Source organism: Lactiplantibacillus nangangensis (genome assembly GCF_005405065.1).
GTDB lineage: Bacteria > Bacillota > Bacilli > Lactobacillales > Lactobacillaceae > Lactiplantibacillus > Lactiplantibacillus nangangensis.
In genome coordinates, this window is record NZ_BJDI01000005.1 from 1 (window position 1) to 57,671 (window position 57,671).

Annotated in this window: 55 protein-coding genes (1 of these 55 running past the window's edge); 46 read left to right on the forward strand and 9 right to left on the reverse strand. The window is 43.5% G+C overall.

What is annotated here, in order from left to right:
- The first annotated feature begins 143 nt into the window (after positions 1–143).
- From FFM70_RS05900 to FFM70_RS05910, 3 genes are read left to right on the forward strand one after another with little or no spacing between them, the layout of a single operon-like run.
- Entirely contained in the window at positions 144–1,196 is a 1,053-nt protein-coding gene (locus FFM70_RS05900; RefSeq protein WP_137615921.1) for a WxLIP family cell surface protein, read from the forward strand.
- 25 nt (positions 1,197–1,221) lie between these two features.
- Positions 1,222–1,635, forward strand: a complete 414-nt coding sequence (locus FFM70_RS05905; protein WP_171002308.1) for an LPXTG cell wall anchor domain-containing protein — start codon at positions 1,222–1,224, stop codon at positions 1,633–1,635.
- Positions 1,622–3,136: a cell surface protein gene (locus FFM70_RS05910; protein ID WP_137615923.1), complete on the forward strand. Its 1,515-nt coding sequence runs from the start codon at positions 1,622–1,624 to the stop codon at positions 3,134–3,136. The genes FFM70_RS05905 and FFM70_RS05910 overlap by 14 nt, the downstream gene beginning before the upstream one ends.
- Positions 3,137–3,176: 40 nt before the next feature.
- Here FFM70_RS05910 and FFM70_RS05915 read toward each other — a convergent pair whose 3' ends face one another.
- Positions 3,177–3,449: a hypothetical protein gene (locus FFM70_RS05915; RefSeq protein WP_137615924.1), complete on the reverse strand. Its 273-nt coding sequence runs from the start codon at positions 3,447–3,449 to the stop codon at positions 3,177–3,179.
- A 233-nt stretch (positions 3,450–3,682) separates the two neighbouring features.
- Here FFM70_RS05915 and FFM70_RS05920 point away from each other — a divergent pair, with 233 nt between their 5' ends.
- The 12 genes from FFM70_RS05920 to FFM70_RS05970 all read left to right on the forward strand — a co-directional run bounded on the left by FFM70_RS05920 (position 3,683) and on the right by FFM70_RS05970 (position 17,419).
- Entirely contained in the window at positions 3,683–4,039 is a 357-nt protein-coding gene (locus FFM70_RS05920; RefSeq protein WP_137615925.1) for a VOC family protein, read from the forward strand.
- A gap of 154 nt (positions 4,040–4,193) precedes the next feature.
- Entirely contained in the window at positions 4,194–4,850 is a 657-nt protein-coding gene (locus tag FFM70_RS05925; protein WP_137615926.1) for a nitroreductase family protein, read from the forward strand.
- A gap of 194 nt (positions 4,851–5,044) precedes the next feature.
- Complete coding sequence (locus FFM70_RS05930; RefSeq protein WP_137615927.1) at positions 5,045–5,575, forward strand: MarR family winged helix-turn-helix transcriptional regulator; 531 nt, start codon at positions 5,045–5,047, stop codon at positions 5,573–5,575.
- A gap of 29 nt (positions 5,576–5,604) precedes the next feature.
- Entirely contained in the window at positions 5,605–7,371 is a 1,767-nt protein-coding gene (locus tag FFM70_RS05935) for an ABC transporter ATP-binding protein (protein ID WP_137615928.1), read from the forward strand.
- Between the two features lie 586 nt (positions 7,372–7,957).
- Positions 7,958–11,260 carry a YhgE/Pip family protein gene (locus FFM70_RS05940; RefSeq protein WP_137615929.1) on the forward strand — a complete coding sequence of 1,101 codons (3,303 nt, stop codon included), beginning with the start codon at positions 7,958–7,960 and terminating at the stop codon, positions 11,258–11,260.
- Between the two features lie 76 nt (positions 11,261–11,336).
- On the forward strand, positions 11,337–11,639 hold the full coding sequence (locus tag FFM70_RS05945) for a winged helix-turn-helix transcriptional regulator (protein ID WP_137615930.1): 303 nt from the start codon (positions 11,337–11,339) through the stop codon (positions 11,637–11,639).
- Positions 11,640–11,869: 230 nt separating this feature from the next.
- Positions 11,870–12,466 (forward strand): hypothetical protein, encoded by a 597-nt coding sequence (locus tag FFM70_RS05950; protein WP_137615931.1) that lies wholly within the window; start codon positions 11,870–11,872, stop codon positions 12,464–12,466.
- Between the two features lie 12 nt (positions 12,467–12,478).
- On the forward strand, positions 12,479–12,784 hold the full coding sequence (locus tag FFM70_RS05955) for a hypothetical protein (RefSeq protein WP_137615932.1): 306 nt from the start codon (positions 12,479–12,481) through the stop codon (positions 12,782–12,784).
- Positions 12,785–13,030: 246 nt separating this feature from the next.
- The gene (locus FFM70_RS13845) at positions 13,031–13,186 is read left to right on the forward strand and encodes a hypothetical protein (protein ID WP_171002309.1); all 156 of its coding nucleotides are present in this window, start codon (positions 13,031–13,033) and stop codon (positions 13,184–13,186) included.
- A gap of 27 nt (positions 13,187–13,213) precedes the next feature.
- Positions 13,214–14,506 carry a sensor histidine kinase gene (locus tag FFM70_RS05960; protein ID WP_137615933.1) on the forward strand — a complete coding sequence of 431 codons (1,293 nt, stop codon included), beginning with the start codon at positions 13,214–13,216 and terminating at the stop codon, positions 14,504–14,506.
- A gap of 15 nt (positions 14,507–14,521) precedes the next feature.
- The gene (locus FFM70_RS05965) at positions 14,522–15,268 is read left to right on the forward strand and encodes a response regulator transcription factor (RefSeq protein ID WP_137615934.1); all 747 of its coding nucleotides are present in this window, start codon (positions 14,522–14,524) and stop codon (positions 15,266–15,268) included.
- A gap of 9 nt (positions 15,269–15,277) precedes the next feature.
- On the forward strand, positions 15,278–17,419 hold the full coding sequence (locus FFM70_RS05970) for a peptidase domain-containing ABC transporter (protein ID WP_137615935.1): 2,142 nt from the start codon (positions 15,278–15,280) through the stop codon (positions 17,417–17,419).
- A gap of 205 nt (positions 17,420–17,624) precedes the next feature.
- Here FFM70_RS05970 and FFM70_RS05975 read toward each other — a convergent pair whose 3' ends face one another.
- Positions 17,625–18,323, reverse strand: a complete 699-nt coding sequence (locus tag FFM70_RS05975) for an SGNH/GDSL hydrolase family protein (protein ID WP_137615936.1) — start codon at positions 18,321–18,323, stop codon at positions 17,625–17,627.
- Positions 18,324–18,528: 205 nt separating this feature from the next.
- Here FFM70_RS05975 and FFM70_RS05980 point away from each other — a divergent pair, with 205 nt between their 5' ends.
- The 16 genes from FFM70_RS05980 to FFM70_RS06055 all read left to right on the forward strand — a co-directional run bounded on the left by FFM70_RS05980 (position 18,529) and on the right by FFM70_RS06055 (position 33,425).
- Positions 18,529–19,431 carry a DMT family transporter gene (locus tag FFM70_RS05980; protein ID WP_137615937.1) on the forward strand — a complete coding sequence of 301 codons (903 nt, stop codon included), beginning with the start codon at positions 18,529–18,531 and terminating at the stop codon, positions 19,429–19,431.
- Between the two features lie 138 nt (positions 19,432–19,569).
- Complete coding sequence (arsC, locus tag FFM70_RS05985) at positions 19,570–19,983, forward strand: arsenate reductase (thioredoxin) (protein WP_137615938.1); 414 nt, start codon at positions 19,570–19,572, stop codon at positions 19,981–19,983.
- A gap of 211 nt (positions 19,984–20,194) precedes the next feature.
- A complete protein-coding gene (locus FFM70_RS05990; protein WP_137615939.1) occupies positions 20,195–22,036 on the forward strand; it encodes a collagen binding domain-containing protein in 1,842 nt (613 codons plus the stop codon).
- Between the two features lie 240 nt (positions 22,037–22,276).
- Positions 22,277–22,999: an ABC transporter ATP-binding protein gene (locus FFM70_RS05995; protein WP_137615940.1), complete on the forward strand. Its 723-nt coding sequence runs from the start codon at positions 22,277–22,279 to the stop codon at positions 22,997–22,999.
- On the forward strand, positions 22,999–24,192 hold the full coding sequence (locus FFM70_RS06000; protein ID WP_137615941.1) for an ABC transporter permease: 1,194 nt from the start codon (positions 22,999–23,001) through the stop codon (positions 24,190–24,192). Before FFM70_RS05995 ends, FFM70_RS06000 begins: the two co-directional genes overlap by 1 nt.
- A gap of 100 nt (positions 24,193–24,292) precedes the next feature.
- Positions 24,293–24,946, forward strand: coding sequence for a TetR/AcrR family transcriptional regulator (locus FFM70_RS06005; RefSeq protein ID WP_137615942.1), 654 nt, complete (start codon positions 24,293–24,295; stop codon positions 24,944–24,946).
- Between the two features lie 166 nt (positions 24,947–25,112).
- Positions 25,113–25,367 carry an AbrB/MazE/SpoVT family DNA-binding domain-containing protein gene (locus FFM70_RS06010; RefSeq protein ID WP_137615943.1) on the forward strand — a complete coding sequence of 85 codons (255 nt, stop codon included), beginning with the start codon at positions 25,113–25,115 and terminating at the stop codon, positions 25,365–25,367.
- A complete protein-coding gene (locus FFM70_RS06015) occupies positions 25,364–25,741 on the forward strand; it encodes a type II toxin-antitoxin system PemK/MazF family toxin (RefSeq protein WP_137615944.1) in 378 nt (125 codons plus the stop codon). Before FFM70_RS06010 ends, FFM70_RS06015 begins: the two co-directional genes overlap by 4 nt.
- Positions 25,742–25,902: 161 nt before the next feature.
- On the forward strand, positions 25,903–26,994 hold the full coding sequence (locus FFM70_RS06020; RefSeq protein WP_137615945.1) for a PTS sugar transporter subunit IIC: 1,092 nt from the start codon (positions 25,903–25,905) through the stop codon (positions 26,992–26,994).
- 118 nt (positions 26,995–27,112) lie between these two features.
- Positions 27,113–27,421 (forward strand): bacteriocin immunity protein, encoded by a 309-nt coding sequence (locus tag FFM70_RS06025; RefSeq protein ID WP_137615946.1) that lies wholly within the window; start codon positions 27,113–27,115, stop codon positions 27,419–27,421.
- Between the two features lie 67 nt (positions 27,422–27,488).
- Entirely contained in the window at positions 27,489–27,767 is a 279-nt protein-coding gene (locus FFM70_RS06030; RefSeq protein WP_137615947.1) for a hypothetical protein, read from the forward strand.
- 240 nt (positions 27,768–28,007) lie between these two features.
- Positions 28,008–28,535 carry a hypothetical protein gene (locus FFM70_RS06035; protein ID WP_137615948.1) on the forward strand — a complete coding sequence of 176 codons (528 nt, stop codon included), beginning with the start codon at positions 28,008–28,010 and terminating at the stop codon, positions 28,533–28,535.
- Positions 28,536–28,634: 99 nt separating this feature from the next.
- Entirely contained in the window at positions 28,635–28,961 is a 327-nt protein-coding gene (locus FFM70_RS06040; protein WP_171002311.1) for an ArsR/SmtB family transcription factor, read from the forward strand.
- Entirely contained in the window at positions 28,951–29,565 is a 615-nt protein-coding gene (locus tag FFM70_RS06045; protein ID WP_137615950.1) for a cation efflux transmembrane domain-containing protein, read from the forward strand. The genes FFM70_RS06040 and FFM70_RS06045 overlap by 11 nt, the downstream gene beginning before the upstream one ends.
- A gap of 570 nt (positions 29,566–30,135) precedes the next feature.
- Positions 30,136–31,608, forward strand: coding sequence for a UbiD family decarboxylase (locus tag FFM70_RS06050; protein ID WP_137615951.1), 1,473 nt, complete (start codon positions 30,136–30,138; stop codon positions 31,606–31,608).
- Between the two features lie 437 nt (positions 31,609–32,045).
- Positions 32,046–33,425 carry an SLC13 family permease gene (locus FFM70_RS06055; RefSeq protein ID WP_137615952.1) on the forward strand — a complete coding sequence of 460 codons (1,380 nt, stop codon included), beginning with the start codon at positions 32,046–32,048 and terminating at the stop codon, positions 33,423–33,425.
- Between the two features lie 94 nt (positions 33,426–33,519).
- Here the strand turns inward: FFM70_RS06055 and FFM70_RS06060 are convergent, their stop codons facing one another.
- From FFM70_RS06060 to FFM70_RS06070, 3 genes are all read right to left on the reverse strand, one after another.
- Positions 33,520–33,924: a type II toxin-antitoxin system HicB family antitoxin gene (locus FFM70_RS06060; RefSeq protein WP_137615953.1), complete on the reverse strand. Its 405-nt coding sequence runs from the start codon at positions 33,922–33,924 to the stop codon at positions 33,520–33,522.
- 33 nt (positions 33,925–33,957) lie between these two features.
- Positions 33,958–34,149, reverse strand: a complete 192-nt coding sequence (locus FFM70_RS06065) for a type II toxin-antitoxin system HicA family toxin (RefSeq protein WP_137615954.1) — start codon at positions 34,147–34,149, stop codon at positions 33,958–33,960.
- A 186-nt stretch (positions 34,150–34,335) separates the two neighbouring features.
- Entirely contained in the window at positions 34,336–35,247 is a 912-nt protein-coding gene (locus FFM70_RS06070; RefSeq protein ID WP_137615955.1) for a LysR family transcriptional regulator, read from the reverse strand.
- A gap of 314 nt (positions 35,248–35,561) precedes the next feature.
- On the opposite strand from FFM70_RS06070, the gene FFM70_RS06075 reads away from it, so the two are divergent.
- From FFM70_RS06075 to FFM70_RS06095, 5 genes are all read left to right on the forward strand, one after another.
- Complete coding sequence (locus FFM70_RS06075) at positions 35,562–35,756, forward strand: hypothetical protein (protein ID WP_137615956.1); 195 nt, start codon at positions 35,562–35,564, stop codon at positions 35,754–35,756.
- A gap of 137 nt (positions 35,757–35,893) precedes the next feature.
- On the forward strand, positions 35,894–36,889 hold the full coding sequence (locus FFM70_RS06080; protein WP_137615957.1) for a tRNA dihydrouridine synthase: 996 nt from the start codon (positions 35,894–35,896) through the stop codon (positions 36,887–36,889).
- Between the two features lie 390 nt (positions 36,890–37,279).
- Entirely contained in the window at positions 37,280–40,261 is a 2,982-nt protein-coding gene (locus tag FFM70_RS06085) for a MucBP domain-containing protein (RefSeq protein ID WP_137615958.1), read from the forward strand.
- An 85-nt stretch (positions 40,262–40,346) separates the two neighbouring features.
- On the forward strand, positions 40,347–40,799 hold the full coding sequence (locus FFM70_RS06090) for an HIT family protein (RefSeq protein WP_137615959.1): 453 nt from the start codon (positions 40,347–40,349) through the stop codon (positions 40,797–40,799).
- Positions 40,800–41,125: 326 nt separating this feature from the next.
- Positions 41,126–42,271 (forward strand): GGDEF domain-containing protein, encoded by a 1,146-nt coding sequence (locus tag FFM70_RS06095; protein ID WP_137615960.1) that lies wholly within the window; start codon positions 41,126–41,128, stop codon positions 42,269–42,271.
- A gap of 47 nt (positions 42,272–42,318) precedes the next feature.
- Here the strand turns inward: FFM70_RS06095 and FFM70_RS06100 are convergent, their stop codons facing one another.
- A complete protein-coding gene (locus tag FFM70_RS06100) occupies positions 42,319–43,320 on the reverse strand; it encodes an FAD:protein FMN transferase (RefSeq protein WP_137615961.1) in 1,002 nt (333 codons plus the stop codon).
- Positions 43,321–43,337: 17 nt separating this feature from the next.
- Complete coding sequence (locus FFM70_RS06105) at positions 43,338–43,748, reverse strand: peptide deformylase (RefSeq protein WP_137615962.1); 411 nt, start codon at positions 43,746–43,748, stop codon at positions 43,338–43,340.
- A 475-nt stretch (positions 43,749–44,223) separates the two neighbouring features.
- Here FFM70_RS06105 and FFM70_RS06110 point away from each other — a divergent pair, with 475 nt between their 5' ends.
- From FFM70_RS06110 to FFM70_RS06140, 8 genes are all read left to right on the forward strand, one after another.
- Complete coding sequence (locus FFM70_RS06110) at positions 44,224–45,528, forward strand: Firmicu-CTERM sorting domain-containing protein (protein WP_137615963.1); 1,305 nt, start codon at positions 44,224–44,226, stop codon at positions 45,526–45,528.
- Between the two features lie 47 nt (positions 45,529–45,575).
- Positions 45,576–46,175: an exosortase family protein XrtG gene (xrtG, locus tag FFM70_RS06115; protein ID WP_137615964.1), complete on the forward strand. Its 600-nt coding sequence runs from the start codon at positions 45,576–45,578 to the stop codon at positions 46,173–46,175.
- On the forward strand, positions 46,175–47,530 hold the full coding sequence (locus FFM70_RS06120) for a TIGR03111 family XrtG-associated glycosyltransferase (protein WP_137615986.1): 1,356 nt from the start codon (positions 46,175–46,177) through the stop codon (positions 47,528–47,530). The genes xrtG and FFM70_RS06120 overlap by 1 nt, the downstream gene beginning before the upstream one ends.
- Before the next feature lie 2 nt (positions 47,531–47,532).
- Positions 47,533–47,961: a 6-carboxytetrahydropterin synthase gene (locus FFM70_RS06125; RefSeq protein ID WP_137615965.1), complete on the forward strand. Its 429-nt coding sequence runs from the start codon at positions 47,533–47,535 to the stop codon at positions 47,959–47,961.
- A complete protein-coding gene (locus tag FFM70_RS14090; RefSeq protein WP_349731066.1) occupies positions 47,954–48,427 on the forward strand; it encodes a glycosyltransferase family protein in 474 nt (157 codons plus the stop codon). Before FFM70_RS06125 ends, FFM70_RS14090 begins: the two co-directional genes overlap by 8 nt.
- Positions 48,428–49,540 carry a TIGR03766 family XrtG-associated glycosyltransferase gene (locus FFM70_RS06130; RefSeq protein ID WP_349731071.1) on the forward strand — a complete coding sequence of 371 codons (1,113 nt, stop codon included), beginning with the start codon at positions 48,428–48,430 and terminating at the stop codon, positions 49,538–49,540.
- A 330-nt stretch (positions 49,541–49,870) separates the two neighbouring features.
- Complete coding sequence (locus FFM70_RS06135; protein ID WP_137615966.1) at positions 49,871–51,862, forward strand: PTS sugar transporter subunit IIABC; 1,992 nt, start codon at positions 49,871–49,873, stop codon at positions 51,860–51,862.
- Between the two features lie 115 nt (positions 51,863–51,977).
- On the forward strand, positions 51,978–53,123 hold the full coding sequence (locus FFM70_RS06140; RefSeq protein ID WP_137615967.1) for an ArgE/DapE family deacylase: 1,146 nt from the start codon (positions 51,978–51,980) through the stop codon (positions 53,121–53,123).
- Between the two features lie 464 nt (positions 53,124–53,587).
- Here the strand turns inward: FFM70_RS06140 and FFM70_RS06145 are convergent, their stop codons facing one another.
- Positions 53,588–53,860 (reverse strand): type II toxin-antitoxin system RelB/DinJ family antitoxin, encoded by a 273-nt coding sequence (locus FFM70_RS06145; protein WP_137615968.1) that lies wholly within the window; start codon positions 53,858–53,860, stop codon positions 53,588–53,590.
- 239 nt (positions 53,861–54,099) lie between these two features.
- Between FFM70_RS06145 and FFM70_RS06150 the strand changes: the two genes are divergently transcribed.
- Positions 54,100–55,155 (forward strand): Fic family protein, encoded by a 1,056-nt coding sequence (locus FFM70_RS06150; RefSeq protein WP_137615969.1) that lies wholly within the window; start codon positions 54,100–54,102, stop codon positions 55,153–55,155.
- 107 nt (positions 55,156–55,262) lie between these two features.
- Here the strand turns inward: FFM70_RS06150 and FFM70_RS06155 are convergent, their stop codons facing one another.
- Positions 55,263–55,760, reverse strand: coding sequence for a hypothetical protein (locus tag FFM70_RS06155; RefSeq protein ID WP_137615970.1), 498 nt, complete (start codon positions 55,758–55,760; stop codon positions 55,263–55,265).
- 509 nt (positions 55,761–56,269) lie between these two features.
- Here FFM70_RS06155 and nrdD point away from each other — a divergent pair.
- Positions 56,270–57,671 carry the 5' portion of an anaerobic ribonucleoside-triphosphate reductase gene (nrdD, locus tag FFM70_RS06160; RefSeq protein ID WP_137615971.1) on the forward strand. Its footprint extends 821 nt past the window's final position, so the window shows 1,402 of its 2,223 coding nt (coding positions 1–1,402); the start codon lies at positions 56,270–56,272; its stop codon lies off the right edge, out of view.

Genomic DNA, 57,671 nt, shown 5'->3' on the forward strand with positions numbered 1-57,671 from the left:
ATACCGCAGTGAAGCCGCTTAAGCAACACTCGCAAAATTATATTATTTCATCTGTCAACTTGACAGGGACTAGTACAGTGGAAACAGTGCGCACCTTTTCTTACATAGCACACAAATAGTTAGGTATGAGGGAGCGATTTAAGATGCAAAAGTTAAAACGATTATGGGATTGCCTCGGTTTATTTGGGGCAGTGTTAGTGAGCTTGCAATGGGGACAACTTGCTCAAGCGGCTAGTAAAACTAGTCAAAGTAATAATATTGGATTTAGTGTGGCAGCTAAGATTCCTGATAATCAGATCGATAAAAAGAACTCATTTTTTGATTTGAAGCTGACTAAGGGTCAAACCGAAACGTTAAAAACGACCATTTATAATGTGACGGCGCAAGATATCAAGGTTCAAACGGCCATTCATACGGCCTACACCAATGAGAATGGCGCAATTGAATATGTCACGCCAGCCAAGTCGTTTGATCAGTCCTTACAATATAAAATGACGGATATTACAAAACTCCAGGGTGCGAAGACGGTAACGATTCCAGCTAACGGGTCCAAAGTGGTCTCGGCCCAAGTTCAAATGCCAACGAGCCCTTTCAATGGCGTCATCTTAGGCGGTTGGTATTTTAAACGCGTGGATCAAAAGGTCACGAGTGAGGTTAAAGGGTCAATGAATATCAAGAATCAATACTCGTATGTGATTGGGATGAAGTTTACCGAAGGCCATGTGCCAGCGCCTAAGCTTAGTTTGGACAAAGTGACGGTCGGCATGAGCAACTACCATCGTGGAATTTTTCCTTATTTGCGGAATACTACCGCGGTGATTGTGCCTAATTTAAAGACGGAAACGACGATTACTAGTAAGAATAGTGGCAAGGTCATTAAGTCAGCGAAGAAATCGGGCGTGCAACTCGCACCTAATTCAGTCTATCGCTATCCAATGTTGACCGGCGAGCGAAAATTACAAGCTGGTCAATATCATTTAAAGATGGTCGTTAAGAATAGTGAACATAAGTGGGTCTTTGAAAAAGACTTTGCGATTACGGCGGCAGCGGCTAAAACATATAATGCCAAATCGGTTGATAATGCTGGAATTAATGTGATTTGGTTCATCGTCTTTGGGGCGCTGGGCATGTTGATTCTAGTACTACTGGGGCTATGGTTAGTCTTTTTGATTAAAAAACGGCGTCAAAGTAAGTAATTAGTTGCTGATGGGGGCGAGGTTGATGAAGGGTTGGATTGTAAAAGTTGGCGTGGGACTAGCTTTATTGGGGTGCTTTGCGATTTCCGGGCAAGCTGCGACGACTGGTCAAACGAGTGGGCAAGTTAAATTTTATCAAAGTTCGACGACGACAATCAATCGGCAAAGTATCATGGTTAATCGGCTGATACCTGATGGCGAGATCGCGATTCCGGCGACGATTAGCGCTAAAGCGGCGGCTAATCCAGCTAGTGCAACAGTTTCACAGTTGTCGGGTTGGTTACAACCGACTCAGTCTAGCTTAAGGTTGCCACAAACCGATGAAGCCCAAACGACTTATTGGTTGATTTTAGGCGGCATGCTTTTACTAGTGGCCGGTTTATTGAAGTTGATTCAACAAACTAAAAATGGGGAGGCGACTAAGCATGTGGCACATTAAAAAGTGGGGTAAAGTTGGTGGCTGGCTGGTCGTTGGGCTATTTTTAATGAGTTGGCTGGTACCGCTGATGGGGCAGGCTGATACAATGACGGATGTCATGTCGGGGCCAATGTATGTTAAGTCTTACGGTAGTTCGATTGGTCCGGGGGCCAGCATACAAAGCTATCCGACGCTAGACACTGTCACTGCGAATAATACTGACAATGGTCGTTTAACAACTAGCACAACGCAGATTACCATAAAACTTGAAGATAGTATCACATTTTCAAGTAGTGTCAAATATCGCTTCTCTCATTTTTACTTTGATGTTTTTACGGCTGGACCAAGTAAGGGAGATTCTGGGACTAGTTTAACGACAACAACCTCAAATTTGACTGATTACGGTAATGGTCAAAATAGTATTTCATTCGGTAGTGGTAAAACTCAAACGCTTAATGTGGATCTTTCAAAATTAGGAGAAGATTTGCCGGTTTATATCGGTTTTCGTCTGACGACCCAATCAGGGGATGTTTCAACTTACTATCTGGGATCGTTGAATGAGAATAGTGATGCTGGGGCTGCTTTAACCCCAACAATTACCGGAAATTTAAAGGCTAGTGACACAACGATTACTGGGACGGGGACCAATGTTGGAGATGCCATTTTCACGACAATCAATAACACGAGAGTTCGGACGACGGTTGGTGCTGATAAGACTTATAAGTTAGATCTTGGTTCGACACTGGCTGGAGTAAATACAGTTACCGTTTATGAAAGTAATAATGTAGGAGATAAGGGCTCGGTAAAGGGTTCCGTCACCTCAAAAAGCCTTAACTTGACTAGCACCGCGACGACGGCCGATACTTACCCAGATGATCTGGCTGGTTTCAGTAGTGATAGTGATGTGATTAGTTGGCTAGTTAAAACGGTTGGACTTAAGGCCGCCTACTCAGATAATAGCAGTACGGATGGGGTCACGTTTGCCGCCGATATGACTGATTTAACAGCCAAACTGAAAGCTTTAGGCGATGGTGGCACACTGGCCATTCCAGTCTATGCTCAAGATAGTAGTTTGAAATCGGACCCAGTCACGATTACCGTGACTAAGCATGCCGGAAGACTGACATTTGGCACGATTTCTAATAACATTGGTTTTGGAAACTTGCAGATTCCAACAGCTGAGACAATTTTTCAACCAAGTGCTGCGTGGGATGTGAATGTGAGCGATACGCGGGCGAGTGGTTCAGCTTGGTACGTGTATGCGACTGCGACGACCTTAACTTCAGATAAGCACACTTTGGCAGGTAACTTAGTTTACAAGGATGGCAGCACTGAAACACCGTTAAATGCGAATTCGACTTTAATTGAGGCCGGTAAGAAGGTTGCGGGGACGACGAATACTGCCATTACGGATGACTGGTCTAGTACGAAAGGTATTATGTTAGCCGTCCAGCCGGGTGTTTATGCGGGTAATTATACTGGTGCTGTCAATTGGAGTTTACAGGATACGCCAGTAAACTAGTAAAAAGGACGAGCTCATTAAAAGTTCGTCCTTTTTACGTTTAGCTGGCGAGCGGCGTCGCAGGATGTAACAGCTGTTTTTGCGCCGCCGTCAGTTGAATTGTTTTAGCAAAGTGGAAATCTTCGGATTGTTCCGTTTGGTTACTGGCTTGGTAAACGGTCACGACATTGCGGGCCAGATCGAGTTGGTAGACATAGCGTTGGTGGTTTAGTTCAACACAGAGACTGGTTGGACTGAAGGTTTGCCAATGTAATGGCTGGCTTGGCAGCAGCTTAAGCTTTTGCAAATCAGACAACATTTCATTTGGGGTCATTCAGACCACTCCTTCCCTATCTATTGTAGTCGTATTGATTAGCTACGTTAAATTTTCTGATTATGCCGAGCCACTCACACGAAAATGGCCCAATTTGACGTATGTTATGAGTAACAGGCATGGTTGCTCACAAGCGTAAGTTAAGTTTTTAAAATTGGAGTGTTTCGTGCAGGCAAACTAGGGTTGAATTGCTTATAATTAGGCTTAAATCAAATCATTAATGAGGTGTGACCATGCAGAAAATGCGGATTATGTTATATGTCGACGATGTGGATCTGGTCGTTAAATTTTGGCAAGATTACTTTGACGCTAAAATCGAAACTGTGACGAGTTTACCGGATGATTTTAAAAGTGTGGTTTTAACAGTCTCACCGTCGATCGAGTTGGGCTTTTTCCCGAAGGCATTTATCGCAAAATATTCGCCAGAAGTGTTAGGTAGTACGCCGTCATTGTTGTTGTTTAGCGACCAATTCAAGGCACTACATGCTAAACTGCCAACGGTGGGTGAAATTGTTGATAACAATGGGACACTGACGTTTAACTTTGCGGACCCTGAAGGCAATTATTTTGCCGTTGCGCAAGCTGAATAAGTGAGTTCGAAGGGAATTGCTGGTTGTCGCCCGTTTCGACCAGAATAATCGCAAGTAGCCATACGGATTATTTGCCATTATTTAAATGTGAAAAAACACACAAAATCAGTTATACTGAACTTAAGTAAACGATTTCAGAAAGGTGTGTTTAGTAATGGTTGAAACAACTTTAGCAAAAAAACTGGTCAATAATGATTTTTCAGAGGTCATGTTCAAACGTCAGTCAGTCCGGAAATTCGATCCAGCCGTAACAATTTCACGAGATGAATTACAGGCGATGATTAAGGAAGCCACAAGTGCACCATCGGCTTGCAACTTGCAATCATGGCATTTTGTTGTGGCAGATACTGCGGCTGGCAAGGCGAAAGCGAAATCAGTGATGATGCCATTCAACTTTCCACAAACCGAATCTTGCTCGGCCATGGTCTTCGTTTTGGGCGATACTAGGTCTTATGAATCTTACCGGGATGTTTGGAATCAAGCTTGTGAAGATGGCCGCATTACCCCAGAAAAGCGGGACGAAATTTTTAAGACCTTCTTGCCATTATACGAAAGTGCTAGCCAAGAATTCTTGATTAAGGATGCCACAATCGATAGTAGTATGGCAGCCATGCAGTTGATGCTTGTTGCGCGAGCGCACGGCTATGAGACGAATCCAATTGCCGGTTATGCTGCTGATAAAGTAGCAACCACCTTTGGTTTAGACCCAGACCGGTTTGTGCCAGTGGTCGCATTAGCGATTGGGAAGTCCGTTGAGGCGCCAATCGAATCGACTCGTTATGACGCGCAGAACTTGACTGAATTTATCTAGGGTGTTGCGTTGTATTAGCTGACTGATCATCCTTGTTGGCGAAAAGCTAACGAAATAATAATTGCGTCAATCCTTGTTTTCACAGGGATTGGCGCTTTTTTAAAACTATTGTTAGTAATTTAGTTAGTTTTTGTTGTATTAGACTAACTATCGTGCTAACATAATGGACATTAAAGTTACAGGGGGAAAAATACATGTCAGATCAAAGTCTGGGTTTATTTAATAGTTTTGGGCGATTGATGCAGAATCGGGTCTTTTTAATGGCGGTCGCTCACCAGCGAGATTTTGCTGGAATGGACGGCCATCATGGCAATGGGCGTGGTCAATTTCGATTATTACAACTTTTAGCGGAGTCACCAGCGGGATTAACAAACGCTGAGATCGCTGAAATTTTGGATATTCGCCCTAGTTCAGTCAGTGCGACGATCAACCGTTTGGAAGAAGTTGGCTTAGTCGAACGTGTTCCTAGTCAGACGGATAAACGCGTGGTCATTGTACGTTTGAGCGAAAAAGGCCGACAAATGGCCGAACATCGCGATCAAGGTGTTGCGGAGATGGCGGACAAGTTATTCGGTAGTTTGACGCCAGATGAACAGGTCGATCTACAACGATTGTTGGATAAGTTGGCTAAGGGTGCGCCGGAATTAGACTTGCATGATTTCATGGGGCATCACCGCGACCATGATTGGCCACAACGTCCTGGTTGGGGCCGACGCTGGTTCTAAAGAAACTTAAAAAAGAAGGCATTTGAGAGATGGAAAGAAGAATGGCAAGTCCTCGCACGTCAGCTGGGGCAACTGGAAAATTTGATTTAAAAGGCTTTTTACACCTGATTCGCCAAACCGCGCCACGTTATTGGCAGTTATGGTTAGGATTAGCGTTAGGGGTGTTGGCGACCGGAGCTCAATTGATGGTTCCAAAGTTTTCCCAAACGTTGATCAATGGGTTTAGCCACGGTGTTAATCAGACGTTACTGGGCGTCGTGATTGGATTGTTTTTACTGAGTGCCGTCATTAGTGCGTTGTCGGGAACCTTGTTAGGGATTTTTGGTGAAAATGTTGTCGCTAATTTGCGGTCAACGTTGTGGCATAAACTGGTGCGCTTGCCCGTGGCGTATTTTGACGATGTGAAAACCGGTGAAATGACGTCGCGGTTAGTGAACGATTCCACCCAAGTGAAGGAATTGCTTGCTAACTCGTTTCCTCAGATGGTGACGGCCATCATGCAACTAGTCGGCGCACTGGTCATTATGGTATTCATGGATTGGAAAATGACGCTCGTGATGATTGTGGCGATTCCAATTGTGTTGTTGGTAATGTTCCCAATTATGAAAGCAACGGGTAAGATCGGTCGCCAACGTCAAGATGCACTAGCTGATTTTAATGGCACGGCGGATGAAACGTTGAGTGAGGTTCGGTTGGTCAAATCATCGAACGCGGAAGCTTTTGAAACCACGACTGGTGGCGAAAAGATCAAACAACTCTATCAAATTGGTCTAAAAGAAGCCATTTATGATTCGGTTGCGGGGCCGGTGATGACTGCCAGCATGATGGCACTGTTCGTGGGAGTCTTGGTCTACGCGTCGGCGCGGGTGGCAAGTGGCACGATGACGATGGGCACATTGGTCTCATTTTTGATGTACCTCTTTCAAATCATCGGGCCAGCGGGAACATTAGGTCAGTTCTTCACTACTTTGTCGAAAGCGAACGGGTCGACTGAACGGATTCGTGACCTGTTAAATGAACCCGAAGAAGCGCTGGATGCGGGTGAAAGTCAATCGGTTGCGGATCAGACGCTGGCCATGCAGCACGTGGATTTTGCGTATGCCGATGATGACCAACCGGTTTTGCATGATGTGAATTTTGAAGCGAAACCGAATACAGTGGTTGCTTTCGCTGGGCCGTCTGGTGGTGGGAAGTCGACAATTTTTGGCCTCTTAGAACGGTATTATCAACCAACGAGTGGTCAGGTCACGATTGGTGATCAAAACGTCGATCAGCTCAATTTGAGAGATTGGCGATCACAAATTGGTTATGTCAGCCAAGACTCAGCCATTATGGCCGGCACGATTCGCGACAACTTAACGTATGGGTTGACGCAAAAATTTAGTGACGCAGAACTCTGGCACGTTTTGAAGCTGGCTTCAGCGGATAAATTCGTCAGTGAAATGGCAGCTGGATTAGAGACACAAGTCGGAGAACGTGGTGTGAAAGTCAGTGGCGGTCAACGTCAACGGTTGGCAATTGCGCGGGCATTCTTGCGTGATCCTAAAATCTTAATGCTGGATGAAGCGACAGCTAGTCTGGATTCTGAATCTGAAGCGATGGTTCAACAAGCTTTGGGTGAATTAATGAAAGGGCGCACGACCTTAGTCGTTGCCCATCGTTTGAGTACAATCGTGGATGCGGATAATATTTACTTTATCGAGAATGGGCATGTCAGTGGGCACGGCACCCATCAGGAATTAATGGCTAATACGCCGCTTTATCGCGATTATGTGAAGATTCAATTTAAAGACTAGTGGTTGAAAATGGCCGCTTCCAGTTGTTGTTGATAACATGCGGCCGAGGGACCGGTTCAAGCCTGAGGAACGTCTTGAACCTCGCCCGGAAACTTTGCTAAACTCGCAAATCTCCCAGACGGTCCGTGGTGTAAGACCGGAAAATCGCCGGTCAAACGCCACCCACACGGCCGATGCCATTAACAACAACTTACAGTTAAATAATAATTGAGACGACCTTTTGGGGCCGCCTTTTTTAATTTACTAAAGGTTGCTGGTCCATCATTAGTAATCAGGCAATAAAAGAGCGGCAATGATTGCCGTTGCCAGTTGTTGCCTGGCAAGTAAATAGCACTAAAATTCTAAAGATTATAATTTTTGACGCCTAAAATTAACCGTAAAAAGCTAATTGCTGGTTCTAGCACTTGAAGCTTGAAACTTTTTTGATGCGCAATAAATCCTTTTATTCAAAGCGTTCTGGCTAACGATGCCTAACAGTTTATAAAATAAACCTTTTATTCTGAATGACATTCAGCTAATAATAATGCTCGTTAAAAAAGTCGCCTGTTCAGTGGTTGTTTTGGGCAGGCATCAGGGGTGAAAGGTTATGAAGAAACGGTTTTTAGTTGGCGGTGCGGTTGCCGCAATTTTGATTGTGCCATTTATTGGTGCCGCAACCTTTGTCCGTTCGGTTTGGGACCCGTTCGGCAACGTGAGTCAGTTACCGGTGGCTGTCGTGAACAACGATGAACCAGTGACTTATCAAGGTAAATCGATGGCAGTGGGTCAAACGATGATTCGTCAGTTGAAGCGAAATCATGAATTGGGATGGCATTTTGTTTCTGCCGAACAGGCGAAGGCCGGATTGGCGCAGCGGAAATATTATACGATCGTGACGATCCCAAAAGATTTCTCGAAACGGGCCACCACGGTGACGAGCGCTAAGCCGCAACAAATGCAACTGAAGTATCAAACGAATGATTCTCTCAGTTACATTGGAGAAATTATTAGTTCAGCTGGCGCAAACAAATTGAACGAACAAGTTCGAGCGGCGGTAACCAAAGCTTATGCGCTATCAACGTTTAAGCAGATTGCAAAAACTGGAGATGGCTATCAAAAGGCGGCAACTGGGGCAACTCAGCTTAAGGATGGTACGGTGACGCTTCAAAACGGGTTGAAAACTTATACCACGAGTGTTCAGACCTTGAAAAATGGCCTAGTTACCCTGAACACGAGTGTTCAAGCGTTGCCCGATGGAATTCAGAAATTGACCACGGGTTCGCTGGCCTTAGCGACTGGTCTGAACACGTTGAACAGGAAAACGGGCGCGTTATCCTCAGGTGTTCAACAATTAAGTCACGGCGCCAACCGTGTGACAGACGGGTCACAACAAGTGACGACCGGCTTAGCGACGTTAAACGGCAAGACAGCGCCATTAGCTAACGGTGTTGGGGCACTCGCTAAAGGTGGTCAGCAAGTTCAGAGTGGGTCACAACAGTTAACGACTGGTTTACAGACATTAGCGGGTAAAAGTGGTCAACTTGCTGCCGGCGTGGTGCGGTTAGCTGATGGCAATCAAGCGCTAGCGACCAACGTGATGACCTATTCAAATGGGGTTTACACCTTGTCACAAAAATTACAATTGTTAGATCAAAAGACCGGCAAATTAGCGCAAGGTGCCGACCAGTTAGCGACTGGCTCTAAAACTTTAGCTAGTGGTCTGAATACCTACACAACTGGGGTTGCCAGTGCGAATCGTGGGGCTGGTCAACTAGCGACTGGACTAACCCAGCTTAATGGGAAAACTGGTCAGTTAGTGACTGGTATTGGGTCGTTAAACAGAGGTGCTAGTCGCTTAACTAGTGGTACTACAGCGTTAACAGCTGGTAGTCAGCAAGTGACCGCTGGCTTGACGCAAGCTGCCGGTCAACTCAATGCGCCTAGTAATCAAGCTAAGTTAACGACATTGAACGGTGGCATGGCTGCGATGGCAACTGGGTTGGCGCAACTCAGTACCGCATTGCAAGCGACTAGCGGAGCTGAGACGCAGCAGGTGATGCAAACGATTCAGCGTGCTCGCCAAGGGTTAACTACCGCGACTGCTAGTCAAACGGCCCCAGCAACCAGTGGTACGAGTGATAGCGCCATTGCGGCGAAAATCGATCAGGTGGCAAGTGCGCAAAAACTTACTCCTGAACAGACGTTGGCCATGAAGACAGCGCTGAAAGGGGTGGGCCAGACGTCGACTACGAGTCAATCGAACACGGCGGCGTTGACGCAGGTCCAAACAGAATTACAAACGCTACAAACGCAAGTGAGTCGGTTGCAGTCCCCCCAGCAAGCTGGGTTAGCAACCCAAGTTGCGGCGTTGAGTCAGCAATTTGGTGTACTAAAAGGTGGTGTGCAACAGTTGACGAGTCAAACAACCAAGTTAGGTAGTGGACTGACGCAATTAGCGGCGGGATCACAAACGGTGACGTCACAGTTAGGCACGTTGTCTACGGGTGCCACGGCACTCTCGCAGGGGTTAACGCAACTTAATGGTCAAGTGCCAACCCTAGTGAACGGTGTTGGTCAACTAACGGCCGGTGCGACTGGTTTAGCAACTGGCACCCAAAAGTTGGTCGCTAATAATGCGCAACTCAATGGTGGCGCCAGTCAGTTGGCGGTCGGAACGCAACAATTAACGCAACAAGTCCCAGTATTGACCGGCGCTATTAGCCAATTATTTGGGGGTGCCCGGACATTAGCTAGCCATAACAGCGAGCTTCAAAATGGGTCACAGACCTTGGCAGCTGGCACGCAACAATTGGCCCAACAAATGCCAACGTTACAGGCGGGAGTTGGTCAGTTGACGCAAGGCTCACAACGCTTAAGCCAAGGAGCCGGACAATTGTCACAAGGCCTCGCAACGTTGAATGGGCAAGTCCCACAATTAGTGAGTGGCGTTGCCCAGTTATTTAGTGGGTCAAGTCAAGTCACTGCGGGGACGAGTCAAGTTGCCAACGGATTATACAAGTTGAACAACCAAGTCCCAAGTTTAACGACTGGCGTGTCCCGACTGGCGACTGGGGGCAATCAGTTAGCAACCGGCGTTCAAACGTTGAATCAGAAGACTGGGGCTTTGACGAACGGTGTTGAGAAATTAACCACTGGCGCGACAAAGCTGGCCGCAGCTAATGGTAAGTTAACTGGTGGGACTGATAAGCTCCAAACTGGTCAGACGCAATTAGCAACGGCGTTACAGCAAGGCGCAGATCAAGTTAAGGCCACGCCGTTAACGGCTAAGACGGCCAAAATGTTTGCGGAACCATCAGCTTTGAGCCATGAAAACTATAGTTATGTACCAAACTTTGGCCATTCGATCGCACCATTTGTGATTTCATTGGTTGGTTTTGTGGGTGTCACGTTGCTATTAGCGCTGTTTGACTATTTAGACTGGTTACGGACGCCAAAACAGCTGTTCAGTTTAGCTGGCTTGGTTGCCGGTCAAGCACTGTTAACGAGCGGCTTGCTGTTAGCGACATTTTTAGATGCGACTCATCCGGTTAGTTTTATGTTGGTCGCAACGTTGTTCTCACTCAGTATTTTAGTCATCGAACTAGCTTTGAAACTTTATCTTGGTCGATTGGCCGTGGCGTTAGTCGGGTTACTCTTATTTGTTCAGGTTTGCGTTTCGAATAATCTATTCCCGGTCCAAACGGTGAAAACCGCGTATGCGGGCATCGCAACCTACTTGCCGATGACTTATTCGAACACTGGTTTAGCTGAAACGTTGACCGGTGTTGGCTTAACGAGTACGACAGTTAGTCAAGGCTTAAGCGCCGTTGCGATGATTATGCTAATCGGGGGTGGCTTGATCGTCATGAAGTTCCGCCGATTAGCCACGGTCAGTCGTGAAGCCGACTAGCGAACTTATTAGTCGCATTTTGTCTGACTGCATTATAAAATTAGGACTATTAATTAATTTGTGAGGCGGCCTAATCATGGTAATGCGAGATTTGACGATCGGGACTAAAGTTGGCTTGGAACTGCTGACTAATAAATGGAACGCTTTGACGCTCTGCAATCTGAACAACACACCGGTTGATTTCATGGTGCTGCGTAATCGTGTTCGAGGAATTTCAACGTTGAAACTACTCACAGTCCTCGCCAAACTTGAACAGTTGGACTTGGTGACGTCGACGCCAGATTACGCGTATGGCTTAACGGCAGAAGGCTTGGCCTTAAAAGGGGACCTCGCCAACTTGGAGGCCTGGGGTAATCGCGTGATTACTGAAATGAGTTAAGTAAATTGTCGGTTAAAAAGACCCGTCTGATTGGTGTAAAACGCCATCTGCATTACTTAAAATATATCTCGTTTTGTGGAGGTTCACTTAATGTTTAAGCCTAGCCATATGAAATAAGCATTTCAAGATATGTATTTCGAGTTTTGAGACAATTATCACTTTTCTTTTCATTCAACTGATAATATCTAGTTGTTGCCAGAAATGCACTACAAAAATTGGAGGGTATTATTATGGATTTGAAAAAAAGTGTGATTGTTTTAATGACGGGGTTATCATTAAGTGGGGTTTTACTACCGGCCATGTCAGCTTCTGCATCGGTTTCGACTACTGCAACTACTGCTTCTGCAAATAAGGGATTTGGAGAAGACATTGCCTTATGGGATTCGCAACAAATTGCTGACTTCTTTAATCAGAAGAGGGATGTAAACGTTGAACTAACTTATAGTAACTGGAATCACATCGGCCAATCACAAATCAAACAAGTACATGATCAAGGGATTGCTTTTGGCAAGAGTAATCTTCCATACTCAGATGAGCGTGCCGGCACGACTAAGGTCGTAAAAGCAGCAATTAAATTTATCTTAAAGAATAAAAAAGCTGTTTTAAAAGAAGTTGAAGCCATTGGTGGAAAAAAAGCCAAGGCTGCTCTCTCAAAAGCTTATGGAGCAGTAACACCAAAACTAAACAAACTTCTTAAATACGAAAGCTTGGCTTGGGGAAACGTTCAATCTGCATTCACCTCAGCACTCATTCAAGTGGGTGTGAAGGCTAGCTTTGCACGTTCGGTCTCATACTGGGTCGTAAAAGCTGCACAATGGTTAGTATAGAAGGGAAAATCTATGGATATTAACATTTTTGATCGAAATGAAATGACACTAAACGTACTCAATCTGTTGGCAGAAAAGGCTGATTTAGAGTGTATTGATTTAGTTCTATTAAATTTTAATTTTTCTTCTAAACAAGCCCATGAATTAATGGATTTTGTAGCGGAGAAACAAGTAAAAAAACAAGGACTAACAAAACAAGAATGCACGAATCAAGTATTGAAAATTAAACCTGATATAGAAAATGCAGAAGCATTTGTTGATCAACTAAAGAGTGCAGCCCTAGCAGAGGGACGTTTCCCAGATGTTTTAAATAGATAACTCAACAAGTTAGTTATCAAGCTATCTGTAAAGTAGAATTGGGTATAATCTAGATAAAGATCGTTTGCCTGCAGGTGTAAGGATATGGGCAAACGATCTTTTTTATTTTAATGACAAACTGAGTATCCAATTTGACTAGAATCTACATCAGCATTATTTCGAGACGGAAATATGATGTTTCAAGATGTTTTTTACATTATTGAGATATGTGTCATACTAAAACATAAATTTAGGAGGTAATTATTTATGAAAAAAACAATGGATTCATCTAAAACTCAGGTACTTAGTGTGGCCGATTTAAAAACTATTAGCGGCGGAAAAAAGGATGGCTCAGGAATGAATGCTGGCAACGGGGGTAACATTAAAAAATGCCTTTTTTCATTTTTTACAAAATGTAATTAAATACTGGGAAAAGTGAGGATTTAAATCATGCAAGTTGACACTAAAGCTTATATCTTTCAGCTTTTTACGGACTTGATTTTCTTTTATGTATTTTATAATTTGATTGAAACTCACAAAATATCATCCCGAACGCAAGCTATTAATGTTTTAATCACACCAATAATCTTATGTCTGAACGTACTGTTCGATTTTAGCGTGTATGGACTGTATATCATTGTAATTTACCTAGTGATTTACCGTTTTAAGTTCGTTTTGCCTGCAATAAATCGTTTATTGTTTTCAGGTATAAGCTTAATATTTGCAAGTCTGGTCACAAATGCTCTAATAGTCCCATTAATTGATCATACTATCAAGCAAGGGTGGAACTATATACTTATAACTCAATTCATTAAGCTTTGTATTCTCGCACTAATGATTCTGTTTTTTAAAAACAGAATCAATGCCTTATTTGAACATCAAGCCTTTGGATATTTAGTAGCTTTTCTACAATGTTTGATGATACTAATCTTGTATTTTTATATTCAAATTTCGCATAAAGTTGGTATTTTTAATCACTTTACTCTTGGTACCCTAATATTTATCATCATTGAATTTCTATTTTTGTCAGTACTATTTGTTCTCATTTACTTGCGAACCCAACAGTACTATCAAGACAAAATTGAAAAGCAACAACTCGAAAACTTGAGATTTTATACTCAGCAATTGGAACAAAGCCAGATTGAATTGCGAAAGTTCAGGCATGACTACAAAAACATGTTGTTTAGTGCATATGAGTTAGCACATGCGGGTGATTTGAAAGGTGTGGAGGATTATCTTAGTGGTTTAACGAATTATTCGAATAGAAGACTAACCGGACAAACGGATCGTTATCAAGACATCGGTAATATCCAAGAACTACACATGAAAAGTATTTTGCTCAATAAATTTCTTTCAATGGAACAACTCAATATAAATTATCACTTCGAATGTCAGATTCCAGTGACTAAATTTTCGATTAATCCTTTTGATATGGTTCGCCTACTCAGTATCACTTTAGATAATGCAATTGAAGCGGTGCAAGAGGGGGCTAAGAAAGATATTAAGATGCTAATCTATCAGGGCCAAGACGACTTAACAATCAGACTCGAAAATAGCTATTCAGGAAAGTCCGAGAGCTTTAACCGACTCAGGAAAGGTGGCGTCACTACCAAAATGAACCACAGTGGATTAGGGTTATCAATTCTTGATGATATTCGCCACAAATACCAACAGGTTTTCATTTCACAAAATTATAAAGATAGTTTATTTACTATTCAAATTATTATTGAGAATGAAACTTAGAAAGGATTATTGTATATGTTTCCAATTATCATCTGTGAAGATAATAAGATCCAGTTAGAGCAGCTGACAACAATTGTCAAAAACTATGTTCTATTTCACAATGAAGATTTTCAATTAGCTCTAAGTGCGTCTAAACCAAGTACTTGTTTAGAATATCTTTCAAAAGAACATCCATCGAATGGTATTTACCTATTGGACATAGACTTAAATGCTGATATGAATGGAATTGAACTTGCCAGTAAAATAAGAGTCTCAGATGTCCAGGCCAAACTAGTCTTCATCACAACACACGATGAAATGGCCCCCATCACTTTAAAATATAAACTTGAGGCATTGGGCTTTATCAGTAAAGATCAACCAATAGAGAAAATTCGGGATGAATTAATTGAAAATCTAATATTAGCAAGTGCACGCTCAATTGCAGTTTCGCAAGCAAAACAACAAAATTTTTCATTTGCTATAAGCAGTCAGATCTACAACTTACCTTTAAACGAGCTACTCTTTATTGAGCCGTCCGATATTCCACATCGTCTTAAAATTCATACTAAGACAGGAGAGTATGAGTTTTACGGGAAATTAGGAGAAGTTAACAAAAGGTACCCACAATTGTTCCGGTCTGCAAAATCAGCGCTAATTAACGTGGACAATATCACACAATACGACGGCCCTAGAAAATTAATTTCATTTGAAAATGCATTGACTTGCAAATGTTCCATTACCAAAGTTAAAGAGCTTAAACATAGAATGAAGATTGAGAGGTAAAAGAAGAAAGTGCGATTCCCTTATATACCACAATTGGATGAGAGTGATTGCGGCGTAGCATGTTTAGCAATGATTCTAAAAAAGTATCATTCCCATGTTTCTTCTCAAAGATTGCGTGAAATTTCTGGAACTGACGCTACTGGTACCACAGCATTTGGCCTCAAACTTGCGTTTGAACATTATGGGTTCACTTTTACGCCAATAAGCACCAATGATGGTTTCTGGGCAACTGCACAACCGAAATTACCCTTAATTGCGCATTTGCGTATAAATGAAAGTTATACGCATTACGTGGTAGTCTATCGTGTTAGTGGACATCAACTTTTTATTACTGATCCAGACAAAGGAAAGTATAAAACATCATTAACGAATTTCATGAAAGACTGGACTGGCATTTTACTATTGGCAGAGCCAAGACCTGACTATAAGCCAACGCAAAAAAATAATGACAATACGCTAGTGATTTCTGAACTTTTGAAAAATCAATCAAGAATAATTGCTCTGATTGTAATCACATCATTTATCGTCATAGTAATTGGAGTGATCGGTTCGTTTTATTTCGAAGTTTTGCTGGATTCAGTATTACCTCGCAAAAGTCAAACTCTGCTATCAACAATTTCAATTGGACTATTAACGTTATATTTTCTAAAATCTTTGTTGGATTTTGGGAGCAATGTTCTATTAAACAAAATGGGACAAAGAATAGGACTAGAGTTGATGCGAGGTTACATTAAACATGTATTAAAGCTTCCGCTAAACTTCTTTGAAACACGCAAAACCGGAGAAATTTTCACTCGTTTTTCTGATGCCAGTAAAGTAATTGAAGCAATAGCCAGCTCAATTTTGGTTATTTTCGTTGACTGTAGTGTTTTGGTAACGATTAGCCTTATTCTAGCTTTCCAGAATAAAATATTGTTTCTTTTCACAATATCGTTAATTCCAATCTATTTTTCAATCATGATATTTTTTTATAGTAGTTTGGATCGTGTAAATAAAAGAGAAATGGCATCAGGAGCTAAGTTTAACTCTGCTTTTATTGAGAGTCTAAAAGGGATTGAAACAATAAAAGCATATGGAGAAGAACACCAAGCTTTCAAAAAGCTTGAAAATCACTTGAATGATGTAATGAAAAAGACTTTTATCGTTTCCTTAGTTAGTGTTTTTTTAGAAGCTTGTAAACAGTTTATTCAACTCGGAAGCAGTGTCCTACTCCTATGGCTGGGAGCACGTTACGTGATGGATAATCAGATTAGTATTGGTCAGCTGGTTACGTATAACGCTTTACTTGTTTTTTACATGATGTCACTAGAAAATATAATCCAATTACAGGCCAAACTACAAACGGCAAAAGTGGCTACTAATCGTTTAAACGAAATATTGGAAGTTAAGTCAGAACAACAAGTGAATACGAATGCGATTAACATGAAGTCAGACCAGATACGGGTCGACAACTTAAACTTCTCTTATGGTCTCAATGCACCAATTTTAAAAAACGTTACTATAAGGATTGGTTCCAATCAAAAATTGGCTTTAGTAGGTGAAAGTGGTTCGGGTAAATCCACCCTTGCAAAATTAATAGTGAAGTTTTACAAACCAGATAGCGGTTCCATATACTATGATGGTCAACTTTCCGAGGAAGTTGACTTTAAAGACGTGAGAGAGAATATCACGTATGTCTCACAAGACTCTTTTTTCTTTAATGGGACAATCTGGGAAAACTTAGTTTTTGGCTGCAAGCATGAGCCTTCAAAACATAAAGTGTTGGAGGCATGTAAAATTGCTGACTTAACAAATTTTATTACTCAACAGCCAATGGGATTGCAGTCCATTCTTGACGAGAAGGGTGTAAATATTTCAGGCGGACAGAAGCAAAAAATCTCAATTGCCCGCGCTCTGATACAAAAATCTCATGTAATAATCTTTGATGAGTCCACCAGCAGTTTGGATGTATTGTCAGAAAAGCGTGTAATTGACAATCTTTTAAAAATTTCCAATCGCACAATTTTGTTAATTACTCATAACCTTCCCGTTGCCCAAAAATGTGAAAATATTTTTGTGATGAAGAACGGATGCCTGATTGAACAGGGTACACATGACAAATTGATTCAAAAGCCCGGTATTTATGAGACCTTGTGGCATGCTTATCGTTAGAAAGAATTTATTAAAATTCAAATAATCATGTTCCTGGAACTGTTCTCTGGACACAATATAAAGATAATACTAGTTTGAGTCATTGCAGTTCAGTAATATCAAGGGTTGACGCCTATTTTGGCATTTTCAACCTTTAGCCTTGTGACTTCAAAAGACCCGTCTGATTGGCGTAAACTGCCATCAGACGGGTCTTTGTTTTGTTAAATTATTTACCATACTTGGCGAGAACTGGACCAACGGTGGCGACGTATTCACGTTCACCTAAAGAATTAGGATGTAGGTTGTCGTCCACAAACCAGTTATCGTTACTTTGGCTAACATAGAGCCAGTCAACCAAATGAACATTCGAATACTTCTTCGCTGCGGCGGCAATTAAGCGGTTGTTCGGATCTTGCCACTTTTTGTTGGGTACACGGGTATTGACCCAAAAAATCTCGTGACTACTGCCGATTTGATTGATGATGCCATCGATACTCGCGGCATCAGTCGGACCGTTCGTACCGAGATTGATCAAGACGTTTTTAGCCATGGTGTGATTATTTTGCAACTGTGTGACGATTGCCGGTGCCGCCGAAACCTGCCGACCAACTTTGGCATTGACGTTAAAAGTCCCAATAACTTGGTTTAAGTCGGCGGTCGTTCGAACCATGATCGAATCACCAATCCCGGTAACTTTAAGGTCATGCAAACGATTAAGTTCAGTCGTTGAAAGCTGATATTTTTCGCCGAGCTTCGAATCAGCGACGTCGTGGGTGGCGCCTTTAGTTTTGCCGTGGCCGGTAATGAAATTGCTAATGGTGACAACGCGCTTTTTTACGGTTGGCGTGGGAATAATGAGCGCCCCGCCAATGAAAATGACGGCGAAAATTCCGACGAGCCAATAAATTAATTTTTGATGTTTCATAAAAGTGCTCCTCCTTGGACGTTATTAGACTATCCTAGTGGCCGTGACCTGTCAATTGCCAGCCATAAACTTAGTGAACGAACCACGCTCATCACCACTGACTACTTAGTGTTAAATGACTTTCTCAGCTATTTTCGAGTCGCCCCTTGGAAAGTCAACGGTGTCTTGTTAGACTGGACTGAAAGGCTGTTGGAGGGGTGGTCAGATGCAAAAAAAGACGATGGGGTTAATCTTAGCGAGTGTTGGGCCGTTTCTATGGGGGAGTTCAGGAACGGTTGCTCAGCATTTATTTAATACTACGGCGATTTCACCGTTGTGGTTGGTTTCAGTACGGATGTTAGTTTCAGGCGTATTATTGATTTTGTATGGACTGAGTCGGCGCTCGCCGGTGTTCGCAGTTTTCCATCAGCCCAAGGCGACGCTGAAACTCGTGGCGTTCAGTATTTTAGGCATGGCATCTGTTCAGCTGACGTACTTTATGGCGATTAGTACCGGGAATGCGGCAACTGCCGCAATTCTACAATTTTTATCACCAGTGATCATTATCATTTTCTTGGCGGGTGTCAATTGGGCCTGGCCAACTAAAATTGATGTGATCTCGGTCATTTCTGCGATTTTAGGGACGATTTTAATTGTGACTGAGGGACACTTGAATTCGTTGGCATTGCCTGTTGCAGCCGTTATTTGGGGCTTGCTAGCTGCCATTGGTGCGGCCGTGTATACCTTAATGCCACAATCATTATTAAAAACGTACGGCTCAATCGCTATTGTTGGTTGGTCAATGTTGATTGGTGGCATCATCGTGTCAGTGGCAACGCAAGCTTGGCGCCATTTTCCAACGTTAACTCCTATGGCGTGGCTGGAAGTCGGGTTTGTCGTCATTTTTGGGACGATGTTGGCCTATCTGTTTTTCTTACAGAGCTTGGAAGCAATTATGCCAACTACGGCCAGTGTTCTCGGAGCGATTGAACCTTTGGCCGCAACCATTTTAAGCGTGCTGTTCCTAAATGTGACGTTTAACTTTTATGGTATTTTGGGTGCAGTGATGATTGTGGGTGTCACAATTTTACAATTTATCGGCGCCAAAGAAGCTGGATTTAGTGATTGAACTATTTCAAAGTTGAATTGGGATAAAAGACAGTTGTTTTCTTATTAAATTGGTACCTTTAAACGGTTAAAATGATAATTGTGAGTTGAGTTAAGTCTCAACTTCTGTCAAGATATAACAAAACTCGAGGTGGCTATTATGTTCAAGACAGCACAACAACTTTACTTTTTATGTACCGAGAATTCTTGTCGCAGCCAAATGGCAGAAGGTTTTGCCAAGCAACTCTTACCAGCAGATTGGACGATTCAATCTGCTGGGGTGGAAGTTCATGGACTCAATCCGAAAGCTGTTCAGGTAATGGCAGAGGTTGGCATTGATATTTCGGCACAGCAGTCGACTTTAATTGATCCAGATTATTTACAACATTGTGATTTGGTTGTCACCCTTTGTGGTGATGCCCGTGACCGTTGTCCAGTGACGCCACCCAGCGTCAAAAAGTTACATTGGCCGTTACCAGATCCAGCACAAGCAACAGGTGATGAAGCTGCACAACTGGTTGTTTTCCGGCAAGTTCGTGATGAAATTAAGACTCGTATTCAGCAACTGGTCTAAACAGAAAACAACACTTCTTAGTCAATTTAAATCTAGTGGGCCTTCAGCAGAACTTGCTGAGGGCTTTTTTGACTGTCATTTGTGCAGATCGACACGAATTAGTTTCAAATAAAAGTCAATCTTTCACGATTGTTTTGCCCTAATCCTATTGAAAGTGGCTAGTACCGTGGCGTATACTTTTGGGTGTAAATAGACTATGGAGGGGTATGTTATGGGACAGAAAAAAGTTTGGCATTGGCTGTTAGGCTTAGTTAGTTTAGTGGCCGTGCTATTTGTGACACAATTAGCAATGCCAGCGCAAGCGGCAACGAATCACAATGCTAAAGAATTCACCACCTCGGCTTCGGTCATCAATGGGCCAGATTTTAAGCATGCGGATACGATTGATATCCAGTATAAGATGGCCTTTGGTGAGACAGAAATCAAGGCTGGTGACACGATTACAATTGACTTACCAGAAAATTTGCGGGCTAAGACACCAGGTGATGTGTTCGACGTGACTGACGAACATGGTACTAAAATTGGTGAAGCGGTCGTTTCAGATGGCAAAGTTGTTGTTACAATGAATTCGGCCTTAGAAGGTAAGACAAATGATACTTTGACCGTTAATCTGGCAACAAAGTATCGGGGTGAAGATACTGGTGAGCAAGACGTTATTTTTGATTTAGAGAATGGTGAACAGAATACTTCCGTTATCAATATTGTTTCCAATGAAGCAAATTTGTCTAAAAAAGGGACCATCCAAGAAGATGGCACCATTAAATGGACCATTTTGGCTAATCGACAAGAATTGAAAATGAAAAATTTGTCCATTGCGGATACAATCGGTGATCATCAAACGATGGTTAAAAATGTCGAAGTCTACAATGGTGAATGGTCTAGTGCTACTTCATATAAGCGAAAATCTAAGCTTGATGAAGATGCTTATAATGTTAAGTTCAGCGATGATGGTTTTAATTTAGCCTTTAATGATACGGTTAATAACTTAATTGTCATTGACTACTACACTAAATTAACTGATGAAGGCCAAGAACTCGTTGATTCTGGCTACAAGTATCGTAATAAGGCCATCATGACTTGGGGTGGCGGAACTTCTGGCGGCCCTAACTCTGAGGAAGCCAATGGGAAAGTTTCTTCTTCCAATGGGAGTAGTGGTATTGGTGGTGGGACTGATTCAAGTTCCAGCTCTAGTTCTAATATCATCAGCAGTTCATCCAGCATTATCGGATCATCAAGTTCAAGTCTCATCAGTTCTAGCTCTTCTAGTCTGAGTTCTTCAAGTTCATCGAGTGTGATCAGCTCTAGTTCATCGAGTGAGGCCAGTTCTTCAAGTTCATCGAGTGTGATCAGCTCTAGTTCATCGAGTGAGGCTAGTTCTTCCAGCTCATCTAGTGAGATTAGTTCTTCAAGTTCATCGAGTGAGGCTAGTTCTTCTAGCTCATCGAGTGCGGTTAGTTCAAGTTCATCAAGTGAGTCTAGTTCTTCAAGTTCGTCGAGTGTTAATAGCTCTAATTCGTCAAGCTCTAGTGTCACTAGCTCATCAAACTCAAGTCAGTCTGAATCGTCAAATAACAGTAGCGATACTAATTCGACCAGTGATTCTTCGGACGCAAATTCAAGCTCTGAAGACAACAATGAGACTGTGACTGAACCAGACGACCCAGAAGATAACACCGCTGTAAATCCTGATACTGATGAAGATACTGGGACAATTGATGTCGATGCTGGTTTTGACGATAACTATGATGGCTCGACTACTGCGCCAGACGCTGGCTCATCTTCAATGGTCAGCTCAACTTCGAGTGTCTTTAACAGCTCAAAGTCTGGCGTAACGACGACTCCTGAACAAGCAACGTCACAACCTGAAACTGAGAAATCAAGTGCTAAAACGACGGTTTCACAAGCGGATGCCTTAACACCTGCTGCAACGGGTTCTCAAACATTGCCACAAACCAATGAATCTGCCAGCAATGATCATGCCTTGAAGGCACTTGGTCTATTGATCGGTGGGTTAACTTTGGGGACGAGTGCCTTATTACGGCATTGGTTTTAAACACAATAGTTAAATAAATTTCAAATCGGGTGACCAGCAAAAAAGCTGGTCACTTTTTTTAGGTGTGAAAAAGCGAATGCTATTGCATTTATAGTGAGTGATTACTCATTTTAAGAAAAAACTGACTAGAATTGAGTTGACAGACATGATCGGGTTGCTATAATAGACTTTGCTTAGTAAGTGACTACTTACTCACTGGACGAATTTAAAATTAAAGTGAATTTATTAGGAGGCAATCTTATGAGCCAAGCAATTATTGAGTTGCAACATTTAGCAAAAAGTTTCGGCAAACAGACCGTTTTAAAAGATATTAATTTAACAGTCAATCCGGGTGAAATCGTTGGGTTGATTGGACCATCTGGGGCGGGTAAATCCACGGTCATTAAAGTGACCCTTGGGATGGAAGTTACGAGTGGGGGCTCGGCCGAGGTCTTTGGGACCACGATGCCTAATCGAGAATTACTCGGACGAATTGGTTATATGGCCCAAACGGATGCTTTGTATGATGCCTTAACTGGACGTGAAAATTTAAAATTCTTTGGCTTGATGAAAGGAATCACTAAAAAGGTGCTCAATGAACAAGTTGATTACGTGGCGAAAGTCGTTGATCTGACCAGCGATTTAGACAAACGTGTTTCTGGTTATTCTGGTGGGATGATGCGGCGGTTATCGCTAGCAATTGCGCTACTTGGTAAGCCGGACCTATTGATCTTAGATGAACCAACCGTTGGGATTGATCCAGCATTGCGACGTCAAATTTGGGCTGAATTAGGTCGAATTCGGGATGAGGGTCGGAGTATTTTAATAACGACCCACGTGATGGATGAGGCTGAATTATGTGGCCGGGTCGCTTTGTTATTAGATGGGAAAGTCATGGCGTTTGATGCCCCGGCGGCTTTGAAACAGCAATATCAAGTTAAAACGATTGAAGAGGTCTTTTTGAAGGCAGAGGGTGTTGACTAATGCGAACAATTGGAATTATGAACCGGGTTCTCAAGGAACTCTTCCGGGATAAACGGACGTTAGCATTGATGTTTGTTGCGCCAATTTTAATTATGTTGTTGATGAGTGTCATTTTTAATACCAATGCTTCAACTGATGTCAGTGTTGGGACAGTCGCTGTCAGCCAGAAGCTGAACAGGCAGATAGCCGACATTAAACATGTCACCGTTAAAACTTACGACACTAAAAGTGCAGCTAAGAAAGCGCTGAAAGCTGAAAAAATTGATGCCATTGTTAAGAAAAATGGCAATAATTACAGCTTAACTTATGCCAATACGGATTCAACCAAAACCGCAACTGTTAAATTAGCGTTTAAGAATGCGTTGACTGCCACCAGTATCAATCAATTAAAGTCCGCATTAACCAAGAGTACGAAGGCGACGGTCAAGCTGCAGGCTCAATTACAAGCCAGTCAAAAACAGCAAGCGGCAACTGCTAGGGCCGCCGGTAATGCAACGGCCGCACAACCAGCCGCTTCGACGATGGCTACGAAGCCTACTAGTCAAAAGACGCCGAAGATTACGAACCATTATGTTTATGGTGATAAAGATACCGGCTACTTTGCCAAAATGTTGCCAATCTTAATGGGGTTCTTCGTCTTCTTCTTTGTCTTCCTGATTTCTGGGATGGCCTTATTGAAAGAGCGGACGAGTGGTACTTTGGATCGGCTATTGGCAACCCCCGTTAAACGGTCGTCAATCGTCTTTGGGTACATGTTAAGTTATGGCGTTTTAGCGGTTCTGCAAACAATTTTAATCGTATTAGTCACCGTTTGGCTGCTTGGTACTGAAGTTGTCGGAAATATGGTTAGTGTCATTGTTATCAATTTGATCTTGGCGTTAGTGGCCTTGGCCTTTGGGATTCTCTTATCAACTTTTGCCAACTCTGAATTCCAAATGATGCAGTTTATTCCATTGGTCGTTGTCCCACAAATCTTCTTCTCAGGCATTATCCCCTTGGATTCAATGGCGGCTTGGGTTAAAGATATTTCTTACATTATCCCAATTAAGTACGCTGGCGATGCCGTTACCGACATTATCATGCGCGGGACGTCAATTTGGCATTTAGGCTTTGATATTGGCATTCTATTAATTTTCTTAGTCGTTTTGACGGTCTTAAACATTGTTGGGCTGAAACGTTATCGGAAAGTTTAGCCGTTAGTTGTTCGACTCAAGGCGACATTGTTGGATGGCGCGGGTCCGGTAAATGACTTATACTAGAATGATGATTTAGAAATGATTGCGAGGATTTAGCATGCAAGTTAATAATGTCGAGACGCTTTTTCAAAAGACGCTTCAGGATTCAGATCTCACGGCAAAACAGCAAGCAGTCTTAAGCGTTAGCCTCAACTTATTTGCGGCGCAAGGCTTTGACCGCACAAGTACGAGTGAAATTGCTCAGGCAGCTGGTGTGTCTGAAGGGACCGTATTTAAACAGTTTAAAACGAAGGATGGCATCTTACGGGCCATTATTGACCCCGTTTTGGACCAAGTCATCCCGATGGCAGCCACTGAATTTATGACTGAAATCGATGCGGCTAAGATTACTGACTTTGAAAACTTTTTGAGCTATGTTCTTGAAGATCGGATGACCTTTGCCTTGGAAAATCAACAACAGATTAAAGTTTTTGCGCAAGAAATTATTCGCCAACCAAGTTTGATTCAGGTACTATTGAACAAGGTACAGACCCTAATAACGAGTAAAGTCGGCGATATTTTTCGTAATTTTCAAGCGAGCGGTCAGTTGGTTGACTGGCCAGTGTCCCAGATTGCGCGCTACATTGTCGGGACAATTGTCAGTTACGTGTTACCACAGATCCTGTTCCAACTTGATACGAATTTTGATGTCAAACAAGCGAGCCATGACGCCGCCAAGTTTTTGGCTCGTGGCTTAGCGCCAGAAAAATAGCTCATTTTTGTAAAAGCACTTCGCCAAGGCGAGGTGTTTTTTGCGTAGCTGTAGGTTGTTACCACTATTGTGATAATTGACTAAAAATTAGTTGTAGGCACATATGTAGACACGAGAAAGGAAGCTGGTTATAATAGAAAAAATTGACGAATTGGGGATCAGTATAGTGAGTAAGATTGTTTCGTTACGTAAAGCTGGAAATAGTCGGGTTTTTACAGCACCAGTTGATCTAGCTGCAAGTCTTGGAACTAAGTTTGAAATGGAATTGTTGGCTGATGGTTCGGTTATTTATCGCCCGGTGACGCGCCAGAATATTTTTAGTACGCCAGAATGGCAGAACTATGATTTTCAGAAAGATCTACACGAAGATAGTGACTTGCAACCGTTGCAACCGGTTGGGAAAGAATGGTCAGGTGAATGAGGTTTCCAATCCAAGGTGATGTCGTTGTCATTGATGCGGAACCGCATTCTGGTATCGAATATGGTGGTCACGATCAGGCTACTGGCAATGTCAAACGGTACATGGTCGTGATGAGTTCATCAGAGTATAACCAAATGACTGGCTTAATTTTGGCGATGCCAATTACAACGGTTGAAAAGTATCACAATAATCCTCACTACATGCCAATTCTAATTTCTGGCAATAGTGAGACCGGCGTCAAAGGTTATGTGGTTTTATGGCAGTTACAAAATTTTGATTACGGTGCGCGTCATGGCCGGATTGTGAACCATATTTCGGTGCGGCTATTTAATCAGTTGACACCTTATGTTCACGACATGTTAGGACTCAATTAAAGCAAACGGCGAAATCACGATTCAGGTGATTTCGCCGTTTTTTTTGTTTCTATGAAAATAATTCTGAAAATTGGTTGACAGTTTCCAGAATCAATGGTTAAATTATAGACATTCTCACATATCTCTAATCTAATTCTTATTAATAAAATGGAGGAATACATATGTCACAAACTACTGATGCAACATCAACACATAAAATGACGACGATGGATTACGTCTATAAAGTTTCTGCCGGGGTTTCGAACGCGATTCTGGTCTGTTTAGGCATTGGGCTGCTTTTGCAATCATTAGCCAATTTTGTTCATTGGCAGGCGCTCTATCAAATCGGGGCGATTGCCCAAGTCTTGTTGGGACCAGCATTCGGGGTCGCGATTGCCACCATGCTCAATAGTAATACGTTGGTCACCTTTAGTGCGATGATCTCGTCGACCATTGGCGCTAACGCGGTGTTCTTTTCACAGAGTGCGACGACGGGCGTCACGGCGACGGGGCATACGCTCGCGCAAGCCGCCCAAAGTCCACTATTTTCCACGGGTCAGCCCATTTCTGCGGTTGCAGCGGGGTTAGTTGCCGTCCTTGTCGGCAACTACTTAACTGGTAAGACACCACTAGATATGATGCTGGTTCCATTGGCCGCCACGTTTGTCGGGGCCGTCGTAGGCTTAGGCTTAGCAGCGGTGACCACGCCAGCGTTGGTTTGGTTGAGTCACTTTATCGCGACGTCAATGAAAGTCAATCCATTGTTAGGGTCAATGGCGGTTTCGTTAGCTTGGGCATTGTTCTTGATGACACCAGCGTCATCGGCAGCCTTGGCGGTGGCTGTCATGCTCGATCCAGTTTCTTCTGGGGCCGCATTGATTGGGACAACGGCACAGTTCGTTGGTTTCACGGTGATGTCATTTCGGCAAAACAACATTGGTGCGAATATCGCGCAGGGCATCATCACACCCAAGGTTCAATTTCCTAACTTGCTTGTGAATCCACGGTTAGCGATTCCACCAATGGTCGCGGCCATCGTATCCGCGCCGATTGCGACCATCGTATTCAACTTTTCGACGTCTTACAAGTTGGCTGGGTTAGGCTTGAATTCCTTGATTGCGCCAATTACGTTAGCCTCAACGAATATGACGAGTTTTCTGGTTTACTTGTTGACTGCTGTCGTGATTCCAGCGGTCATCACCGTGGTGCTTTATCGGGTTCTACTGGCAGCCAAGTGGGTCGAATCGCAACAGCTCCAATTGGAAATTGTTTAAATTTTTTAATGAAATCGCCCGTGACCATTGAGGTTCATGGGCGATTTTCGTCGTGCACGATTTTTAATGTGATTCTAAGCTTGTTATACTTAAGTTGCAGATTGAAGTGGGGGATAAGATGCAGAACGAAGCTAAAGGAATCATTTTAGAATTGACACATGACTTTTCTAAGTCAGAGGTGGCGGGAAGTACCGAAATCAAGGCGGCCCTGCAAAAGGTCACGGCTCGTTTGAATGCGCAACATGAGATTGATCTAGGGTTAGTGGATCGATTAGCGAATTACATTACTTATACCGTTTTTACGAATAAAATTCGATTAACACAAACGCAAAATTTGCTGTTGAGTCAACTGATTAGCATCGGTCGAACGAGCGGGCTAGAGGGTACTTCTCATGAGCATTGTGGGGATGCTTCACAATTTGATTAATAATTTTTGAAGCAGCTATCAGTTGATGGCTGCTTTTGTTATACTACCCATAAAAGGGGTGGTGAAAATGCTCAAAAAGGCTGTGCGAGATGCATGGGGACTCATTAAAATTGGCCTATGGTTTACCTTGTTCTCGATGCCAATTGACTGGTTGATGGGGCGACCGGTATTAAATGGTTTTGTTAAGGAATGGCTGACAGCGGAAACTGAGTCACGTTGGGCCATGACGGGGGTACTGTTAGTGTTGTTAGTAATTATTTGGGGTGGCTTTATCTTAATCTGTTTAGCCTTTCGAGCTTTCAACCAACAAATTGCGAAACATGACTGGGTCAATCGGAAACATTAAAAGGGGTGGCAAACGTGCAACGACTCAAAGCATTTTTTAAAACAGTTTTGACTGCGGGAACGTTAATCGTCGCGATGATCAGTATTTATCGGACGATTTTAAAAGCTTTTAAATAGGCTGTTAACTTGTCCACAGTGGACAACAATGAGCACGTGTTGAGTTAGCCACTGTGGATAAGTGATAATGATTAGTTGACTGTTTTGGTAAGCGCTTTATACTAATCATCGGGAGATGACTTGGATGTGGTTGAAACGGGGATTGAGTTTGCTAGTGCCAGTGGTTGCACTCTTGCCATTAGGAGCGGCGGCCCCGATGCCAGTGCAGACAACGTTAGCTAGGATTCCGAAAGCGTACCAGCAAACTTGGTATCATTATGATGAAAATGGTCAATTTGATACCGTGAAATTCACAGCAAAGTCATTTAGGTCACAAGTGAAGACTGGTACTTTGCCAATGACAGATACAATGCAGTTACATGTGCACCAACTTAATTCTAGTTTTATCTCGCGACGGTCACATCCGAGTTGGGGTGCCGCCCAGTTTGATCGGCAACACCGACTTCGACTGACCGGGTGGAATCAGCCAGCTGGAACGGGTGCCAGTTATCAAGTTAGTGTCAAAACTTTTCATCAGCAACAACTGGTCGTACTTAGCCAATCAAATGCTATCGGGACTTGGGTGTACGAGCATTATTTTCAGTCTAAAGCGTTGGCAAAATTAGTTGGTAACGCCCATTTTCCGGGTGAAGTTTATGCAACCTCATATTAAAAATAAAATGATCACTCAACAATTTGGTTGAGTGATTTTGTCGTTTACAAGTGATCTTTCATATGCTAATATTGACATATGAAAGGGATGACATATGATATGGGGGCACCAGTTTTAATTGAAACTAAAAAGTTACAAGAATCAGAACGAATTTTTAAACTACTGAGCCATCCGGTTCGCTTACAATTACTCTATGTGTTAGAACAACAAGAGCTAAATGTCAGTGAATTAGGGGACTTGTTGCAGCAGGAGCAATCCGTGATTTCGCATCAATTGGCGTTACTGCGGCAACACCAATTAGTTAGTGCGCATAAGGTCGGTAAAGCGAGCTATTACCGTTTAGATGATCCACATATCTTAGACGTGATCAACGAGATGCTCGAACATGCGGATCACGTGGTTCGTGGGGTGACGCATGGTAACTAAGGCGAAGTTAGTACAGCAAAGTATGCACACGGAATATTTTTCAACTGGTTGGATGGCCTTTGAGTTCGTTGTCGGATTAACAGCTGGACTGCAAGCTGGGTCTATTTTACTAATTGCTTTTGGTCTGGATAGTTTTCTGGAAATTATTGCGGGATCGACCTTGATTTGGCGGTTACGCAAAGAAGCCAATGGTGCGCCAACTGAGGCAATTGAGCGTGCTGAACGCCGCTCGTCGTTAGTGGTTGGCACGGTGTTACTAGGCTTATCGGTTTACGTGACTAGTGTTTCAATCTTTAATCTGGTCACGCATCAAGTGGCTAACGAAAGTCCAATGGGGATGGCAATTGCGATTGCCTCGGTCATTTTGATGCCGTTTTTAACGTTGCGTAAGCGCAAATTAGGTCAAGCGCTAAATTCAGCCGCGCTGGTCGAAGACGGTATGTGCAACATTACCTGCGCTTACATGGCTGGGACCGTGCTGATTGGTGCGGTCGTAACGACGCTATTCAACTGGTGGTGGGCCGATTCAGTTGCCGCACTAGTGTTGGTTTACTTTATCGCCAGTGAGGGCTGGGAATCATTTCAAGCTGGTCGTGGAAAATAGATTGCTATTTAGGATGAGGCATTCAAACTAGGTTATCTTGTGGATAACTACTGGTTTGAGTGCTTTTTTAATTTGGCCTGTGGATAATATTTTGGAATGGTTAACTTAGTTTGCTCAAAAGGGGATAAGTTGGGAGTTACGCACAGGAAGCTGTGTATTGGTATGGGATAAGTGGATAAATCCTAGTCTGAGTAGTGTGAGACTGTGAAAATTGATTCGAATTGTGCACAGTTGTGCGTTTTTATTTAAATAGTCGAAACGTGCTCCCCAAGCCTGCGTCCTCCGCTTAGCTCCGCCAGCCAACTACTCGGAAGTTCGTCGAGTAATTACTTTGTTTGTCTAAGTAGTCGAAACGTGCTCGGTGACACTGCCGGTTCCGCTTATCCCAGCCGAGTAACCACTCGGGAAATCACCGAGTAATTACTTGGCTACGATAATGCTCACCAGCAACCCGTGTCGCCTCACACTCTTAATATTCCAATCAAGAATAACACCACCGCCGATTTCGAATTGAACCCGTTTTCAAACGGCCGTATGATGAATTTGTAAATTATTAAGGAGATGACTGTGATGGCAGAAGAACCATGGGATTTGCGTCGCGTGCTTGATGAGATCAAAGATGATCCTAAGAATTATCATGAAACCGACGTTCCCGTTGACCCTGAAGCTGAACTTTCTGGCGTTTACCGTTATATCGGTGCTGGTGGTACCGTTGAACGGCCGACTAAAGAAGGTCCCGCAATGATGTTTAACAATGTGAAAGGCTTTCCTGATACCCGGGTCTTAATCGGGTTGATGGCTAGTCGGCGCCGAGTTGGTAAGATGTTCCATCATGACTACCAAACTTTGGGCCAGTTTTTGAACGAGTCCGTTTCGAATCCAATTGCGCCAGTCACGGTGAAAGAAGCCGATGCCCCTGCGCATGAAGTTGTTTATAAAGCAACGGATGCAGGCTTTGATATTCGTAAGTTGGTTGCGGCACCGACGAATACGCCACAAGATGCTGGGCCATATATTACTGTTGGGGTCGTTTTCGGCTCGAACATGGACAAGTCTAAGAGTGACGTCACGATTCATCGGATGGTCCTCGAAGACAAGGATAAATTGGGCATTTATATTATGCCTGGTGGTCGGCATATCGGGGCTTTTGCTGAAGAATATGAGAAAGCTAACAAGCCCATGCCAATCACAATTAATATTGGGCTGGATCCAGCTGTTACCATTGGGGCGACTTTCGAGCCACCGACCACGCCATTCGGTTATAACGAATTAGGAGTTGCCGGTGCGATTCGGAAGCAAGCCGTCCAATTGGTTGACGGGTTAACCGTTGATGAAAAAGCGATTGCGCGTTCTGAATACACGTTGGAAGGCTACATCATGCCTAACGAACGAATTCAAGAAGACATCAATACCCACACTGGTAAAGCCATGCCTGAATTTCCTGGTTATGATGGTGACGCTAACCCGGCTTTACAAGTCATTAAGGTAACGGCGGTGACGCATCGGAAAAATGCCATCATGCAGTCGGTCATCGGACCGTCCGAGGAACATGTCAGCATGGCTGGGATTCCAACTGAAGCCAGTATTTTGCAATTAGTTGACCGAGCTATTCCTGGCAAAGTTAAGAATGTCTACAATCCGCCAGCAGGTGGCGGGAAGCTAATGACCATCATGCAGATTCACAAGGAAAATGAAGCTGATGAAGGGATTCAACGGCAAGCGGCGTTATTAGCCTTTTCAGCGTTCAAAGAATTGAAGACGGTCATCTTAGTTGATGAAGATGTTGATATTTTTGATATGAATGATGTGATTTGGACGATGAATACGCGTTTCCAAGCTGACCAAGACATCATGGTCTTACCTGGGATGCGGAACCATCCATTAGATCCATCCGAACGGCCACAATACGATCCGAAATCAATTCGCTTCCGTGGCATGAGTTCAAAATTAGTCATCGATGGCACGGTGCCATTCGATATGAAAGACCAATTTGAACGGGCACAGTTTATGAAGGTTGATGACTGGGAAAAATATTTGAAGTAAAGAGTGTGAGCGAGGGCGGTAGCTTCTGAGCATTACCGTAGCTAAGCAATTACTCGGTGGTTTTCCGAGTGGTTGTTGAACTGGGATAAGCGGAGCCAGTTGCCGGACCGAGCACGTTTCAAAAAGAGTGTGAGTCAAGCCGGGTTGCTTCCGAGCATAGCCTAGTCAGTCAATTACTCCCTAGTCAGTCAATTACTCGGCGAGTTTCCGAGTGGTTGACTGACGTAGCTAAGCGGAGGACGCAGGCTTGGGGAACACGTTTCGGCAATCAGGCACAAATCCACGCCCCAAATCCGTCAAACGGGGTATGGGTCTTGCCGAAGTTCTCGAAATACAAAAACAAACGATTTAGCAGAGGATCCGCTAGTCCAACAAGCTTAAAACTGCGCTGGGGTAGCGGATTTTCTGTGAACTAATTGAAAGGGGTATATATAGCCATGAACAAAAAGACGATTGGCTTTTTCAGTGGCATCATCGTATTTGCCATCATTGCGCTGATGCCAATTCCTGGGCTATCTGCCAAAGGTAAGATGGACTTGGCCCTAAGTCTCATGACCGTTGTTTGGTGGGCGACGCAAATTGCGCAACCAGCATTTGTCGGTGGGATTTATTTAATGTTATTAATTATTATGAATGTGGCGACACCAGTTCAGGTCTTTTCATCCGCTTGGACAGGGTCCATTATGTGGCTCGTGATCGGGGCTTACTTGATTGCTGGCGCCGTCAATGAGTCTGGCTTAGGTCAACGAATCGCCTATTCCTTTATTATTAAATTTGTGCGGAGTTGGAAAGGTATCGTCATTTCAATTTTTGCTTTGACCTTCATCTTGGCCTTGCTCATTCCGCATCCATGGCCACGGGCTTTCATGATCATGTCGGTCATTACGGTGGTCGCGGAAACGGCGCACATGCCAAAACGGGACTTGGCTAAATTGGGCTTGGCTGTCTTTGCGGCTTCTTGTCCATTATCCGGGGTCTTCTATACTGGTGATACGTCACTTAACCCCTTGGCCGTTGCGGCATCTGGGCAATCCGTGAACTTTGTTTCATACTTCGTCTACATGGGTGTGCCCATGATTATTGCGGCTTTGTTAACCATGTTTTTGTTTCTATTCTTATTCAAGCCTAGCCAAGAAGTGCATATTGACGTTGAAGCCTTAAAACAACAACAAGCACAATTGGGCGGAATTACCGCTAAAGAGGTGCGGACGATTATTTGGTTGATCATTGCGATTGGGCTCTGGTTAACGAGTGGAATCACTGGCTTAGACGTCGGTTGGTTGACGTTAATTGTTGCGCTAATGATGAGCTTACCAGTTGTTGGTGGTATTTTGACCGCCAAGTCTTGGGAAGGGGTTCCGGTCAACGTGCTAGTCTTCTTAACATCGGCCATTGCGATTGGGAACGTCGGCAAGGTGACTGGCATGAACAGTTGGCTTGCTAAAACCTTGATTCCAAGTAATTTACCAACCAATATTTATTTGTTAGCGATTGTGATCACGTTATTTGCCATGATCATTCATATGTTCATGGGGTCCGTTATCGCGGTCATGGGAATCACGATTCCTGCATTCGTTGCTGCAACCGCACACATGGGCATCAGTCCATTAGCCGTGTCACTCTTAGTCTTCTCCGTGACCAATTTACATTACATTTTGCCATTCCACAATTTGGCAATCTTAGTCGGAAGCGACCCGGATACCGGTGGGGGCTACACGCAAAAAGATGTGATGCGTTTAGGCATTCCACTAACGGCGGTGGTTTTTGTTGTAGCAATTGTTGAAATGTTCTGGTTCCATTTAGTTGGGTTAGCATAAGCCGACTAATAAATTGAAAAATGGTCGATCCGCGCTTTGACGTAGACCGACCATTTTTCGTTTTCAACTCTTAGTAATCAGTTGAACTAAAGCTTTAAGCATCTAGTTTTTCTTCAAGCGCTTGTGTGAGCACCTCACTAAAATTGATGCCATTTGCTTTAGCCAATTGATCTAATTTCTCAGGAATAGTCACATTTTTCCGGACTAGCGGCTTTTTGGCGTTCCTAGCAATTTCAGTCAGATTAGTGGTGATATAAGTGACGATTGACTCCGGATTGTTAGTGGCAACGGCTGTGATATCAGTCGCGACTGGTAAGTTACGGACGTCAAAGAGCATCAAACCGAGTGCTTCAGAGCCCATTGACATTGCTTTAGCAATTCCTTTACCTTGGCTGAGCGCGCCAGGAACGTCTGGAAATTCAACAGCGTAAAAATCAGGCTCATCACTATCTGGGGTTAATATTGCGGGATAGACAACAATTCGATCGTTTTTTCTCATGGCAGTTTCCTCCTGTTGGTTAAAGTAAGGAAGTTATTTCAGGCCAGCTTGTCGACAAATACTCTGATAGGTTTTTGGATGGATGACATCCTTTAACCGGGTGTAAGCCACAGTTACGTGATGTCCACGACCATCTGTGAAACGATGATGATCACCGACGATTCTGGTTTCAATGAAGCCAGTTGCATTAAGCAACTGTAATACTTCTCTGGCGGTAACTTTCACTTTTTATCACCTTTTAGATTGATAATACGAGTTAAAAAAAGGATTATCAAGCAATACGCATTATACGCATTAATTATTAAGATGTAAGTTAGAATCACTCGGTAAAAAATTAAAATGAGTTCATCTTGCGACTAGTGGTTAGATTAAAGAAAAATCGGTTTTAAACCAGTTAAAACAGCAGTGCCGTCATTGTTTGGCAGACGCTGTTGTTTTCGCATTGGTCATTAAATAATCAATTAAATTCGTCATCAACTGGTTCCCGTCGCGTTGGGGATAAACGAAGTTGAGTTGACTAATGAATGGAATCGCTAAGGATCGCATGACGAAAGCCTCGGTCATAAAGGGTGCCACGGACTGCTTGAATAAGAAAGTGGCATTGTTGCTGCCAGGTAGCATGCCTAATAAAGTTTCGATGTGGGTACTTTCAAAGAAAATATGTGGCTTTAAATTTTGGCGTGCAAATAGCGCCATGACTGGTTCGTAGACGCCGGAACCCGGTGGCAAGGTCGCAAGTTGCACGTCAGCAAGGTCATGTATCCGGATGATTTTTTGCGCCGCCAGCGGATGATCAGCCGGTAAAATGATTTTGAGTTCATCAGAGAGTAGGGGCTGTTTTTGAAACTTGGTTGGTTGTAAGCCCCTGGTTTGCGTGTCGCGAATAATAGCTGCTTGAAATTCACCGTCTAGGAGGCGTTGTAAAACTTGATTGCCTTCGTCTTCAATCAATTGTAATTGGACTTCGGGATGCGTGGCAGCAAAGCTAGCCATTTTCTGGGCGATGTTATACTGGCCAGAAATTGGAATCGACCCAATTTTGAGTTGATGACGGGTGGTCGGTCGATTGGGCGCTAAGTCGTGCATCATGGCTTCGTAGTCGCCAATCATCTTTAAAGCGTGGTGATAAAAGGTTTCGCCCGCTGGGGTGATTTGTAGGCGGCGCTTATTATAAGTATCAATCAGTTTAATATTTAGGTCGTTTTCCACGGCACGGATTCGTTTAGACAGTTCTGATTGCGACATGTGAAGTTCCACTGCCGCATTGGAAATATGCCGTAATTCGTAGACCATGATGTAAGCTTGGATATCGTTAATCGTCACGTTTAGTCACCGCTTTCAATCGTTCGGAAGGTTTGCTTTCATTCTAACACGAGAACCTGAACACGTCCGACATTGCTGGCTGCTAAATAAGCCGATTGGCAGAATTTGGATTGGTGAATTTGGTTGAGAAATCGTTTCGCTAATGGCCTAATTATCAAAATAACGATGCTTTATTTATTAATAAAAAAACACTAAGAACTCCTAGTTTTAGGGGTAAATCGCTTGCAACGAGCCGCAGTGAGAACGACAATAAATGTGGTTTTTGAGGGGTAACTCGCAAGTGCCAAATATAAGTTTATAAGGGGTTGAGTTCGATGATGATGACTGGAATTGTTTTCCTAGTTTTGTTGATGGTAGGGATTTTGCTAAGTGGGATTTTCTTCCGATATATGGATGCAAGCGCCGGCATCTCGTTTGGCTCGATTAAGTTGTCCGACTTTCGGCTCGAATTTGTTAATGTCATGCTAATGCTTGGTATTTTAGCATGGGCTTTGATTCTAATTCATTAATTTAGCAATTATTTGGGGGTCTGGCCTAAAATCCAGACTCTTTTTTTGTGATTTACGCGCCAAATGCTTGCGTTGGTTAGGTGAAAATCGCTATAGTGTTAGTAACTTTGTAAAATAGTTGAATGGAGATGATCGGGGTGACCCAGTCAGCATATTGGAACCGGATTGCCGCGCAGGCGCAAGCGGAAGACCGGCCTTTTTTTAGTTTAGCACCAATGGAAGCCGTGACTGGTTCCGTTTTTCGGCGCGTTGTGATGCGTGCCGCTGCGCCAGATAATTTCTATACTGAATTCACGAATGCCTTGAGTATCACACATCCCAAGGCGAAGTTTACAACGCGGGGGCGTTTATACATTGACCCCAGTGAGACCCCCAAACCGATTGTGCAACTTTGGGGTAACTCAGGGACTGACTTTGTGAAAGCTGCCAAAGAAGTTGCGCAGCAAGGTTATGAAGCGATTGATATAAATATGGGTTGTCCAGATATGGCCGTGATTAAAAACCATAGTGGGAGCGACTTGATTCGTCATTTTGATACCGCCAAGGAAGTCATCGACGGTGCGCGCCAAGCTGATTTACCCGTTAGTGTGAAGACCCGGCTTGGTTTCGATGATTTGAATGAATATGAAACTTGGATTCCATTTTTATTGAAACAACAAGTCCCAGTGTTAACCGTGCATGTGCGGACGCGGGCTGAAATGAGTAAAGTGCCAGCGCACTATGAATTGATCGACAACTTAGTGCAAATGCGCGACACTTTAGCACCGGAGACGTTGTTGCAGATTAACGGCGATATCGCCGATTATCAAGCTGGCATCAAATTGGCCACCGAACATCCAGGTGTCGATGGCATGATGATTGGCCGAGGCATTTTTACAAATCCTTACGCCTTTGAAAAGACTCCACAAGTGCATACAAGCCACGAGTTGCTAGAATTATTACGCTACCAACTTGATTTGTATGATCAATTTGTCGCGATGGGAATTCAGGGCCATTTCGCACCGTTACAACGATTCTTCAAAATTTACGTCCGTGGGATGCGGGGCGCTGCTGAAATTCGGAACGATTTAATGCAGACGAAGACGACGGATGAGGTGCGGACGATTATTGACCAGTTAGAAGCCGAAGCTTAGTTGAAATTGAAAATGATGATGTAAAAGTCAGTTCACATTTAAGTGTGAGCTGATTTTTTTTGACGATAAAGTCCAATCTGTGTGGTGGCCGAAATAATGACTATTTTATAAAATAAGAATATATTAGCTAAAATAATTCTCTGAGAAGGTTGATAATAGCCTGTTTCTGGTTATGAAAGCGCTGTATAAATTTTGAAAATAGAATCTGTTTTATTCTTTTATTGCTAAAGAAAATTATCTTTTTTTATCGTTCTTGAAACCCTGAAGCAATCAGTTAATCGCTATTGCACGATTTTATCGATTGCAAAAAAGTGTTGAACGATTGATTTAACCTCAGGTATACTGTAGCAGTTGAGTTAAGCGATTAGAAAAAAACAGGGGGATTTCATCATGCAACAATCAGAAACGAAGCGTCATTATAAAATGTACAAAAAAGGAAAAATGTGGGTAATCATGGGAATGGTGGCAACCATGTTTGTGATGGGGAATCAAATCGAAGTCTTGGCCGCCACCGAGAAACCAGCTGATCAGACGATGCAAACTGTGACAGTCACGGATCAAGAACAGGCAACTGGACCCGCCAATTTAGCTCAGGTTAAAAATGATAGCGCTACCAAAGATGAAACGGAAAAGGAAGCTGATGTGGCAACTGGTTCAGCAATCGATGATAGTGCCAGTTTGCCGACGCCTGAATCCAACCAACCGGCAGAACAACCGGCTGCGAGTGAAGCTTCAACTAATGAGGCGTCTGGCAGTACAGCATCTGAAGCTGCAACTAGCGGCACCGGTCAACGCCCAGACTCTGGCGCAACAAGTGCGACTAGTGGGAGTGACCAGCCAGCAACGTCGACTAGTCCTACAGAATCAGAATCGACAAGTAACGTTGCGAATTCAGTTGCACCTGAGCAAGCGACATCGGCAACGACGGAACCAGCCGAAGTGCCTGCTAGTTCCGCGCTTAAAGAACCGGCCCTAGCAGCCAGTGCAAAAACGGAAACGCCAGCACCGGTAACACCTAAAGCAACGGTTGCGCCAAAACAGTTCCCACGTGCGGAAGTTGATATCAATACTTGGATGCCGGATAAAAATTTTCAACAAGTGACGCTGTGGGTGATCAATAAGGAGTTGGGACTGGGTTTGACGGATGTTGCACAGATTACGCAAGCCATGATGAGTCAGTTGAAGTTGTATTTTATAACGACCGAGCATCAGGAAGATGACCGGGATTTTTATTTTGCGGTGATGAATACGGTGAGTTTAAAGGGCTTTGAATATGCGACGAATGTCGAAAAACTGTGGTTTACACCAAATCTGGACGCGACTTATAAATGGGAAGACAAGTATGTGGTCTATGGCAAGCTCAAAGATATCAGCGCCTTGAAAGGATTGACCAATTTAACCGAAATCAACGTCCAACTAAATGACATTGAGGATATTTCAAGTTTGGCAGGGTTGCACTTGCAAGATCTCAGCTTAGCCTATAATCATATTTACGATTTTTCACCGTTGGCGAGTTCGTTACCAACTCTGAGCTCGGCGGTGACGATTGCCAATCAAAAAGTGGTCTTGAAAGATAAGCTTAGTTTGAACATTGATCCCAAGACTGGCAAATTAGTCACGTCATCCTTTGCGTTTGGCAAAGACAAGTCTAAAAATTTATCGATCAAGCCGGTGGCAAGCGCCGATGCTGACGGGATTAATCTAACTGATACGACGATTGAATGGACGAATTTTAAGCAAAGCGGCTACTTGAAATATCAATGGCATGACGAGTGGATGGGGGCACAAGGTTATCCATGTGACGGTTATGTATGGATTCCATTTGAAATTAACAATGATGATCATGGGTCGATTCAGATTGAATTTATTGATGAAAACGGGCAGCATTTAGGCTCAGATATCTTTCTCAACCGGCCGTTAGAAACAACTTATGATGTTGAGACGGACCAGCAAGTTCTGGCACGGTTGCAAGCTTTGAAAGGGCAGCATTATGGTATTAAAACGATTCAAGGTTCCCCTAATTGGACGGTGAGTCAAACCATGGGCCACTTGCGTTATGTGCTGGGTCCCGTGCGACCAGCAGTGAACTTTCAAGTCGTCGACGACGCGGGTCAGCCATTGCCAACGGTCACAATTCCTAGTAAACAAGGCAATTATAATGATGACTGGCAACTGACGATCCCGACAGTTCCTGGCTATGAGTTTGTGCAAGCTACGGTTGACGGTCAGTTATTAGCGGTAACGGAGAATCAATTAAAAGGGCGCTATACCGAGGATCAAACGATTCAACTGACCTATCGTCGCAAGTCAGAAAAGGCCACGCTACATTTTAAATATGAGGATGGGACCTCAGCTGGTGATTCAATCCAGTTGGCTGGCAAGTATGGGGAAGCGATTCAATTTCCAGCAATTAAAGAAATTCCGGGCTATTTTGCCGATGACTTAGTAGTGGCTTACTACCAAGATGGGGAAAATAGTTATACTGTTATTTACCGCAAAGCTGGGCAAGTTATGTTACAGTATGTCGACGAAGCTGGCAAGAAAATCAGCGCTATCGAAACAATGACGGGTAAGGTTGGTAGCAATTACCAGACGCAAGCTAAAGCCATTGCTGGGTATACACTAGTTGGGATGCCGGTTAACCAAAATGGCCAGTTTTCTAAGCAACCCACGACGGTCGTTTATCGCTATGTGAAAGATGCCATCACGGTTGCGACTGGTCAACCAGTCACTGTTCAATACGTAGATGAAACTGGTCAGTCTTTAGCGATAGAAACGGTGCTAAACGGTAAGGTTGGTGAAAACTATCAGGCAACGGCGGCTGTGATTGACGGCTATGAACTGATTCAAGTGGTGGGAAATCCGAGCGGTAATTTTAGCGAACAAGCGCAGACGATTACCTTTAAGTATCGAAAAATTGCGCCGAAGACGGGATCAGTGACGATTCATTATGTCACTGAAACTGGAAAAACGCTGGCAGAATCGGTGGTATTAACGGGTGAAATTGGTAGTGCCTATGAGACAGCTGCTTTAAAGATTGCGGGTTATCGTTTGAAAGATACGCAAGGCGCAGTTAGTGGACACTTCGAAGTGTCCGGTAGTCACTTGACCTTTGTTTATGAAGCGCTACCCGTTGTGACTGATCCAGGACAATCGGGGACTGGCGATAATTCAGAAGGTGACCAAGTGAGGCCACTACTTAAGACTAAGCCAATTAAGACGAGGACTGAGGCACCGGACTTGCAGCCGTTAAGCTCAGCGAGTGACCCAATCTTGCCACAAACTGATGAGCAGCAAATTGGGTGGTTTAAAGTTCTTGGCACCGTTTTGTTGGGGCTGGTTGCCTATGTGTGTGGGCGCAAACGTCAATAAGGCTAGAATCTAGCCCATTAGTAAAAAATGGTTGGTTTTTAAAGCCGTGAGTGGGATACTTGTTAAAAATGAAAGAATGATGAGAATGTCAGATTGGCGCGATGACCGCATCAAGGCGGCCCAAAATGGGACAAATCCAATGGTCATGGCCGAGATGGCCGGTGGTTATGCCGTCATGGGTGACACGCAATTTTTACCAGGTTATTCGGTATTGTTACCGAAACGCTTTGTGACCAGCTTGAATGAGTTGTCATTGCCAGAGCGCGTGGCCTTTTTGCGGGACATGAGTTTGCTTGGCGATGCAGTTCAAGCGGCAACTGGCGCAGCCCGAATCAATTATGATATTTTAGGGAATACGGATGCCTTTTTGCATGCGCATGTCTTTCCACGCTATGCTACCGAGGCGCCAGAACGTTTGGCAAAACCAGTCTGGTTGTATTCGCCGGATCATTGGTTCGCAGACCAGTATGCCTATACGGTGGCTAAAGATGGTGCCTTGCGTCAGAGAATCACGGCTTATTTGCAAAAAGTTAATTAGAACAACTAACGAATCGTTCCTAAATTTGCCTTTAATTCGCAAATATAGGGACGATTTTGTGATTTTAGCGATAAAATCATTGCTAAAAGGTTGAATTGCCAGTAGAATAGTTAGTCAACCGTCAAAAAGAATGAACACGATAAAGGTTTTGCTCGCCAGAAATCAATTTAGTGAAGAATTGGTTGATTCAAGCGAGCCTTTCGACTGTTCCAAATGTCCTCAAATGTTGAGGCGGCGGTAGCTGGATTGTAAGGGTTCAATCACACGAGGTAACTAATTTGCAAATTGAGTCACATTTTATACAGTTTTTAACAGAAATTTTTAATATGAAGACGCTGATTATTGCGTTTATGACTACAGGACTAATTGCCCTGATGTCGATTATGACTTACGTTTTAGAGCACCACGCGCTACGGGTTCGAAGTAGGCGCTTCACGTTACTAGTGCATCTCGCTGAAACAGTCAGTGTGCTGCTGAGTATGCTGATTATTCGCTCGGCATTTTATGCCATCAACTCTGGCTCGGTACTAACTTGGTCGTATGCCACCGCGCAATTAACGATTTTATTATTTGCGTTGTATACGATGTGGGGACCGGCCATCGGGATGATCAATATTATTATGCCGATATTTATTTATAGTCAGGGGATCCTTTTAGGTTCTAGTATGGCCTATGTGCCCATTTTTATTGTGATGGTTGCGCTGTTGATCGTCGGGATTATTTATTTCTCACGTCATCGTACCGAAGTCATGGCGTCTAAATGGCAATACTTTTTACTCCAAGTCGTGTACGGCGGGACTTGGTGGTTCATTATTTGGTCGATTCATCCATTTAATTTGTTTTACACGTTGTTCATGTTGGCCGGGTTCATGGGTTACATCGGCCTGTTGCATCGTGGGATTCAGTGGATGAGCCGTGCGATGGAACATTATACGTTGCTCAGCCAGCAAGTGAACTTCGATGAACTGACCGGTGTACGCAATCGGGCTAGTTTTGACACGATTACTGCAGAAGTTTTTGAAGTGTATCGTAAACGGACCCGAGTGCCTGTAACCATGGCGATGTTCGACATTGATCATTTTAAACAGTTCAATGATTTGCATGGTCATACTACTGGCGATGCGGTCTTGAAATATGTCGCGCGTCACTTTGAGCACGAACTCGTGGAAAAACAAACCCATGGCGAGTTGTTCCGTTATGGTGGCGAGGAATTTGTTGTCATTTTCCGCGCAGTACCAGTGGCGGATGCGACGGATTCTATCACGGATATTCGACGTGACTTGAATGCGCAGACGCTCAACTTTAATGGACAAGAATTACAAGTCACGGTGTCTTTCGGAATCTCGCAACTCCAACCAGAGGATTTGACGTTTTCTAGCTGGTTTGCGCGAGTTGATCAATATCTGTATCAGTCGAAAAAGGCTGGTCGGAATCGGGTCACTGCTGAAGGTAAAATTGTGGTATCAGATTAAATTTAACTAAAAATAACGTCACGGCAAAATCTGTCGTGGCGTTATTTTTAGTTAATCGTAAAGTCATTATCTAACAAAGCAACACTGTCTTTCGGCAGTCCAACAACCTGAATTTGTTTGTCTTTAGTCACAAAGATTGCGCCATACAGATCATCGCGGTCAAGACCCCAGCCAGCTTCCGGTTGGCCGGCGAAGAATAGTCGAGTTGTTTCGATCTCACCATCAATAGAAGCTTTTGAAAAAATGGTGACACTTAACAGGTCATTTTGGCGAGGATAACCGGTCTTGGAATCCAGAATATGATGGTAGGATTTACCATTGACCTCCAAGTGGCGTTCGTAGATTCCACTAGTCACTGCGGAACAAGCGCCAATTTTGACACTGGCAATTGCGTTGCCGCGTGGCGAGAGGGGATTCTGAATGCCGACACGCCATTGGTGATCGGCGTGTAAGGGCGAGTCACCAACCATTAGCAGGTTGCCACCAAGGTTGATCATACCAGCACGCTGGCCCAAGGCTTCCCAATAATCCTGAATGCGATCGGCGATATAGCCTTTGGCGATGCCGCCTAAGTCGAGTTCCATCCCAGGGCGTTTGAGAAGGACACTGAAAGTTTGGTCATCACAGGCAACTTGCTCAGGGTCAACGAGCAATAAGCGGGCCTCAATCTCCGCCTGAGTCGGGACATGCGCATCAGTAAAGCCAATCCGCCAGAGCTTTACGAGAGGTCCAATCAAAGCGTTGAAGCCAAAATGTTGCTGGCTAAGCGTGATGGCCCTTTTGACCAGCGAGTAGGTTGCAGCGCTGACTTGGACCGGCTGAACACCTGCCGCGTGATTGATCGCCATGACTTCTGATTGGGCACGATTGACCGTCAAGCGGTCTTCATATTGGTCGATTAAGTCGCAAGCCTGTTTTAAGAGAGCATCACTATCGCTGCCAAATAAGGTCAGATCGATGTCAGTCCCTAACCCGTAATGGGCTATATGACGGCGCTGCTGAGCAAGTGTCGGGGTTGCGGGTTGACCGTTATAATTAATTGTTTCCATCTAATATCAGTCCTAAGTTAAATTAAAATACCGGCCAAGTGGTCGACTTCATGCTGGATGATCTGGGCAATAAAACCGTTGAATGTTTGTTGCTGTGGCTGAAACTGGCGGTCTAAATAGCTAACCGTAATTTGTTTATAGCGTTTGGTCGGTCGCTCCCCAGTCAATGACAAGCAACCTTCACTCGTTTGATAAGGCTGCTGTTTTTTAACAATTTTGGGGTTAATCATTGGTACCGCCATCGGCCCCATTTGGACAACAATGATCTGTTGGTTCACCCCAATCATGTTGGCAGCCATCCCAACACAATTAGCGGCGTTAGCCTGTAGCGTATCTAGTAGGTCAGTCACAGTGTTAGCGTCTAGCTTAGTTGCAGGTACGGCGACTTGGCTGAGAATTGCCGGATCGTGCACGATGGTTTTAATCATGAAAATTCCTCCAGTAGCGATAATTATTATGGCTATTATAGCGGTCAGTCGTTCGCGGACGCAAGTTTAGCTAAATCGACGAAATTATCGTTCGCCTATTTAAACAAATGCTAGTACAATATAGGTGGACATAAGGCAGAACTAACCACGATTCTTAAATGAAATTTATTCGTGAAATGATTTAGTAATTGTGAGCGGAGATAGTTAAACCGTTAAAACTGATGCGTGAAGTTGCTGCAACTCTATTGATTGCGGCAATTAATATCAAATTAGGCTGTTTTAAAGGCTCAAATGCACACCTCGAATACCTTGGTTACCAATCTACTAACTATGGTAATTGTTACCTTGTTTAATCATTTCAGACGTGGCATAGTATAACCAGAATATAAAATGTTCGATATAAATGGTCGTCATTGCAGCGGCCAGACTGGCTGTTGCGAAGAAGTTTTCTTAATTTGGAGGGGAAGCTGACATCATGAAATTACGTAAAATAATGTTACTAGGAGCGGTTGCACTAGGCTTGACTGGTCTGGGCCTTGCAACTGGACCAACAACTGTCAACGCCGCTTCATCGAGCGCGAACAGCACGCGTACCGCTATTTCGATTGACGGGCAATTTTCAGACTGGGCCGGTGTGCCTTTGACGTCTGGCTATAGTGGGTCAACGGCATTGGTCGACAATGGTCGTTATCTGAATGTGTATGTCAAAATGAAAAGCGGACAAGGAGATGTGCCAGCGCATGGCGATTATGCCTTTTCAATCGATGGAAAAACAATACATGCTTGGTTAAGTAATACTAAGGTTGCTAGTGGCAAAACACAGGCTGTTACGGTGACAGGTGGCGATTACCCTGACGGTACCCAGTATGGGATCGTTGGTAATGGTTATGTCATGAATGACGGTAAAAATAATTACGGTGAATTCAGAATTAATTTGAAGTCATACGGACTTAACGGCACAGTCGTTGGTAAGCAAGCTTCTGTAACGAACCCCAATATTGGGAATACTGCGACTACAACGATTACTAATATGGGTAACCATGGCGGTGGCAGTAGCAGTACTGCAACGAGTAGTAGTACCACCAGCTCAGTAAGTAGTAGTTCTGCAAGTAATAGCAGTACCACTAGTTCAAGCACCAGCGCAGCCGGTGTAATTAGTGGTAAGGCGGATTCAAGCTCTAAAGCGACTACGACGACTAGTGCCAATGCTAATAATGATAATGATAACTTGAATATTGTCATTGACGGTAAGTTTAACGATTGGAAAAATGTGACACTAACTGAAGGCTATGACGGTTATACTGCAATGGTTAGTGACGGCAACTACGTTTATGTTTACGTCAAAATGAAGTATGGTCAAGTCCCAGGTTATGGGGATTATAACTTTGATATCAGTGGTAAAAAAGTCTATGTTTGGTCTGATAATATTCCAAGTAGCCAAAATGAGGGTGATGTGAAGGCTGTAAGCTTTACCGGCGGTGACTATAACGAAGGGCATCAATATGGTGACGTTGGGACTGGCTATGTTGCTCAAAGCGGGGGACATAGCATTGCCGAATTCAAAGTCGATATCAGTAAGTTTGGCGTTTCTTCGATGACTGGTCAAACGATTACAATGTATAATCCCAACATCGGTAATGAAAAGGTTACAGTCGCCGGTGGGTCAACTGGCCCAATCCTAATTTCTGGGATTGGTGTTGTAATTGTTGGTTTTGGTTACTATAAGTTACGTAAAGCTGGTTTGTTAACGCGTAAAGGGCGTCGAACTAGCGGCAAGTAAGATAAGATTACGATCTTTAATAAGTTAATTATATAGGACTGATTTAAATGAACGTCTATATCCTACTCGGAACTGTAGGATGGCTGTACGTCCTGTCAGTGCTAAAGCGAGCCCAGCTATCCGCCTTCTTTTTCATTATTGGGAGTGCTGGACTTTTCTTTATCCTTTCAGCCATCAGTCGTCCATATTGGGTTTGGTTTTTTACTCACGCGGTCATTCACGGGGTGGCCTTATTCAACGATTTAACTAACTGGTGTACGATCACGTTCAAAAATGGTCTTGTTTATATTATAAATGGCAATAATCCAGTCATGATGTCGATTGATTACGAATGTTCGGGGATTATTGAAACTTGTGCTTTTGTGGCATTAGTGGCCTTTTTCCCGATGTATGAACGTAAGGAAAAAGTTTTTTATGCGGCGTTTGGGATTCTTTACATCTACTTGATTAATGTACTGCGATTAGTAGTTGTCATTGCCATCGTTCATTTTGGTGGCGGGCAAACATTTTTCTTGGCGCATTCAGTGATTGGACGACTGCTTTTCTATGTTTTAGTCATTGCGCTATATTATAATGTCTTCACGTATTCACAGCTGGCACGTGGCATCTATCGAGAGTTTTTAGATCGGAGGCACAGTAAATCTTGATGTACTGGATTAATCTAGCACTGACTAGGATGGGCTTCTGGATTACTTGGGCGTTAATACCGATTGTCGTTGAAATTATTCCAGCAATTATTTCGACCATTAAATTATTGCGAATGCATAAGCATGAAGCTAAGTTGACACCTCCAGGTAAGTGGCCATGGGTAACGATTATTGTGCCAGTTTATAATTCAGAAGATACACTTTTTGCGTGTATCGAGTCGATTAATAATCAAACTTATCCTAAAAATGCGATGCAAATCGTTTTGGCTAACAATCAAAGTACTGATGATAGTTTCGGTGCTTATGCCCGGGCTCAGAATACTTTTCCAGAGTTGATTTTGCGCTATGTTAATACGGATAAGGGAAAAGCCCGTGCTTTAAATACAGCAATTTATGAAAGTATTGGGACTTATGTCATTAATATCGATAGTGATGGCTTATTGGAACCTAATGCGGTCAAAAACATGGTGTTACGTTTTGAAAATGATTTGAGCATTGCGGCAATGACCGGTTCAATTTTACCTAAGCGCGATATGATTCAAAATGTTTCTGGTTGGTGGCACCGGATATTGGCTAAGAATGAATATTATGAATATGCCCAAGCGTTTTTGTCTGGACGAACGATGGAATCGTCACGTGATCAATTGTTTACAATGTCAGGTGCCTTTTCAGCTTTTCGCCGTGAAATTCTAATGGAAACCTTTTTGTATGATATTGATACGATTGGTGAAGATACGGATATGACCTTTCAAATTCGGACACGGCTAGGCAAAAAGGTGGTCATTTGCGCGGATGCGATTTTTTATGTGGAACCGATTTCTGGGCTTTCTGAGCTCTATCGTCAGCGGCAACGTTGGCAACGTGGTGAAATGGAAGTTAGTCAAACTTATATGTCGCAGTCAGCCAGTCTGAAGCGGTTTTTTGATAACTTTTTAATTCGGCGAATGATGATTGACCATACGTTTAGCTTTCCACGGATGATTTGGACATTCGCTAGTTTTGTCTTAGTTGTTTTTGGCTATTCACCTTTAATTTTGGGGTTGTCATATCTCTTAATTTACGTGTTATATGTTTTTGTTGCCGTGATCAATTATCTAAGTGTCGGGGCGATTTTACAGAAATATCCAACCGAACGTCAGTACTATATGCATCTTTGGTGGGTAACATTGACACTGCCAATCTATATGTTTATTTGTTCATGGATTCGTTTGATTGGTATTATCAATGCCATGACGACTAAGGCTTCATGGAAAATGCTTGGCTTTAATCAAGAAATGTCTCAATTGGTTAGTGTGGTTCGCGATGATATTAGGACAATTCGAGAACAACACCGACGCGACAAGGAAGGAAAATGAGCATGCAGAAGCAACGTTCTTATAAAATTAAATCATATGTAAATGCTAGTCACGCGGTACGGTGGAAGTCAGGAACTGGTAAAAAGCATAATCATACTTGGGAGATTGTTTGTGAGTTACATGTCTTTGAAGGGATGGTTTCCTTTTTTGATATTGAAAAGTCGCTAAATGAAGCGATTGATGGCTTGTCCGGTAAGTTTTTGAATGATCTACCTGAATTTAAAGTGATTAATCCAACGGTCGAAAATGTCACTGAATATTTATTTGATAAAGTCGATGGTATTTTACGCCAAAATAATGCCGTTCTCTTGCGGATTGAAGTTAGTGATTCCCCAACACGTTCATTCTGTATTGATGTTACCGAGCGAAAATTTCCATCTGAATCACAGGTTGCAGCCAAATTGAAACAACAGGAAGCATCCAATGCGTAGGTTTTATAATTTCAGTCATGGGGTGATCAATCTTTTTTGGCGGTTATTATTTTATCTGATGCTCTTTTTTGCACTGACCTCTCCGAATATTATTATCGGAGATAATGCGACCTTTGGGACGAGTACGACGATGGTGACCACCGGTTTAGTGCTTACTATTGTTGCTATCTGTGTCATGATTTATGCGTATCCTGGCATACGTGCTTGGTTTTACAAGGTATTCGTGACCCGAAAATTGATGACCGGTAGTCTGATGTTGGTTGCAATTTTAATCTTGCAAATTCTTTTTATTTATTTTGTCCATCCAAATAGTGGGTTTGACTCTGGGATGTTGGTACACGCGGCGACTGATAAGACAAGTGCTTGGGATCAAGATATTACGTCTTACTTTAGTTTGAACCAAAACAACTTGCCAATCATGTTATTTATGCACTGGTTATCGGTTAGTTTTCATCAAACGCAGTGAATCTTTTTTGATTATGTTACGTTGTTATTTGTTGACCTTTCGGCAGTGCTTAATTTGTTATCGGTGTACGTTGTAAGGCGGCGTGCACTGGGGGTGGCCATTTATATGACTTGTGGTTGGTTGGCCGTTTTTCCAAGTATTATCATGCCTTACACAGATGCATGGGTCTTACCACTGGTTTCATTGTTCATGTTGTGTTATTTCACAATGCGGAGCGACAAGATGCCATTTGGATTTCAGGCAGCGGCAGCGGTCGGATTTGGCGTCAGTGTCGTTTTGACTTATTTCATGAAGCCATCATCAATTATTCCAGTCATCGCGATCGTAATTGTTGAGTTTTTGGCCTGGATGGTGCAGAAGCGCCATTTTACAGCATACCGAGTTTTTCTAACCTTGGCTTTATCTGTTTTGATTGTTGACAGTGCGAGTGAAACATACAAAGTTGTTCATCAAAAAGTTGAATCACAGACCTATTTAAAAATTGATAAGTCGCTATCGATTCCAGCAATTCATTTTATGGCGATGGGGGTCTATGATCAGGGTGGTTATAGTTGGCGGCAAGCACTTGCGATGGTTTACTTGCCGACTGAAAAGCAAAAAACAGATTATTCTGTAAAAATGCTCAAGAAGCGGCTAAAAAAGTTGGGTCCCTTGGGTTATGCCAAATTTCTTGTTATGAAGCAGCGTAACAACACTGCTGATGGGACTTTTGGCTGGTTGAAGGAAGGACATTTCTTTCTTGATAACCAGAAGCCAAAGCAAAACGGAATTACCAATCAATTGAAAAATTATATTTACTTATATGGTGAACATATTGCTGACTTTAGATTTGCTGCCCAATTCTGGTGGATTACCTTACTAGTCATTATTGCATTGGGATTTGGACCACGGCAAAATCTGATTCAGGTCCTACGATTATCAATGGTCGGTGGTTTTATGTTTTTGCTCTTATTTGAAGGTGGCCGGAGTCGCTATTTGATCCAGTACCTACCTTGTTTGCTATTACTCAGTATATTTTCTTTTGAACGGGTGGTGGCAAATATGAAGCGACTGTTTGGCTGGTATGATCGTGAATTAGAAAAAGATACTGCCAAATTTTCAGAAAATAGTTAGTCATTATAAGTTGAGGTGTTTGGTTTAATAAAACCGAATGCCTTTTTTAGTCCCGTGAGATTGTTAGTTAACCGTCCAATCGTGAGTGTCGCTTTCCTTCTACTCTTGAGGTTAGTTAGGTAATATAGGCTTGCGGCGCGGTTTATCAGCCACTACAATGGCAGTGGTCTTACCAATCAAATTTCATCATTTTAAATAATTATTGTGTTTGCTTTATTTTCTCACAGGTGGCAGGTAAAATGTGGTTATGGAAATAAGTTCGAACAAATTTCTGATTTATATTCGTAGTAATAATTGTAAGCGTCAACATAACGCTGGGGAGGGTTAAAAATGGCAGCAAAGTTAGTTCAAACAACCGTGACAGCGCCAGTTGCTGGTGAATTATTGCCGCTAAGCGCGATTCATGATCCAGTCTTTTCAAAAGGCTTGATGGGAAAAGGCTTTGGCATTGAACCAAGTGACGGCAAGATTGTCGCACCCGTGAGTGGGGAAATCACGATGATTGCGACGACCAAGCATGCAATCGGCTTGAAAACAATCAATGGGATGGAAGTTCTGTTACATTTAGGCATCGATACAGTCGAGTTGGGTGGTAAGCCTTACCAGATACTCGTTAAGATGGGCACCAAAGTTACGGCTGGGCAAGAATTAGCCATTATGGATTTAGCCGGCATTAAAAAGGCTGGTAAGCCAGTAACCGTCATGACGGTTATCACAAACAGTGCCGCGAACAACTATCAACTCTTTTTAAATGAGTTGGATCAGTTGGTTGAAGCTGGTGATTCGGTCGCAATGGTAACCGGTGAAGGTGCGGATGCCATGCCGGCTAAACCTGCGACGAAGGTTGGTAAGGGCAAGTATGATCAACTCGCACATGACATCATCGAAAACGTTGGCGGACCCGAAAACGTCAATAGTTTAATTCATTGTATTACGCGCCTGCGTTTTTATTTAAAAGATGAAAGTGTTGCGAATACGGCAGTCATCAGCGACTTAGATGGTGTGATCGACGTGACTAAGGGGAGCGGCCAATATCAGGTTGTGATTGGTCCCGCCGTCAATGACGTCTATGACGCGGTGATTGGCCAACTTGGCCCACAGTTTAGTGATGATGCCGCGACTAAGAAAGCTGTAGCTGAAACGAGTGCTGCGGCGAATAAACCACACTATGGTTTCTGGGGCACGATTCAGCATGGTTTTAGTGGCATTATCGGTGTCATGACTGCTTCCATGATTCCCGTCATTGGAATTTTAGCTGGCTCAGGGATTCTTAAAGGAATTCTGGCAGCCTTGACTGGATTCAAAGTTTTAAGCGCAACAAGCGGCACATACATGGTCCTGAATGCGATTGGTGATGCGACTTTCTACTTCTTACCGGTTATTCTAGGTTTCACGGCGGCGAAAAAGTTGGGGTCTGATCCAATTGTACTGGCAATCGTTGGTGGGGTCTTGATCTATCCACAAATTATTGGGGCAGCTGGAAAAGCGGCGACGGCCCAGATTGCGTTTTTCGGTATTCCGACCCATTTGGTTTCGTATTCGGCTTCAGTTTTCCCAATTATTGTGGCCGCCTGGTTGGGGGCTTACGTTGAGAAGTTCTTGAAGAAAGTCGTGCCACTGTACCTGCGGAGCGTCTTTATTCCAATTTTAGAAGCATTGATCCTAAGTGTCATCGTGCTCGTTGGTGTTGGCCCGGTGATTACGATGATCAGTAAAGGCTTAGCAGATGGGATTGTCTCGATCTACAACTTCAGTCCAGCACTGTCCGGCTTCGTCATCGGTGGCTTGTATCAAACGATGGTTATTTTCGGGCTGCACTGGGGACTTATTCCAATCGTCATCAACGATATTGCGACGAATGGGCATAGTTACCTGAATGCGATCCTCTCAATCACGATGGTGGCTCAAGGTGGGGCCGTTTTAGCGGTCTTCCTCAAGTCTAAAGATAAGAAGCTTAAAGAAATTTCATTGGCGGCCGCTGTTTCAGCGTTTTGCGGGGTCACTGAGCCCGCACTATACGGGGTCAATTTGAAATACAAACGGGTCTTCGTTTGGGCTAGTATCGGAAGTGCCTTTGGAGGGTTAATTACTGGTCTACTGCGGGTCAACAACTATGCGCTATCCGGTTCCTTGATTGGGTTCCCAGCGTTTATCACGCCCGGCGTCGGAATTGGCAGTAACTTCTATGGCTATCTGATTTCACACTACGGCACGTTACTCATCTCAACCGTCTTAGTTTTCTTATTCGGTTTCTCTGATAAAATGTTAGCTAAAAATAAAGCCAAAGCTAAGACTGATCAATTAGAGTCAGTCACGGAATAGCTTGGTGCAGACTAAAGCAGCGTCCAAATGGGCGCTGCTTTTTGGCAATGGCTATTTACACAATGAACGGTCATTCTGCGTTAAGATAAACTTATGTAGAAAGGATGATGTGTTGATGTCAGTATTTAGTGAAGCCGAAAAGATTAAAATTTTTGCCGATTTAGTTCAGATCAAATCAGTCAATGATGATGAAACCGAAGTTGCACAATATTTACAACGGTTGTTTGCGGCGCATGGGATTAAGGCGGATTTAATGCCACTAAGCGCTACCCGGAGTAATTTAGTTGCCGAAATTGGGACCGCTGGACCAGTTCTGGGGATTTCTGGGCATATGGATGTCGTGACACCAGGCGACATCGAGCAGTGGGATTCGGATCCATTTAAGCTGACGGAAAAGGCTGGCAAACTCTACGGACGTGGCGCGACCGATATGAAGTCTGGTTTAGCGGCGATGGTGATTGCGATGATTGAAATCAACGCGGCTAAGACGCTGACTAATGGGCGAATTCGGTTGATGGCGACCGTGGCTGAAGAAGTCGGAGAGACCGGTTCGCAGAAGTTTTACGAAGCGGGCACGATGCAAGATGTCGATGCTTTGCTGATTGGCGAACCTTCCGGCTACAATATTGCGTTTGCCCACAAAGGGTCGATCGACGTGCGCATCCAATCAACTGGGAAAGCCGCGCATAGCTCGATGCCGGAACAAGGGTATAATGCGCTGGATCCGTTACTCGATTTGCTCAACCAAGCGAACCACGCTTTTCGGGACAGTGATCGGCATAGCGATTTACTTGGTGACCTCGTCTTTAACACAACCATTCTCAAGGGTGGCAACCAGGTCAATTCCATTCCGGCCCAAGCGGAAACGGAGCTGAATATTCGGTCGATTCCTGAATACGACAACGCTGCGGCCATTGCGACCTTGCAAAAATTGGTCGACCAACAGAATGCAGCCGGAGCCCAGTTGGCTATGACGGTCTTCATGTCACAAGATCCGGTGCAGTCACCAAAAGACAGTAAGTTAAGTAACTTAGCCGCTAAAATTGGGTCAACTTATGCGGGCCAACCGATTCCAAAAGTGGCGATTCCCGCAGTGACGGATGCATCTAACTTATTGAAAGGTAAGTCACATGATTTCCCATTCATCATGTTCGGTCCTGGCAATCAAACACCACATCAAGTTAATGAAAGTATCGATAAGCAAATGTATTTAGACTTTATCAAGTTGTATGAAGAACTCTTTGTCAGTTATTTGAACTAGCGGCGGACGTTATTAGTGACTGGTCGCTGATTGCCGCTTCCGGTTGTTGTTGATGACATGCGGTCGAGGGACCGGGCCAAGCCTGAGGAGCGTCTTGTCCCTCGCCCGGAAGCCTTGCTTAAACCGCAAGTCTCCCAGCCGGTCCGTGGTGTAAGACCGGAAAAACACCGGTCAAACGCCACCCACACGGCCGATGCCATCAACAACAACCTACAGCTAGCTAATTGTTTTTAGTGGTTAGTCAGGCACTTAAATTTAGTGGCTTTGACTGACGGAGCGATGAGCCACATGGATTCGTTTCAGGTATAACGAGCGCCAGTATTACAGGATTTACGCCAATTTTGGTGCTTTAGACCTTTAGCCTTAATAATAGAAAATAACTGTTCGAAATGGTCAACATTTCAGAACAGTTATTTTTTTGCACTTTATAGTGTTGATCAAACGTTTTAGTAAAACGGATGCGATCAATCATCGGCGTCTGCCTCGTCACGTAATTCTTTTAAATGTTGGTGGGCACCGGCACGATTATATATCGCAAGTTGATCTAAAGCCGTGTCAAGTTCTGAAACACGATTTGATGGTGTGAACGGGAGACCGTTTTCTTTAATCATTTGGTTCAGAAAAATATTAATAAGTGTGCTCAAGTCGCTACCTAAATCTTTGGCGACGGCTTGTGCTTCAATCTTTTGTTGATGGTCGATACGAATCGTAATGCGATCTTTGATTGGATTGTCCATAATGAATTCACCTTCAATTGGTTTGATGGTGTCATTATAGCGTCATTTGGCTCACAATAACTGCTAAATAGGCTTCAGAATATTTTTTGAAAAAAAGTATTAAATGGTGATATGTGTTAATCTGCATCATTTATTTAAAAATGACGTAGATTAAAAGTGAAAATGTCGCCTTTTAACACTCATCTAATTGCTAATCTACGTCATTTTGGCTATAATGACGTAGATTAGAGGTGAGTGACGTGAAAAAATTTGATTATCAAACGTTAAATAAGCTAGTCATTACGCCAATGATGACTAAAAAAATTAGTCAAATTTCAGAATATCGTGGACAAATTAGCGCGGCCCAACTTCAAGCAAATACCGCGGCCCTAACCCGGCTAGTTGCCGTGGCAAAAATCCAAAGTACTGATGCTTCCAACCGAATTGAAGGTATCTATACTAGTAGTACCCGGTTACGGTTGATTATGGCTAAGAAGACCATGCCACATGATCGTTCCGAGGCCGAAATTTCGGGATATAGAGATGTTTTAAGTTTAATTCACGAACAATATGCGTATATTCCGATGACTGCATCGACAATTTTAACGTTACACAAGCATTTATTTAGTTTCACTGCTAGCAGTTGGGGTGGTAAATTTAAAGATATTGATAACCAAATTATGGCCAGGCATACGGATGGAACTGAGGTTGTCCGCTTTACGCCACCAGCAGCCTACCTAACTCCGGCATTAGTTGAGTCGCTCTGTGATAACTTTCGCCAAGCACTTCAGGCAGATACGTTACCAACGTTATTGTTGTGTGGTGCTTTTGTCTTTGATTTTGTTTCAATCCACCCATTTCGAGATGGTAATGGTCGTTTGTCGCGATTGTTAATGCTACTAGTTTTATATCAAGCAGATTATGGGGTAGGACGTTATATTAGTTTGGAAGCCTTAATTGAAAAAACAAAGTCGCAATACTATCAAGCTCTAGAGGTCAGTTCTGAGGGGTGGTTACAAGACACTAACGATTATCAAGCTTTCCTAGATTATTTCTTGAGCGTCGTTTTACAAGCTTATCGTGACTTAGCAGAACGCTTAGCACCGTCAGTCGAGCCAGAAAAAGTTACGGCACCGGTATTGATTTTGCAAGGGTTACAAAATGAATTGCGCCCGTTAACAAAAAGAGAATTGATTGCCTTGATTCCGAAGTACAGCCAAGTTTCGATTGAGCGTGGGTTACATCAGCTGGTCGTTGCTGGCAAGATTCGGAAGGTTGGCGCTGGAAGAGCTACGAGTTATGTTTTGGTTATTTAGCATTTGTTCTGGCAGTTTAAATAAGGCGTTTTTTCTATTATATGAAAGCAACCGTTAGTATGACTGATTTATCCAGTCACACTAACGGTTGCTTTTTGGGAAACAAGTTAATAATTTGGTTTTAAACCGGTGCCGCTCACTAGCGACGCGCCTTGTAGGGCCGCGGTCGTCGTTGTCGGCATATCGCTATGCTGCGGACTCCAGCCGGTATCTTTGGCTAATTTAATGGTCCGTTTGCCAGTGGTTAAAGTCATATTGGTGGCATCATCCAATGCCAGGCTAGTTGTGCCTAAATCACGTTGGCTCAAGGTCGCCTGATCATTCTTGGCTAATTTTAAATTAAAATTTCCCTTAATTGTGGTACGCCCCGTTTGAAACAGTGCCAATTGTTGGTTGGCGTTTAAATAAAGTGCCAAATGCTCGGAAGCATTGACCCAGCGCCCCAAGTAATCCGTTCTATGCACTTTACTAACTGCCGTGACGGTCGGTGCTGCCGACTGCACCTGTTTGTCAGCAAGCCCGTTCCCGCTGGCCGCTGACTGGCATCCCGCTAACCCTAAACTTAGGATCAGCGCCATGCCGAATACACCCCATCTATTTTTCATGCCCAATCTCCTCCAAAGTCGAAGCTCTCAAACTAACGACTCTTGCTCTCTCAGAATTCCATTATAGATGAAGCGTGTCGTAATCGAAACCAATACGCGTCTCTTTATTAAGAAATTTAAGATTAGTTTTAATAAATTGGGAGGTCGTGTTGAGTACTGCTTGCAAGTGAATTGGGTCAAAGTTAATTTTAGCCGACCGGTTAGGGGCCGAATTGGCTTGAAAATAAAAGCTGAAAGCTTGAAATCAGCCAGCTAACGTCGGTCGTATAGCCCTTATATTAATTATTCCAAATGTATTCAGCAATTGATATAAAACAAATTTATTAATCAGGTATAAGACTAATAAACGTTGCTAGACTCACTTTTGCATTGAAAAGCAGTCAATAACACCATATAGGCAATCAGCTTAAAGTGAGCTACTATATATAGTATTGAGAACGCATTGAATGACCAAGTGGTTGTGCCGCTGGACCTTTTTGCGTCAAAGTGACTGAAAAGTGGGGATAGATATGTTAACAACGAACACAACAGAACTTTTAGATGTGCTACGGCCATTGCCGGTAATCAAACGGGGTGGGACACAGACTAAGTTTCATCCATATAAGTTGAATTTTGTTTTAGACCAATTAGCATTAGATGATGCGGAACAAACCGCCGTTAAACGGGCCTTGGTTAGCCATTACCAACAGACGGCCGTCATTGAAACGCGCGAATTACGGCCAGCGCTAATTCAAATTTTAACGGATCTGGATTTAACGGATGCAGCTAAAGCTTATCAGGATTATTTTATTGCGGAACAAGAACGTTTTTCGAGTGCAACGAACGTGCGTGAACGGATCGAAAAGCTATTTAACCGGGATGCCAGCGTTGTTCATGAAAATGCCAATAAAGATAGTAATGTTTTTAATACCCAACGGGACCTTGAAGCAGGGGCGGCCAGTCGGGCGATTGGCCTGAAGATGCTGCCAGATTTAGTGGCTAAGGCGCATTTGCGTGGCGATATCCACTGGCATGATTTAGATTATTCACCAGTGACGCCAGAAACGAACTGTTGCTTGATCGACTTTGACGGCATGTTCAAAAATGGTTATAAAATTGGGAATGCCGAAGTCGCTTCACCACGCTCTATTCAAACGGCCACGGCGCAAATGGCACAGATTATTGCCAACGTCGCTTCACTACAATACGGCGGCTGTTCCGCGAACCGGGTCGACCAACTATTGGCGCCTTATGCCGAAATCAATTATCAAAAGCATTTGGCGGATGCCGAAAAATGGGTCGCTGCCGATCAGCGTAAGGCTTATGCGAAAACCAAGACCAAGAAAGACATTTACGATGCGATGCAGGCTTTGGAATATGAAATCAATACCTTGTATTCCTCACAGGGTCAGACGCCGTTCACGACGGTCAACTTTGGCTTGGGCACAAGCTGGATCGAACGTGAGATTCAACGCGCTATTTTACAAATTCGGATTAAAGGACTTGGCAAAGAACGCCGGACAGCTATTTTTCCTAAGCTGATCTTTACGATCAAACGGGGGTTGAATTTAGCACCAGATGATCCGAACTATGATATTAAGGAATTGGCAATTGAGTGTTCAACTAAGCGGATGTACCCGGATCTTTTAATGTACGATAAAATCAAGGCATTAACGGGTAGCTTCAAGACACCGATGGGTTGCCGTTCCTTCTTACAAGGTTGGCGCGATGAGAATGGGGTTGAAGTTAATTCCGGCCGCATGAATTTAGGGGTTGTCACGGTTAATCTGCCACGCATTGCCTTATCTGCGCACGGCGACCGCAAGCTATTCTGGGAAATCTTTGAAGAACGGATGACCACTTGTCATCAAGCGTTGGCCTACCGCATCGAACGCACGAAAGAAGCCCAACCTGAAAATGCGCCGTTGCTTT

Bases quoted from the DNA above. Each gene is read 5' to 3' on its own strand.
- FFM70_RS05900 (WP_137615921.1), top strand. From the start codon at position 144: ATGCAAAAGTTAAAACGATTATGGGATTGCCTCGGTTTATTTGGGGCA.
- FFM70_RS05905 (WP_171002308.1), top strand. From the start codon at position 1,222: ATGAAGGGTTGGATTGTAAAAGTTGGCGTGGGACTAGCTTTATTGGGG.
- FFM70_RS05910 (WP_137615923.1), top strand. From the start codon at position 1,622: ATGTGGCACATTAAAAAGTGGGGTAAAGTTGGTGGCTGGCTGGTCGTT.
- FFM70_RS05915 (WP_137615924.1), bottom strand. From the start codon at position 3,449: ATGACCCCAAATGAAATGTTGTCTGATTTGCAAAAGCTTAAGCTGCTG.
- FFM70_RS05920 (WP_137615925.1), top strand. From the start codon at position 3,683: ATGCAGAAAATGCGGATTATGTTATATGTCGACGATGTGGATCTGGTC.
- FFM70_RS05925 (WP_137615926.1), top strand. From the start codon at position 4,194: ATGGTTGAAACAACTTTAGCAAAAAAACTGGTCAATAATGATTTTTCA.
- FFM70_RS05930 (WP_137615927.1), top strand. From the start codon at position 5,045: ATGTCAGATCAAAGTCTGGGTTTATTTAATAGTTTTGGGCGATTGATG.
- FFM70_RS05935 (WP_137615928.1), top strand. From the start codon at position 5,605: ATGGAAAGAAGAATGGCAAGTCCTCGCACGTCAGCTGGGGCAACTGGA.
- FFM70_RS05940 (WP_137615929.1), top strand. From the start codon at position 7,958: ATGAAGAAACGGTTTTTAGTTGGCGGTGCGGTTGCCGCAATTTTGATT.
- FFM70_RS05945 (WP_137615930.1), top strand. From the start codon at position 11,337: ATGGTAATGCGAGATTTGACGATCGGGACTAAAGTTGGCTTGGAACTG.
- FFM70_RS05950 (WP_137615931.1), top strand. From the start codon at position 11,870: ATGGATTTGAAAAAAAGTGTGATTGTTTTAATGACGGGGTTATCATTA.
- FFM70_RS05955 (WP_137615932.1), top strand. From the start codon at position 12,479: ATGGATATTAACATTTTTGATCGAAATGAAATGACACTAAACGTACTC.
- FFM70_RS13845 (WP_171002309.1), top strand. From the start codon at position 13,031: ATGAAAAAAACAATGGATTCATCTAAAACTCAGGTACTTAGTGTGGCC.
- FFM70_RS05960 (WP_137615933.1), top strand. From the start codon at position 13,214: ATGCAAGTTGACACTAAAGCTTATATCTTTCAGCTTTTTACGGACTTG.
- FFM70_RS05965 (WP_137615934.1), top strand. From the start codon at position 14,522: ATGTTTCCAATTATCATCTGTGAAGATAATAAGATCCAGTTAGAGCAG.
- FFM70_RS05975 (WP_137615936.1), bottom strand. From the start codon at position 18,323: ATGAAACATCAAAAATTAATTTATTGGCTCGTCGGAATTTTCGCCGTC.
- FFM70_RS05980 (WP_137615937.1), top strand. From the start codon at position 18,529: ATGCAAAAAAAGACGATGGGGTTAATCTTAGCGAGTGTTGGGCCGTTT.
- arsC (WP_137615938.1), top strand. From the start codon at position 19,570: ATGTTCAAGACAGCACAACAACTTTACTTTTTATGTACCGAGAATTCT.
- FFM70_RS05990 (WP_137615939.1), top strand. From the start codon at position 20,195: ATGGGACAGAAAAAAGTTTGGCATTGGCTGTTAGGCTTAGTTAGTTTA.
- FFM70_RS05995 (WP_137615940.1), top strand. From the start codon at position 22,277: ATGAGCCAAGCAATTATTGAGTTGCAACATTTAGCAAAAAGTTTCGGC.
- FFM70_RS06000 (WP_137615941.1), top strand. From the start codon at position 22,999: ATGCGAACAATTGGAATTATGAACCGGGTTCTCAAGGAACTCTTCCGG.
- FFM70_RS06005 (WP_137615942.1), top strand. From the start codon at position 24,293: ATGCAAGTTAATAATGTCGAGACGCTTTTTCAAAAGACGCTTCAGGAT.
- FFM70_RS06015 (WP_137615944.1), top strand. From the start codon at position 25,364: ATGAGGTTTCCAATCCAAGGTGATGTCGTTGTCATTGATGCGGAACCG.
- FFM70_RS06020 (WP_137615945.1), top strand. From the start codon at position 25,903: ATGTCACAAACTACTGATGCAACATCAACACATAAAATGACGACGATG.
- FFM70_RS06025 (WP_137615946.1), top strand. From the start codon at position 27,113: ATGCAGAACGAAGCTAAAGGAATCATTTTAGAATTGACACATGACTTT.
- FFM70_RS06030 (WP_137615947.1), top strand. From the start codon at position 27,489: ATGCTCAAAAAGGCTGTGCGAGATGCATGGGGACTCATTAAAATTGGC.
- FFM70_RS06035 (WP_137615948.1), top strand. From the start codon at position 28,008: ATGTGGTTGAAACGGGGATTGAGTTTGCTAGTGCCAGTGGTTGCACTC.
- FFM70_RS06040 (WP_171002311.1), top strand. From the start codon at position 28,635: ATGGGGGCACCAGTTTTAATTGAAACTAAAAAGTTACAAGAATCAGAA.
- FFM70_RS06045 (WP_137615950.1), top strand. From the start codon at position 28,951: ATGGTAACTAAGGCGAAGTTAGTACAGCAAAGTATGCACACGGAATAT.
- FFM70_RS06050 (WP_137615951.1), top strand. From the start codon at position 30,136: ATGGCAGAAGAACCATGGGATTTGCGTCGCGTGCTTGATGAGATCAAA.
- FFM70_RS06055 (WP_137615952.1), top strand. From the start codon at position 32,046: ATGAACAAAAAGACGATTGGCTTTTTCAGTGGCATCATCGTATTTGCC.
- FFM70_RS06060 (WP_137615953.1), bottom strand. From the start codon at position 33,924: ATGAGAAAAAACGATCGAATTGTTGTCTATCCCGCAATATTAACCCCA.
- FFM70_RS06075 (WP_137615956.1), top strand. From the start codon at position 35,562: ATGATGATGACTGGAATTGTTTTCCTAGTTTTGTTGATGGTAGGGATT.
- FFM70_RS06085 (WP_137615958.1), top strand. From the start codon at position 37,280: ATGCAACAATCAGAAACGAAGCGTCATTATAAAATGTACAAAAAAGGA.
- FFM70_RS06090 (WP_137615959.1), top strand. From the start codon at position 40,347: ATGTCAGATTGGCGCGATGACCGCATCAAGGCGGCCCAAAATGGGACA.
- FFM70_RS06095 (WP_137615960.1), top strand. From the start codon at position 41,126: ATGAAGACGCTGATTATTGCGTTTATGACTACAGGACTAATTGCCCTG.
- FFM70_RS06100 (WP_137615961.1), bottom strand. From the start codon at position 43,320: ATGGAAACAATTAATTATAACGGTCAACCCGCAACCCCGACACTTGCT.
- FFM70_RS06105 (WP_137615962.1), bottom strand. From the start codon at position 43,748: ATGATTAAAACCATCGTGCACGATCCGGCAATTCTCAGCCAAGTCGCC.
- FFM70_RS06110 (WP_137615963.1), top strand. From the start codon at position 44,224: ATGAAATTACGTAAAATAATGTTACTAGGAGCGGTTGCACTAGGCTTG.
- xrtG (WP_137615964.1), top strand. From the start codon at position 45,576: ATGAACGTCTATATCCTACTCGGAACTGTAGGATGGCTGTACGTCCTG.
- FFM70_RS06120 (WP_137615986.1), top strand. From the start codon at position 46,175: ATGTACTGGATTAATCTAGCACTGACTAGGATGGGCTTCTGGATTACT.
- FFM70_RS06125 (WP_137615965.1), top strand. From the start codon at position 47,533: ATGCAGAAGCAACGTTCTTATAAAATTAAATCATATGTAAATGCTAGT.
- FFM70_RS14090 (WP_349731066.1), top strand. From the start codon at position 47,954: ATGCGTAGGTTTTATAATTTCAGTCATGGGGTGATCAATCTTTTTTGG.
- FFM70_RS06135 (WP_137615966.1), top strand. From the start codon at position 49,871: ATGGCAGCAAAGTTAGTTCAAACAACCGTGACAGCGCCAGTTGCTGGT.
- FFM70_RS06140 (WP_137615967.1), top strand. From the start codon at position 51,978: ATGTCAGTATTTAGTGAAGCCGAAAAGATTAAAATTTTTGCCGATTTA.
- FFM70_RS06145 (WP_137615968.1), bottom strand. From the start codon at position 53,860: ATGGACAATCCAATCAAAGATCGCATTACGATTCGTATCGACCATCAA.
- FFM70_RS06155 (WP_137615970.1), bottom strand. From the start codon at position 55,760: ATGAAAAATAGATGGGGTGTATTCGGCATGGCGCTGATCCTAAGTTTA.